Origin of the sequence: Bradyrhizobium sp. 147 (assembly GCF_023073935.1) — a bacterium.
In the GTDB taxonomy this organism is placed as follows: domain Bacteria; phylum Pseudomonadota; class Alphaproteobacteria; order Rhizobiales; family Xanthobacteraceae; genus Bradyrhizobium.
On record NZ_JADPKL010000140.1, the window covers coordinates 1 to 54,412 of the forward strand.

The 54,412-nt window shown below is 63.1% G+C and carries 55 protein-coding genes and 5 pseudogenes (1 of these 60 cut by a window edge); 36 read left to right on the forward strand and 24 right to left on the reverse strand.

What is annotated here, in order from left to right; all coding sequences use genetic code 11:
• Nucleotides 1-233: 233 nt before the first annotated feature.
• Nucleotides 234-1,765, forward strand: a pseudogene (locus tag IVA87_RS32190) (FAD-dependent monooxygenase).
• A gap of 72 nt (nt 1,766-1,837) precedes the next feature.
• Here IVA87_RS32190 and IVA87_RS32195 read toward each other — a convergent pair.
• Nucleotides 1,838-2,392 carry a DUF417 family protein gene (locus IVA87_RS32195; RefSeq protein ID WP_247337038.1) on the reverse strand — a complete coding sequence of 185 codons (555 nt, stop codon included), beginning with the start codon at nt 2,390-2,392 and terminating at the stop codon, nt 1,838-1,840.
• Between the two features lie 349 nt (nt 2,393-2,741).
• On the opposite strand from IVA87_RS32195, the gene IVA87_RS32200 reads away from it, so the two are divergent.
• Together IVA87_RS32200 and IVA87_RS32205 are read left to right on the forward strand one after the other, a co-directional pair.
• Nucleotides 2,742-2,942, forward strand: coding sequence for a hypothetical protein (locus IVA87_RS32200; protein ID WP_247280584.1), 201 nt, complete (start codon nt 2,742-2,744; stop codon nt 2,940-2,942).
• Nucleotides 2,939-3,145 carry a hypothetical protein gene (locus tag IVA87_RS32205; protein ID WP_247280583.1) on the forward strand — a complete coding sequence of 69 codons (207 nt, stop codon included), beginning with the start codon at nt 2,939-2,941 and terminating at the stop codon, nt 3,143-3,145. The genes IVA87_RS32200 and IVA87_RS32205 overlap by 4 nt, the downstream gene beginning before the upstream one ends.
• On the opposite strand, the gene IVA87_RS32210 is transcribed toward IVA87_RS32205, so the two are convergent.
• Nucleotides 3,139-3,408: a hypothetical protein gene (locus IVA87_RS32210; protein WP_247337041.1), complete on the reverse strand. Its 270-nt coding sequence runs from the start codon at nt 3,406-3,408 to the stop codon at nt 3,139-3,141. The two genes, IVA87_RS32205 and IVA87_RS32210, sit on opposite strands and share 7 nt — an antisense overlap.
• A 781-nt stretch (nt 3,409-4,189) precedes the next feature.
• On the opposite strand from IVA87_RS32210, the gene IVA87_RS32215 reads away from it, so the two are divergent.
• Nucleotides 4,190-4,516, forward strand: coding sequence for a nuclear transport factor 2 family protein (locus tag IVA87_RS32215; protein WP_247337043.1), 327 nt, complete (start codon nt 4,190-4,192; stop codon nt 4,514-4,516).
• 175 nt (nt 4,517-4,691) lie between these two features.
• Here IVA87_RS32215 and IVA87_RS32220 read toward each other — a convergent pair whose 3' ends face one another.
• Complete coding sequence (locus IVA87_RS32220) at nt 4,692-5,105, reverse strand: hypothetical protein (RefSeq protein ID WP_247280579.1); 414 nt, start codon at nt 5,103-5,105, stop codon at nt 4,692-4,694.
• A gap of 270 nt (nt 5,106-5,375) precedes the next feature.
• Nucleotides 5,376-5,504 (reverse strand): hypothetical protein, encoded by a 129-nt coding sequence (locus IVA87_RS35205; protein ID WP_256464613.1) that lies wholly within the window; start codon nt 5,502-5,504, stop codon nt 5,376-5,378.
• A gap of 553 nt (nt 5,505-6,057) precedes the next feature.
• On the opposite strand from IVA87_RS35205, the gene IVA87_RS32225 reads away from it, so the two are divergent.
• The 4 genes from IVA87_RS32225 (at nt 6,058) to IVA87_RS32240 (ending at nt 8,922) form a co-directional block, all read left to right on the forward strand.
• Nucleotides 6,058-6,372 carry a hypothetical protein gene (locus IVA87_RS32225; RefSeq protein WP_247337048.1) on the forward strand — a complete coding sequence of 105 codons (315 nt, stop codon included), beginning with the start codon at nt 6,058-6,060 and terminating at the stop codon, nt 6,370-6,372.
• A 12-nt stretch (nt 6,373-6,384) separates the two neighbouring features.
• Nucleotides 6,385-7,011, forward strand: coding sequence for a hypothetical protein (locus tag IVA87_RS32230; RefSeq protein ID WP_247337051.1), 627 nt, complete (start codon nt 6,385-6,387; stop codon nt 7,009-7,011).
• 235 nt (nt 7,012-7,246) lie between these two features.
• Nucleotides 7,247-7,432 carry a hypothetical protein gene (locus IVA87_RS32235; protein WP_247301804.1) on the forward strand — a complete coding sequence of 62 codons (186 nt, stop codon included), beginning with the start codon at nt 7,247-7,249 and terminating at the stop codon, nt 7,430-7,432.
• 203 nt (nt 7,433-7,635) lie between these two features.
• Nucleotides 7,636-8,922: a divalent metal cation transporter gene (locus IVA87_RS32240; RefSeq protein ID WP_247337055.1), complete on the forward strand. Its 1,287-nt coding sequence runs from the start codon at nt 7,636-7,638 to the stop codon at nt 8,920-8,922.
• Between the two features lie 59 nt (nt 8,923-8,981).
• Here IVA87_RS32240 and IVA87_RS32245 read toward each other — a convergent pair whose 3' ends face one another.
• Both IVA87_RS32245 and rocF read right to left on the reverse strand, forming a co-directional pair.
• The gene (locus tag IVA87_RS32245; protein WP_247301807.1) at nt 8,982-9,266 is read right to left on the reverse strand and encodes a hypothetical protein; all 285 of its coding nucleotides are present in this window, start codon (nt 9,264-9,266) and stop codon (nt 8,982-8,984) included.
• 115 nt (nt 9,267-9,381) lie between these two features.
• Nucleotides 9,382-10,359, reverse strand: a complete 978-nt coding sequence (gene rocF, locus IVA87_RS32250) for an arginase (protein WP_247337058.1) — start codon at nt 10,357-10,359, stop codon at nt 9,382-9,384.
• 258 nt (nt 10,360-10,617) lie between these two features.
• Between rocF and IVA87_RS32255 the strand changes: the two genes are divergently transcribed.
• A complete protein-coding gene (locus tag IVA87_RS32255; RefSeq protein WP_247337063.1) occupies nt 10,618-10,878 on the forward strand; it encodes a hypothetical protein in 261 nt (86 codons plus the stop codon).
• 78 nt (nt 10,879-10,956) lie between these two features.
• Here the strand turns inward: IVA87_RS32255 and IVA87_RS32260 are convergent.
• Nucleotides 10,957-12,403: pseudogene (locus IVA87_RS32260) on the reverse strand (bifunctional diguanylate cyclase/phosphodiesterase); the annotation flags it as partial.
• Nucleotides 12,404-12,559: 156 nt separating this feature from the next.
• On the opposite strand from IVA87_RS32260, the gene IVA87_RS32265 reads away from it, so the two are divergent.
• Nucleotides 12,560-13,390, forward strand: coding sequence for an alpha/beta hydrolase (locus IVA87_RS32265; RefSeq protein ID WP_247337066.1), 831 nt, complete (start codon nt 12,560-12,562; stop codon nt 13,388-13,390).
• A 462-nt stretch (nt 13,391-13,852) separates the two neighbouring features.
• Here the strand turns inward: IVA87_RS32265 and IVA87_RS32270 are convergent, their stop codons facing one another.
• The 4 genes from IVA87_RS32270 to IVA87_RS32285 all read right to left on the reverse strand — a co-directional run bounded on the left by IVA87_RS32270 (nt 13,853) and on the right by IVA87_RS32285 (nt 16,176).
• The gene (locus IVA87_RS32270; protein WP_247301816.1) at nt 13,853-14,194 is read right to left on the reverse strand and encodes a phasin; all 342 of its coding nucleotides are present in this window, start codon (nt 14,192-14,194) and stop codon (nt 13,853-13,855) included.
• A 140-nt stretch (nt 14,195-14,334) separates the two neighbouring features.
• On the reverse strand, nt 14,335-14,520 hold the full coding sequence (locus IVA87_RS32275) for a hypothetical protein (protein ID WP_247337322.1): 186 nt from the start codon (nt 14,518-14,520) through the stop codon (nt 14,335-14,337).
• Nucleotides 14,521-15,020: 500 nt separating this feature from the next.
• Entirely contained in the window at nt 15,021-15,596 is a 576-nt protein-coding gene (locus IVA87_RS32280; RefSeq protein WP_247337069.1) for a hypothetical protein, read from the reverse strand.
• A 46-nt stretch (nt 15,597-15,642) separates the two neighbouring features.
• Nucleotides 15,643-16,176 (reverse strand): GcrA family cell cycle regulator, encoded by a 534-nt coding sequence (locus IVA87_RS32285; RefSeq protein ID WP_247337072.1) that lies wholly within the window; start codon nt 16,174-16,176, stop codon nt 15,643-15,645.
• 167 nt (nt 16,177-16,343) lie between these two features.
• Between IVA87_RS32285 and IVA87_RS32290 the strand changes: the two genes are divergently transcribed.
• Together IVA87_RS32290 and IVA87_RS32295 are read left to right on the forward strand one after the other, a co-directional pair.
• Nucleotides 16,344-16,952, forward strand: a complete 609-nt coding sequence (locus IVA87_RS32290; protein ID WP_247280567.1) for a S24 family peptidase — start codon at nt 16,344-16,346, stop codon at nt 16,950-16,952.
• Between the two features lie 97 nt (nt 16,953-17,049).
• A pseudogene (locus IVA87_RS32295) lies at nt 17,050-17,324 on the forward strand (hypothetical protein).
• Between the two features lie 39 nt (nt 17,325-17,363).
• On the opposite strand, the gene IVA87_RS32300 reads toward IVA87_RS32295, so the two are convergent.
• On the reverse strand, nt 17,364-18,338 hold the full coding sequence (locus IVA87_RS32300) for a quinone oxidoreductase (protein WP_247337074.1): 975 nt from the start codon (nt 18,336-18,338) through the stop codon (nt 17,364-17,366).
• A gap of 225 nt (nt 18,339-18,563) precedes the next feature.
• On the opposite strand from IVA87_RS32300, the gene IVA87_RS32305 reads away from it, so the two are divergent.
• From IVA87_RS32305 to IVA87_RS32315, 3 genes are all read left to right on the forward strand, one after another.
• Nucleotides 18,564-18,764, forward strand: a complete 201-nt coding sequence (locus tag IVA87_RS32305; RefSeq protein WP_247301825.1) for a hypothetical protein — start codon at nt 18,564-18,566, stop codon at nt 18,762-18,764.
• Between the two features lie 146 nt (nt 18,765-18,910).
• Nucleotides 18,911-19,858, forward strand: a complete 948-nt coding sequence (locus IVA87_RS32310; RefSeq protein WP_247337077.1) for a MoxR family ATPase — start codon at nt 18,911-18,913, stop codon at nt 19,856-19,858.
• A 5-nt stretch (nt 19,859-19,863) separates the two neighbouring features.
• Nucleotides 19,864-21,240 carry a VWA domain-containing protein gene (locus IVA87_RS32315; RefSeq protein ID WP_247337080.1) on the forward strand — a complete coding sequence of 459 codons (1,377 nt, stop codon included), beginning with the start codon at nt 19,864-19,866 and terminating at the stop codon, nt 21,238-21,240.
• A gap of 25 nt (nt 21,241-21,265) precedes the next feature.
• Here IVA87_RS32315 and IVA87_RS32320 read toward each other — a convergent pair whose 3' ends face one another.
• A complete protein-coding gene (locus IVA87_RS32320) occupies nt 21,266-21,448 on the reverse strand; it encodes a hypothetical protein (protein ID WP_247337083.1) in 183 nt (60 codons plus the stop codon).
• A gap of 346 nt (nt 21,449-21,794) precedes the next feature.
• Here IVA87_RS32320 and IVA87_RS32325 point away from each other — a divergent pair, with 346 nt between their 5' ends.
• On the forward strand, nt 21,795-22,016 hold the full coding sequence (locus tag IVA87_RS32325) for a hypothetical protein (RefSeq protein ID WP_247280561.1): 222 nt from the start codon (nt 21,795-21,797) through the stop codon (nt 22,014-22,016).
• 124 nt (nt 22,017-22,140) lie between these two features.
• Here the strand turns inward: IVA87_RS32325 and IVA87_RS32330 are convergent.
• Together IVA87_RS32330 and IVA87_RS32335 are read right to left on the reverse strand one after the other, a co-directional pair.
• Nucleotides 22,141-23,512: pseudogene (locus IVA87_RS32330) on the reverse strand (hypothetical protein).
• Nucleotides 23,513-23,585: 73 nt separating this feature from the next.
• Nucleotides 23,586-24,870: pseudogene (locus tag IVA87_RS32335) on the reverse strand (allantoate amidohydrolase).
• 402 nt (nt 24,871-25,272) lie between these two features.
• Between IVA87_RS32335 and IVA87_RS32340 the strand changes: the two are divergent.
• The 6 genes from IVA87_RS32340 to IVA87_RS32365 are packed head-to-tail and all read left to right on the forward strand — an operon-like array spanning nt 25,273 to nt 31,145.
• Nucleotides 25,273-26,385 carry a BMP family ABC transporter substrate-binding protein gene (locus IVA87_RS32340; protein WP_247337085.1) on the forward strand — a complete coding sequence of 371 codons (1,113 nt, stop codon included), beginning with the start codon at nt 25,273-25,275 and terminating at the stop codon, nt 26,383-26,385.
• Nucleotides 26,382-27,494, forward strand: coding sequence for an ABC transporter permease (locus tag IVA87_RS32345; protein ID WP_247337088.1), 1,113 nt, complete (start codon nt 26,382-26,384; stop codon nt 27,492-27,494). The genes IVA87_RS32340 and IVA87_RS32345 overlap by 4 nt, the downstream gene beginning before the upstream one ends.
• Nucleotide 27,495: 1 nt before the next feature.
• Nucleotides 27,496-28,422: an ABC transporter permease gene (locus IVA87_RS32350; RefSeq protein WP_247337090.1), complete on the forward strand. Its 927-nt coding sequence runs from the start codon at nt 27,496-27,498 to the stop codon at nt 28,420-28,422.
• Nucleotides 28,423-28,433: 11 nt separating this feature from the next.
• Nucleotides 28,434-29,117 (forward strand): isochorismatase family cysteine hydrolase, encoded by a 684-nt coding sequence (locus IVA87_RS32355; RefSeq protein WP_247301862.1) that lies wholly within the window; start codon nt 28,434-28,436, stop codon nt 29,115-29,117.
• On the forward strand, nt 29,114-30,646 hold the full coding sequence (locus IVA87_RS32360; RefSeq protein WP_247337093.1) for an ATP-binding cassette domain-containing protein: 1,533 nt from the start codon (nt 29,114-29,116) through the stop codon (nt 30,644-30,646). The genes IVA87_RS32355 and IVA87_RS32360 overlap by 4 nt, the downstream gene beginning before the upstream one ends.
• Before the next feature lie 13 nt (nt 30,647-30,659).
• On the forward strand, nt 30,660-31,145 hold the full coding sequence (locus IVA87_RS32365; RefSeq protein ID WP_247301878.1) for a nucleoside deaminase: 486 nt from the start codon (nt 30,660-30,662) through the stop codon (nt 31,143-31,145).
• A 76-nt stretch (nt 31,146-31,221) separates the two neighbouring features.
• On the opposite strand, the gene IVA87_RS32370 is transcribed toward IVA87_RS32365, so the two are convergent.
• Entirely contained in the window at nt 31,222-32,325 is a 1,104-nt protein-coding gene (locus tag IVA87_RS32370; protein WP_247337095.1) for a hypothetical protein, read from the reverse strand.
• Nucleotides 32,326-32,828: 503 nt separating this feature from the next.
• On the opposite strand from IVA87_RS32370, the gene IVA87_RS32375 reads away from it, so the two are divergent.
• The 4 genes from IVA87_RS32375 (at nt 32,829) to IVA87_RS32390 (ending at nt 37,552) form a co-directional block, all read left to right on the forward strand.
• Complete coding sequence (locus tag IVA87_RS32375; RefSeq protein ID WP_247337098.1) at nt 32,829-34,418, forward strand: ABC transporter ATP-binding protein; 1,590 nt, start codon at nt 32,829-32,831, stop codon at nt 34,416-34,418.
• The gene (locus tag IVA87_RS32380; protein WP_247337101.1) at nt 34,402-35,493 is read left to right on the forward strand and encodes an ABC transporter permease; all 1,092 of its coding nucleotides are present in this window, start codon (nt 34,402-34,404) and stop codon (nt 35,491-35,493) included. Before IVA87_RS32375 ends, IVA87_RS32380 begins: the two co-directional genes overlap by 17 nt.
• Complete coding sequence (locus IVA87_RS32385; protein ID WP_247337104.1) at nt 35,480-36,397, forward strand: ABC transporter permease; 918 nt, start codon at nt 35,480-35,482, stop codon at nt 36,395-36,397. The genes IVA87_RS32380 and IVA87_RS32385 overlap by 14 nt, the downstream gene beginning before the upstream one ends.
• A gap of 78 nt (nt 36,398-36,475) precedes the next feature.
• Complete coding sequence (locus IVA87_RS32390) at nt 36,476-37,552, forward strand: BMP family ABC transporter substrate-binding protein (RefSeq protein ID WP_247301892.1); 1,077 nt, start codon at nt 36,476-36,478, stop codon at nt 37,550-37,552.
• Nucleotides 37,553-37,646: 94 nt separating this feature from the next.
• Here IVA87_RS32390 and IVA87_RS32395 read toward each other — a convergent pair whose 3' ends face one another.
• Nucleotides 37,647-38,996, reverse strand: a complete 1,350-nt coding sequence (locus IVA87_RS32395; protein WP_247337106.1) for an 8-oxoguanine deaminase — start codon at nt 38,994-38,996, stop codon at nt 37,647-37,649.
• Between the two features lie 152 nt (nt 38,997-39,148).
• On the opposite strand from IVA87_RS32395, the gene IVA87_RS32400 reads away from it, so the two are divergent.
• Both IVA87_RS32400 and IVA87_RS32405 read left to right on the forward strand, forming a co-directional pair.
• The gene (locus IVA87_RS32400; RefSeq protein ID WP_247301912.1) at nt 39,149-39,976 is read left to right on the forward strand and encodes an FAD binding domain-containing protein; all 828 of its coding nucleotides are present in this window, start codon (nt 39,149-39,151) and stop codon (nt 39,974-39,976) included.
• Nucleotides 39,973-42,699 (forward strand): molybdopterin cofactor-binding domain-containing protein, encoded by a 2,727-nt coding sequence (locus IVA87_RS32405; RefSeq protein ID WP_247337109.1) that lies wholly within the window; start codon nt 39,973-39,975, stop codon nt 42,697-42,699. Before IVA87_RS32400 ends, IVA87_RS32405 begins: the two co-directional genes overlap by 4 nt.
• A gap of 180 nt (nt 42,700-42,879) precedes the next feature.
• Here IVA87_RS32405 and uraD read toward each other — a convergent pair whose 3' ends face one another.
• The 4 genes from uraD to IVA87_RS32425 form a co-directional block, all read right to left on the reverse strand.
• Nucleotides 42,880-43,767 (reverse strand): 2-oxo-4-hydroxy-4-carboxy-5-ureidoimidazoline decarboxylase, encoded by an 888-nt coding sequence (gene uraD / locus IVA87_RS32410; RefSeq protein ID WP_247301917.1) that lies wholly within the window; start codon nt 43,765-43,767, stop codon nt 42,880-42,882.
• A gap of 7 nt (nt 43,768-43,774) precedes the next feature.
• Complete coding sequence (gene puuE, locus IVA87_RS32415) at nt 43,775-44,710, reverse strand: allantoinase PuuE (protein WP_247301920.1); 936 nt, start codon at nt 44,708-44,710, stop codon at nt 43,775-43,777.
• On the reverse strand, nt 44,711-45,124 hold the full coding sequence (locus tag IVA87_RS32420; protein ID WP_247301922.1) for a DUF3830 family protein: 414 nt from the start codon (nt 45,122-45,124) through the stop codon (nt 44,711-44,713).
• 88 nt (nt 45,125-45,212) lie between these two features.
• Nucleotides 45,213-45,482 carry a hypothetical protein gene (locus tag IVA87_RS32425; protein WP_247301924.1) on the reverse strand — a complete coding sequence of 90 codons (270 nt, stop codon included), beginning with the start codon at nt 45,480-45,482 and terminating at the stop codon, nt 45,213-45,215.
• A gap of 320 nt (nt 45,483-45,802) precedes the next feature.
• Between IVA87_RS32425 and IVA87_RS32430 the strand changes: the two genes are divergently transcribed.
• Nucleotides 45,803-46,123, forward strand: a complete 321-nt coding sequence (locus tag IVA87_RS32430) for a hypothetical protein (protein WP_247337112.1) — start codon at nt 45,803-45,805, stop codon at nt 46,121-46,123.
• A gap of 105 nt (nt 46,124-46,228) precedes the next feature.
• Here the strand turns inward: IVA87_RS32430 and IVA87_RS32435 are convergent, their stop codons facing one another.
• Entirely contained in the window at nt 46,229-46,480 is a 252-nt protein-coding gene (locus IVA87_RS32435) for a hypothetical protein (protein WP_247337116.1), read from the reverse strand.
• Between the two features lie 185 nt (nt 46,481-46,665).
• Between IVA87_RS32435 and IVA87_RS32440 the strand changes: the two genes are divergently transcribed.
• Nucleotides 46,666-47,118: a hypothetical protein gene (locus IVA87_RS32440; RefSeq protein ID WP_247337119.1), complete on the forward strand. Its 453-nt coding sequence runs from the start codon at nt 46,666-46,668 to the stop codon at nt 47,116-47,118.
• Between the two features lie 2 nt (nt 47,119-47,120).
• On the opposite strand, the gene IVA87_RS32445 is transcribed toward IVA87_RS32440, so the two are convergent.
• Complete coding sequence (locus tag IVA87_RS32445; protein WP_247301929.1) at nt 47,121-47,720, reverse strand: hypothetical protein; 600 nt, start codon at nt 47,718-47,720, stop codon at nt 47,121-47,123.
• On the opposite strand from IVA87_RS32445, the gene IVA87_RS32450 reads away from it, so the two are divergent.
• The 3 genes from IVA87_RS32450 (at nt 47,719) to IVA87_RS32460 (ending at nt 49,292) form a co-directional block, all read left to right on the forward strand.
• Nucleotides 47,719-48,012, forward strand: a complete 294-nt coding sequence (locus IVA87_RS32450) for a hypothetical protein (RefSeq protein WP_247301933.1) — start codon at nt 47,719-47,721, stop codon at nt 48,010-48,012. The two genes, IVA87_RS32445 and IVA87_RS32450, sit on opposite strands and share 2 nt — an antisense overlap.
• Nucleotides 48,005-48,151 carry a hypothetical protein gene (locus IVA87_RS32455; protein WP_247301936.1) on the forward strand — a complete coding sequence of 49 codons (147 nt, stop codon included), beginning with the start codon at nt 48,005-48,007 and terminating at the stop codon, nt 48,149-48,151. Before IVA87_RS32450 ends, IVA87_RS32455 begins: the two co-directional genes overlap by 8 nt.
• A 175-nt stretch (nt 48,152-48,326) precedes the next feature.
• Nucleotides 48,327-49,292, forward strand: a complete 966-nt coding sequence (locus tag IVA87_RS32460; protein WP_247337122.1) for a cytochrome C-binding protein — start codon at nt 48,327-48,329, stop codon at nt 49,290-49,292.
• 509 nt (nt 49,293-49,801) lie between these two features.
• Here the strand turns inward: IVA87_RS32460 and IVA87_RS32465 are convergent.
• Nucleotides 49,802-51,394, reverse strand: coding sequence for an OpgC domain-containing protein (locus IVA87_RS32465; protein WP_247301941.1), 1,593 nt, complete (start codon nt 51,392-51,394; stop codon nt 49,802-49,804).
• Nucleotides 51,395-52,191: 797 nt separating this feature from the next.
• Here IVA87_RS32465 and IVA87_RS32470 point away from each other — a divergent pair.
• The 3 genes from IVA87_RS32470 to IVA87_RS32480 all read left to right on the forward strand — a co-directional run.
• Entirely contained in the window at nt 52,192-52,737 is a 546-nt protein-coding gene (locus tag IVA87_RS32470; RefSeq protein ID WP_247337125.1) for a hypothetical protein, read from the forward strand.
• 729 nt (nt 52,738-53,466) lie between these two features.
• A complete protein-coding gene (locus IVA87_RS32475; protein WP_247337129.1) occupies nt 53,467-54,369 on the forward strand; it encodes a hypothetical protein in 903 nt (300 codons plus the stop codon).
• A 2-nt stretch (nt 54,370-54,371) separates the two neighbouring features.
• A protein-coding gene (locus IVA87_RS32480; protein ID WP_247337132.1) for a hypothetical protein crosses the window boundary here: on the forward strand, nt 54,372-54,412 show its 5' end (the start). 211 nt of this gene lie beyond the right edge of the window; 41 of the gene's 252 nt are visible here — the first part of the coding sequence; the start codon lies at nt 54,372-54,374; the stop codon falls past the right edge of the window.

A 54,412-nucleotide genomic window follows, 5' to 3' on the forward strand; every position in this document is an offset into this window, starting at 1 on the left:
TGCCCTAGGGGCCTTCTGGACAAATATACAGCCTCCGCTCGCAATCGGCCGGCACGCACCCGCCTCACTCCGCTAACGAGTAATTCTTGCCCAGCCTCGACGTGTCAAACACCGTCGCACGCAAGAGGAAGCCCTTCCTCCCAGCTAGATATGTGGTGGGCAAGGGGCTTGCTTCAAGTCCCTGCTCCTGCCGTAGAACCCGTGGCCCGGCCAACACATCGAGGGGTCACGACATGCCTGTATTGCTTCCGACGTCCCGTTCGCGCCACGAGGCTCGTCGCGCCGGCGCGGGCAGCGCAGCGACGACCGATCATGCCGTGGTGATCGCCGGCGGTGGCCCGACCGGCCTGATGCTGGCTGCGGAGCTCGCTCTCGCCAATGTCGACGTCGCAGTGGTCGAGCGGCGTGCGAACCAGGAGCTGGCCGAGACGCGCGCCGGCGGATTGCACGCCCGCACCATCGAGATCCTCGATCAGCGCGGCGTCGCCGACCGCTTTCTGCGCGAGGGCCAGATCACCCAGCTCGCCGGCTTCGCCTGGACGCGGCTCGACATCAGCGACCTCCCGACCCGGCACGCTTACGGCCTCGCGCTGCGGCAGAGCCACATCGAACGCATCCTGGCCGGCTGGGTCGAAGAGCTCGCAGTGCCGGTCTATCGCCACGCTGAGGTGACGGGATTTGCGCAGGATGAGACCGGCATCGACGTCGCACTGTCGGGCGGAAAGAAGCTGCGCGCAAATTATCTCGTCGGCTGCGATGGCGGCCGCAGCATCGTGCGCAAGACTGCAGGCATCGACTTCGCCGGCTTCGATCCGACGCTCAGCAATCTCATGGCCGAAGTCGAAATGCGCGAGGCGCCAGCCCTTGGCCTGCGTCACGACGCGCTCGGCTTTCACGGCCTCAGCGAGACCGAGAGCGGCCGCGTGCTGGTCGTCGTGACGGAAGCAACGCTCGAGCGCACCGGCGAGCCCACCTTGCGCGACCTCAGCGACGCCCTCGTCGCGGTTTACGGCACCGATTTCGGCCTCCACAGCCCCGCCTGGATCTCCCGTTTCACCGATGCGGCACGGCAGGCGGTATCCTATCGCAGCGGACGCGTGCTGCTCGCCGGCGATGCCGCGCATATCCATCACTCCGTCGGCGGGCAAGGCCTCAACCTAGGTGTGCAGGACGCCGTCAATCTCGGCTGGAAGCTGGCGCAGGTGGTCAGGGGCATCTCGCCCGACAGGCTGCTCGACACCTACCATTCCGAACGTCACCCCGTTGCCGCGCGCGTCTTGCGCAACACCATGGCGCAGATCGCGCTGCTCCGCCGCGGCGATGACGGCCTCAAGGCCGCGCGCGACGTCGTCTCCGAGGTGCTCGCCATGGACCAGCCGCGCCAGCGCGTTGGCGCAATGATGAGCGGGCTCGACATCCGCTACGATCTAGGCGATGGCCACGCCTGCTCGGACACCGCATGCCGGATCCCGGTCTGTCGGTCGAAGGCCAGAAGCTCAAACTGTTCACGCTGCTGCACAGCGCGCGCGGCGTGCTGCTCAATTTTGGCAAGCCCGACGGCATCGACGTTACGGCCTGGGCGGATCGCGTCAGTTACATTGTCGCCGATCACGATGGCCCATGGGAGCTTCCGGCTATCGGATGGGTCGCCCCGCCGAGCGCAGTGCTGGTGCGACCCGACGGCCATGTGGCCTGGGTGGGAGACGAGCGTCAACGCGGACTGGCGGATGCGCTGACAACCTGGTTCGGACCGGCTGCTGCGTAGCGCACGAACGTCACAGCCGCGACACCCCGCGGGCTGATCCGAACTCTTTCGATGATGCTATTCTGCCAGTGTTTACCAGTCCAGAACTCGATCTCGCGCCCGACGAAAGCGGACAATCTCACCGTGATTGTGCCAATCTTCCCATCCGACTGGAAGGGCCATCGCCTCCGGCAGTGACGCCAGCAGCAACACGACGCAGACGCACAGCAGCACGATGTCCTTGAACAGAAACTCGCCGGTGAGATTCCAGGCCATCGGATCGGTCGAGAGGCTCCATGTCACCACGCCGGGCGTGGTGAAGAAGAACGAGAAGGTGACGGCGAAGGTGACGACGCCCATGAAGGCGCCGAGCGCCGACATCAGCGGATTGAATGCGCCGGCGATCAGCTGCGCGCCGATCGCGAATTCGGTGACACCCAGCACATAGGCTTCGCCGCGCAGGCCAAACAGCGAAAGCCAGGAGATGAACGGGCTGTTGCTGATGAACTGCGCGATGCCTTGCGCCGATTGCGGCGTGAATTTCTGCATGCCGAACGAGACGAAGATGATCACCATGACCCAGCGCAGGATCGCGAGAAGGCGATAGGATCCGTTGCCGGCTTCGGCGACGTTGAATTCTGCTTTCATTGGACGTGGTCTTCCCCTGGCTGCTCGGGCGCTTGTTGCGGGCTGCCGGTGATACGCAGGCAGCGGCCGATCCGTTACGCCGTCCCGGTCACGAACGGTTCACGAGCTCGTGGGCGCCGGGTCGGCCGAGGCCGGCTCTGTTCAAAATTGAACACAGCGTCGCTGCACTCAGTTGAGTAAGTGGCTCAACTTGCTCTCGAAAATAGTTGTTCGCTGCATATCAAAAGATACTGACTCTGCGTGGCCGCAGGCGTACGGTTCATACATCACCGCAAGGCCCGTGGCATGAGATCGGTGATGAGAACGCCGGATTGCGCTCCCGTCCTATCTCGAACAAGGGAGATGCGCCATGCAGACGCGTCGTCGCTTCAAGCAGACTAAGACACTCACCGAACGGCTCGCAGACGATGCCGCACGCCTGCGCGAGGAAGCGCGCACGCTGACCCCGGGGCGCCGTCGCGAGATGCTGCTGCGCCGGGCGCGGCAGGACGAGACCGCCATGCAGATCGATGCCTGGCTGCATTCGCCCGGCCTGAGGGCGCCCACATGACAAATCAATATCGCGCCTATCTGGTCGGCGAGAACGGCGTGTTCCGCTCCGCCGAGGCGTTCGAGGCGGCCTCCGACGCCTCCGCCCTCACCTTCGCGCGGCAGTTCACGCGCCACGGCAAGGTCGAGGTCTGGCAGCTCGGCCGCAAGATCGCCGTGCTGGAGCCCGAGCAATCGCCGGCGCACCAGCTCACGCGTCAATGATCGCGCCCGCGCGGCCGCGTCTCGTAACTCTCGATGGCGAAGGAGAACGTCACCTGCATCACGGGACCGTTGCCATCGCGAACCTCGACCGCCATCGTCTGCCTGCTGCCGCTTAGCGACGCGGAGAGGATGGCGTCGCGTGCCATGTCGCCCAGCGATTTGGCCGCCTCCGCCTGAACGGCGCGCGGACTGGACAGTTCCAGCCCCTCCTCGTCGAGCGCGGTGCCGTTCTCGTCGCGCAGGTCGAAATAATATCGGGGCATTTCGGCATCCTTTGCCCTAATAGGCGCGAAGCCGGCAAAGGTTTCTATGCGGGGCGAAAAAGTTGCCTTGGCATCAACGGATTGTTCCGGTCGCGAGGCCCGTCACCCTCCGACGTCCGCACGCTCTTCCGTCAGCGTACGGCGCGATATAGACGTCCACTGTCTCCGCGAACGAGCGCTGCACCACGATCGCGGCCCCGTTCTGGTCGCGTGCGTCGCGCTAGAGCTCGCACAGGCCGGGTCCGCGCGCGCCGGCCGGCGTGATGGCCAGATACTGATCGATCGCATTTTCGGCCAGTGGGATCGCCTGGGGATCTCCCCTCCAATCAAGAGACGCAGGAAGCTCGGCCAAACCGGGCATGGGACGCGCCTCATCCGCGGGAGGATTTCGGCCTCGGCGTCCTGATGGGCTGGGTGTGGGTGCCGAACAGCGCCAGCACCAACGCGACTTCTTCCTTCGAACCGACCTGGATCATGATTGTCTCCTTTTCGCAGGGTTGGTCAGAGGCGACGGCTGTGGAGTTCTGGACAATCGGGTTTGAGCATTGTTTCAGGCGCGTTTCGTCGGGGGCGCCGCCTGGCCACGCGACTTGTGTGCACAATTGAACACCGCAATGCGCGAAGCCGCCGGGCGCCGTCTGCACCCGGCATAGACTAATGCGGCAAGCTCCTGTTCATCCTTCCGACAGATAGGTGAACGGCCACCCGCCACGACTTTCACATCGCATTCATTGTCCCTGTCCTAAACCGCCGGCCGACGAAACGGCACGTAGGTAGGACGATGTCCTTTGACCCGATGGCCGCTGCGGTCGACTGGCTTGATGCCTACCGCGCCGGCGATATTGAGACCATCCTGGGAATGTATGCCGATGACGCGGTGATTCACTGCGGCTGCGGCGGCATGAAGACGTGCTCCGGCAAGGTTGGCCGACGCGCCTATTGGCGCGATCGTCTGCGGGACTATCCCGCCACAAGCCTGAACGACCTCAAGCCGTCGGGAGATACGACAGTCATTTCATATATCGCGAGCGGCGGCGTCGTCAGCGCAAGCCTGAGCTTCAACGCGCAGGGGCAGATCGCCTCGCACGTTTGCGGTCCTTCGAACTAAGGCCGTACTCATGAAAGCACCGTCGGCTCCTTGGTAAGTGATCGCCGTCGCCATGCGATCCTCCGCCTCCGTCAGCCCTCGCGCCATTCCGATGATCTCGCCGATGCGCTCTGCAAGCGCTAAATAGAGGGGCCGCGCCGATGTAGCGCGGCCCCACGTCAACGCTGCGGAGTTTCTAAATCCCGTTTGGCGTACAGGCCATTAGCAACTTGGCCGTCTCAAGAAGATTTGTTCCGTTCACGCGAGAAGCTTTTGGAAGCACGAAGACCACATCTTCGTCAGTTTCCATCGTGTATCCACTATCGTGCTCGTCTTCCGTGATTATTACGGCCCGCATTAAACCGTATCCCGGTGCCGCTGCATTGATAGCCGCTGTGGCTTGCGCGACGGCATCTGCCGTGGCCATTCCTTTGTTCGGTCCGGCAGTGGTACGGTCCAGTATCTTGTCGAGGCTTGGATCGCCTTGCCATGCATTGACGATCACTTGCGCAATGCCGGGAACAGCACTTGCCGGCATCGCAAATTCCGGGACCGTCATCTCTCCGCCACCCTTCTTCTTTTTGATACCACCTGGTGCCGTTGGTGCCATTGTTAGGCCCTCCCTGATGAAAGCTGCCACGGCGACCTGACCGCCTGGCCAGGTGCCTGGCATCATCTCACACCTGAGCCCGCAGAACCGCAAGGCCCAGTGAGGCGCGCCCCATTCGCCAACTCCGCTTTGGGCAAAGCCTTATGTCCGGTGTGCCCATCGGCGGCGTTCAACGATGTCGGCCGTTTGTGCCGCTGTCGAGGGATGAGCGGACATCATCTGGAGCGCTCAAGCTCAACGCATGATTTGTGAGTAGATGTCTAGCTGCGCTCACTTGCCGCGCTTCGATGTGACGAGGCGCAGCGCAATGCCGTGCTGCCAGGCGCGTATCCTGACGGCCGCTTCACTGCGATGGAGCTCTTTCGCAAACTCGTCCGGTTGCCGGCCCGCTTCAGCCATGGCCTTCAATGGCTCATGCTCTTTCCACTGTCCATTCTTCGACAACGGATAGCGGGATTGCATAGGTGGCCTTGGAGAGTCGAAGCGTTCGAGAAGGGCAACAAGGCCTCCCTACCCAAGTTCCTACATCACTCCGTTCGAGCGCACGCAGGTGGTCCAGCAGCTCGGCCTCCAGCTCACGGATATGCTCGGCCGTGGGCCCGCTCGGAAAATCACGCGAGAGCTTCCGGCAGCGCTCCAGCAGTTCCTGAAGAATCCGCTTGTCTCTGTCTCGGTCCATGCTGGCCTTGATTCAACAGAGCACAGACGGCTTCAAGGGAATGTCCAAAAGTGCACGCCGCCATGGGACGCAATTGAACAGCGGTCGCGTGTTGAAGTGGCGGTTGGATCGAAGGTCGGCCAACGGGACAAAGCGGCAGAAGTTCCTACTTCAGCGCCTTCCCAAGCTCCGTCGCAGCAAGATCGTGCTGCGCCACTCCGTGCCTTCGATCGCAGGCAACCAATTCGAATCTCACTCGTTGTCGCCGGCACAATCCCTTGCAGGAGACAAAACATGTCACGTCTGACTTTGCTGGCCGCAACCTTGTTGCTGCTCGCATCTGCGCCCGCGGGCGCCCAACCCGCGCAAAGCGGACCGGGCAACAATGCCGTCAACAGCTCCGACCAGAACAACTCGAACGCGCCGGTCGCCGGCCGCAACAGCTTCACCGAGGGACAGGCGAGGTCGCGGATCGAGAACGCGGGATATTCCAACGTCTCCGGCCTGCAGAAGGACAACGAAGGCGTCTGGCGAGGCAAGGCCGACAAGGCCGGCACCAAGACCGATGTCAGCGTTGACTTCCAAGGCAACGTCAATCCCGCGAAGTAAGGAGGAAACAGCATGACGATCACCATTTCTCGTCTCTACGACAATTATTCCGATGCCGAGCAGGCCGTCACCCGGCTCCAGAGCGCCGGCGTGCCGCACTCCGACATCAGCATCGTCGCCAACAATTCCGACAATTGGTACGGCTCATCGCGCGGCAAGATCGATCGTGACCGCGACGGCGTCGACGATCGCGCCGAAGGCGCCGGCACGGGTGCCGGCATCGGCGCCGGCCTCGGCGGCGCAGCAGGCCTTCTCGCCGGTCTCGGCCTGCTCGCCATTCCCGGTCTCGGACCGGTCGTGGCTGCGGGATGGCTCGCCTCCACGGCTGCCGGCGCAGCCGCGGGCGCGGCCACGGGCGGCATCGTCGGCGCACTGACCCAAGCAGGCGTCTCCAAGGAAGACGCCTCGCGCTACGCTGAAGGCGTCCGCCGCGGCGGCACGCTCGTCTCGGCGAGGGTCCCTGACCAGGATCGCGCACGGCTCGATGCGCTTCTCCATGACAGATCCGTCAACCTTCAGGAGCGCAGCTCTGCCTGGCAGAAAGCCGGCTGGACCGACTTCGATGCCGCAAGCCCGCCTCTCGCTCCGGACGACATCCGCCGCGAGCGCGAGCTTTACGGCATGGGCGCGCGGCGATAGGTCCCGGCCGACCCGACAAGACAAAGGCCCCGCGCTGGTGGGGCCTTTTTTCATGGTCGAGCGGGTCTGCCTTGCCGAAGCCGCGTCGGGAAAAACAGGGAACCACCTGTCAAACTTTATCTAAAAGGCGCCGAATCGGTTTCGGCGAAATGAAAGCTTTTCGCGCCATGCTGGGCATGTCGATTTGCTCTCGTTGCGAAAGAACGCAAACGGGACCGCTTTGGAGAGACCACCGATGTACTTCGTCGCCGCTGCATTGCTGGGGCTGTCGGGACTGTTCTACTCCGCCAGCCGTCATGAGCTCGGCCAGTTCGGAGCAGACGTGTGCCGCTATGGCGGCGCGTTCTGCGACAATCCGGTGGTCCTCTTCACGGGCGCAGCGCTCGCCGCCGCCTGGGGCATGTTCGTTAGCGTCAAGTAGCATCGCGCTGGCCGAAAGACGATCTTGCGAAGCCGGCGAGGATCTAGATCGACGGCTCTTGCGATGGTCCGTTTCTAACACTGTTTTGCCGGACGATCAATCAAAATTCGCCTCATCCGAAGTGCGGCCGCGAGCTCCAGTGGGGAACTTCTGTTCCCCCATTAGCATTTGCTATGAAGTTCTCATAGCAAGGGCCTTCCTTCATGCGCGACAGCGCTCACGCTTCCAAGACGTCCGCGCCGTCGCTTTTGAAAAGGCTGGGGCCAGGTCTGATCACCGGCGCGGCCGACGACGATCCGTCGGGCATCGCTACCTACTCGCAAGCCGGCGCGCAATTCGGTTTCGCGCTGCTCTGGACGGTGTTTCTGACCACCCCGTTCATGATCGCGATTCAACTCGTCAGCGCCCGGATCGGCCGGGTCACCGGCAAGGGGCTCGCCGCCAACGTCATGCGGCTCGCGCCTCGCTGGGCGGTACTCGCGCTCGTGTCCATGCTCGTCGTCGCGAACACGTTCAACATCGCGGCCGACATTGCCGCGATGGCGGAGGCGCTTGGGCTCGTGATCGGCGGGCTCCAGCACGAACATGCGCTGATCTTCGCCGCCGGCTCGACCCTGCTCCAGATCTTCCTGCCCTATCGCCGCTATTCGCCGGTGCTGAAATTCCTCACTCTTGCGCTGTTCGCCTATGTCGCCACCGCCTTCACCGTGCAGATTCCGTGGAGCACGGCGCTGCTCGCCGCAGTGTGGCCCAAGGCGAATGTCAGCGCCGACTATTTCCTGATGGTCGTCGCCGTGCTCGGCACCACCATCAGCCCTTACCTGTTCTTCTGGCAGGCCTCGCAGGAGGTCGAGGAGATGAACCAGGGCAAGCGCGACAAGCCGCTGCGCGATGTTCCGAGCGGCGGCAATCCGGAGCTCGCGCGCATCAGGGCCGACACTATCTCCGGCATGTTGCTGTCCAACGGCATCGCCTTCTTCATCATCCTGACCACCGCATCGGTGCTGAATGCCAACGGCGTGACCAAGATCAATTCGGCGACGGAGGCCGCCGAAGCGCTGCGGCCGCTCGCCGGCGACTTCACCTTCGCGCTGTTCGCGCTCGGCATCATCGGCACGGGTCTCTTGGCCATCCCGGTGCTGGCGGGCTCGGCGGCTTACGGCGTCGCCGAGATCTTCGGCTGGCACGCCACGCTGGAGGCGAAACCTGAGAAAGCAGTCGGCTTCTATACGATCATTGCGGCCGCAACCATCATCGGCTTCGGCCTCGGCTTCACGGGAATCGACTCGATACACATGCTGGTGTGGAGCGCGGTGCTCAACGGTATCGTCGCCGTCCCCATCATGACGATGATGATGCTGATCGTCTCGAGTCGCGCCATCATGGGCCACTTCAGGGCCCGCTCATGGCTGATCGCGCTGGGCTGGCTCGGCACTGCACTGATGGGGCTCGCCGTCCTCGCTCTGCTCGGCTCGTCCGTGATCGGCTGATACGAAGCGAGCCGGAAGGGCACTCCCGGCCGCGCACCATGCCGCGATCCGTCGATAGGCTACGGTATGACGGGATTAACGGTTGGCGACGTCTTCGGCCCCGGCCGGGCCGGCTCTATCGGCGATTTCGGTTCGGTCGGAAGCACGGCGGCCCCTGCGGCGCGCGCAGCTTCCCCCGTCGTCGCGTACATAGCGACGTGGGCCGGCTGGGTCTTAGCGCGGTTCCAAGGTCCGTGGTCGACGATCAGCATCGCTGCAATCGTCACGCCGGCCACGATCAGCGCGATCACGCCGGGATGACGAAGTGCCGTAGAGATGGAACTCGCGAACCGATCAGCCGTCATCAGAAGCGTCCGCAATTATCCTATTGCAGGTTAATTCAATTGCGTGCCCCCGGTTCCGCTCCGGCTTCGGTAAGGTCCCGGCGAAGGCGGGAACACCCCGTTATGCTTTACCGATTCACTCGCCCGGCGCGATGGCATTGCTCGGGGTCGGCCGGTCCGTGATCTGCTGACCGAACAGACTGCCGATCAGCTCGACCGCTGTGCGTGCCGTCCGGCCACGTTCGTCCAAGAAGGGATTGAGTTCGACGATGTCGACCGATCCCACCACGCCGGAATCGTGCAGCAGCTCCATGATAAGATGGGCCTCGCGATAGGTGGCGCCACCGGGCACGGTGGTGCCGACGCCTGGCGCCACGCAAGGGTCGAGAAAATCGACATCGAAGCTGACATGCAACACGCCATTGCTTGCCTTGACCCGCTCGATGACGCGCCGGATCAAGACAGCGACGCCGAATTCGTCGATCTGCCGCATGTCGACAACCCTGATCCGGCGCGCGCGCATCAAGTCCTTCTCGAGCTTGTCGATCGAACGCGCGCCGAACAGATCTAGCCTCTCAGGGGTGATCGAAGCGCGGGGGTCGTCACCCAGCAGTCCGTCGAGGCCGGGCTCCCCGCACAGGAACGCGGCCGACATCCCGTGCATATTGGCCGTGATCGTCGTTTCCGGCGTGTTGTAGTCGGCATGGGCATCGAGCCAGAGCACGAACAGGTCGCGGCCGCGCTCCTTCCAATGACGCGCCATCGCATTGACCGAGCCCATCGAGAGCGTGTGATCGCCGCCGAGGAAGATCGGCACTGCGCCGCTTTTCGCGATCTCATAGCCTCTGCGACTCAGCACGCGCGTCCAGCGCTGGATTTCCCGGTAATGATTGGCTTTCTCGGGCGGCCTGTCGGCGAGGTCACGGACCTCGGCCACGGAAAGATCGCCGTAGTCGACGACCTCAAAATCGAGGCTATCGAGCAGTGTCGCAAGGCCTGCGGTGCGCAGCGCAGCAGGGCCCATCAAGGTGCCGCGCTGCGAAGCTCCCATGTCGATGGGAGCGCCGAGCAAGGCGATGCGCCGGGTTAGATCCGTCGCGGTCCGATCGGTCACGGCAATCTCCTGATATCAGCAGGGCTACCGCCAGCCTAACAGAGATTCGCATGCGTCGTTTCCCGGGGGGCCGCCGTGGGCCTATTGTCCCGGAACAAAATCCCGCGCGCTGAATTGCCCATTCCAGGGCCGGCACCCGCCGTAAAGCCACGGCGCCTGTCGCGGATAGCCAAAGGTCGTCAGACCCGCTGTTCAAAACGAGCGCTCGCGCGGATAGCCAAAGGTGCCGGCCTCCATCATCGGGCCTGGAGGTCGCGCTTGAGCACGCAGATACCGCAGTCCAATCCCCAGCCCGGCATGGCCGAACGCGCCATCGATGCAGCGACGGATGTATCCCGCACGATCGGTGAAGTCGCGGGGGGCCTGCATGCAGCGGTCGATCGTCTTACCTCTGCGATCGAGGAAGCGCGAAAGCCGGGCCGGCCGCTCTCGACGATTGCGGCGATCACGCGCGAAGCGCCGCTCGCCAGCCTGTTCGTTGCTTTCCTGTTCGGCGTCGCGGTTGCGCGTCGACGCTAGAACATGATCCGAAAAGCTATCCAGCGGTACTCCGAAGAGGCCATGCTCAAACAATAACCCTAAATCGAAGCGGGCCCGTCAGGCCGCAGTGACGGCGGCGGCGCACTCAAGCGCCAGGAACTGCCGATCGAACGCTTCCACCGGCATCGGACGACAAAGAAGTACCCCTGCCCTTCCTCGCATCCCATGCTCACTAGAAAGTCCGCCGTGGCGCGGTTCTCGATACCTTCAGCCACCACTGTGAGACCGACCTGCTTGCTAAGCCCGATAGTCGAGCTGACGATCGCAGCATCGTCAGAATCGGCAAGCAGATCGACCACGAATGAACGATCGATCTTGAGCCCGTCGAGCGGAAACTTCTTCCGCTCAGGCTTGCATAACCGGTACCCAAATCGTCGAACAGAACGCGGACGCCCAGCTCCTGGATCCGTTTGAACATGTCGAGCACGCGGCTTTCGTCATGGAGCAGGATGTCTTCGGTGACCTCCAGCTCGAGCAGCGACGGCCTGAGCCCCTCGCTTCGAGCAACGCCGCAACCCAATGCGCGAGATCGCCGGAGTGGAGCTGCGAGGGCGATAGGGTGATCACGACGCGCACGGCCTTGCCCGACAGTTCCCAGTCGCGTGCCTGAGGGCAGGCGGTCTCCATCACGCAGTTCGCGATCCGCTCGGACAGGGCCGAAGTGTTTACCACGGGCATGAACTCCGCAGGCGAGACGTAGCCGCGCACGGGATGCCGCCAACGGATGAGCGCTTCAGCTGCGATCAGGCTGCCGTCGACCAGACGAACCTGGGGCTGGGACAGTTGGAACTCGCCGCGATCCGCGGCAAGCGCCAATTCGCTCTCAGGCTTCAGCCGGTTCTCCAGCTCCTGTCTGATCGCACTCTCGAAGATCACGTGACTGCCGCGCCGCGTCAGCTTTGCCTTGGTCAGCGCGAGATGGCCGTTGCTCAGGAGATCGTCAGCATTACGTCCGCCGTCGGGATAGATGGCAACGCCGATGCTGATCTTGGCCCATACTCGTCGCCACTGAGGCGCGCGACGATCGCCCCGGCGCCGACCTCGGTCGTCAGGCGCTCGGCGACCGCCCGCAGCACGAGGTCGCCCGCTGCATGCCCGCAAATGTCATTGATTTGCTGGAAGCCGTCGAGCCCGAGCACGAGCAGTGCGAGGTCGGAAGACCGCCGCTCCGCCGCCGTGATCAGACCGATGAGGCTCGCATGCAGCATGCTGCGGTTCGCAAGACCCGTCAGCGTATCATGTTCGGCGAGATGCCTGACGCGCTCGGCCTCGCGCTTGCGCAGCGAGATGTCGCGCAGGATCGCTCCATACTGAAAGCCGTCCGCTCCCTGCCAGCCCGAGAAGCTCGCCTCGACGGGAATGTCTCGCCGTTCTTGCGTCGTCCCTCGAACTCGACGACGACGGCGCCGCCGGGAACCAGCAGCGCCTGGCGGGCGGCATCGTGCATGGGCGGCCTCACGTCGCCATCCCCAGGGACGGCGCACAGCGTTCCGAACCGTGCGACCGATTATTTCGGCAGCGTCGAGGCATCGCCGCGCACGGCGCTTTTGCGGCCTTTGCTCACAGACTTGCCTAAATTTAATCCCGTAACCTGCTCATGATCGCTCGATCCGGCGGTTGCCATTGACCATGTTCAGCCAAAGGTGATTGAGACGGAGCCATGAAGAGGGTGTTTGCAAGCCTGGCGTTTCTCTGCGTCCTCGGGCTCGGCCAGTATTTCGTCGTCAGCCGGTTCGCGATCCGCCATGAGGCTTTGGCCCTGTTCGACGCTTCTCGCCAGCGGCCGATCTCGGTTGAGGTCGCGGTAAGACGCGACTACGAGACCAAGGCCAATCTCGGCCTCTGGAAGCTTCCGCTCGCCGTCATCAGCAACGGCAACACCGTCAAAGCAACCGAGTATTCCTTCCTGGCCAACGTGCTCGCCGCACGCGGCTATCTGGTTGTCAGCATCCAGCAGGATCTACCGAGCGATCCGCCGCTGATGACCCATGCCGGCCAGCAATATGTCGGCCGGCGTGAAGTCTATGTCCGCTGCGAGGCCAACATTCTGTTCGTGCTGGGCGAGTTGAAGAGGCGGCAGGTGAACGTCGACTACGACCACATCACTCTCGTCGGCCATTCCAACGGCGGCGATGTCTCGATGTATGTCGCCCATCAGCACCCGGAGCTGGTATCGAAGGTGATCACGCTCGACAATCTGCGGGTGCCTTTGGTGCTCAGCGACAACATGAAGATCCTGTCGTTCCGCTCGAAGGATCCGCATTTCGTGGCCGATCCCGGCGTGCTGCCGACACCGGAAGAGGCAAAAGCGCGCGGTATCGACATCGTCCATACCGGCGCACAGCACACCGAGATGAGCGATCGCGGTCCCGATTCGGTTAAGGCGAAGATCCAGGAGACGCTCGATCGCTTCCTGCGTGACAGCGCCAGCAGCGCGCTCGCGCCGGCCGATACGAAGAGCCCGATGATCATGAACCCCGGCGACTATTAGCCAGAACCGCCTTTGCAACAGGTCAAGGCAGCTCCGAGCCGCCATGATAGGAAGGGTCCCGCGATCTCGGAGGGGCACCGCGGCACGGGCGCCCGCATTCGTAGATCTATCGTTCGAGGCGCAGGCTGCTGCGGTCGATTATCGCGCGCATCGATCTCTCGCAATTCCAGAATACTCGATTTCTTCCTGCTCGACGGCGCGAAGATGCCGAGCTTCCCTTGAGCCGCAAGGAAGCCGGCGACATCATGGCCTATACCGGATCGCTGCGCCGGTAGAAACGCCGGGCCAACGTGACAGGTGGAACTGCAAATCCCTGCCGGAAGACCGACAGGATCAGCAGAAAAGGATGATGGACGGCGAATGAACCCATTAAGTGCCCATCATGGACCTGCCCGGCATCAGAATGCGCACTCGCCGGCGCGCAAAATCAATTTGTGGGCATGCAGCGCCGCACCAACAGAATCAGGACTTGTCCTTGCCCGGTTGCATGAAGCTGCCAGTCATCTGGCGCATGTGATCCCCTGCGTTGGTGAACTGACTGCGCAGGAAGTCGGACTGAATTCGCATCGCTTCCTGAAGGTCTGTGGCGTGAACGAGCTTGCGTGCATGCTCGAACGCCGACTTCATGTTCTGTTCGGTGAAAGCGAGCGCCTGCTTCGACACTTCCGTCCCCGCACCCGGAACGGTCGTCATCGATTTGGTGGCGGCTTCGAAAAACATGCCGAATGCCTTTTCCGCCTGGTCAATCGTCTTCTCGGCCAGGTCGCGCAGTTCGGCCGGAACTTCAAGCTTCGGGTCGATCATGGTCGCACTCCTCCCTTTTCCCGACTGAATACCACACTTACCGGATCGCCTTCCAGCGGGCCGGCCCCTGACGAGGGCTGCCTGGTGGGCCGAATCTGGCAGGAAACGAAGGCGACGGCGTAGGGCCGGTGCGGCCTTACTCAGGACAGGGGATGTTCGGAAAGAGCTTCTTCGGTGACGAGGTCTTCGACGAGCTTGATGACCTCGAAACGCTGCCGAGGCTCGAGCTTCAGAAACGCACGGAGCAGGCGCAGGCTTTCGACGGTGCCGCCCGCGGGCGCGCCCAGCGTGAGGTGCAGTTCAGCCGCGAAATTAAGGTTCTTCATCTCGCACCTATGACAAGCATCGGCCTTCATATTCTTGCGTCGAAGTCGCACGCGAGGGACCGAACGCCACAACCCGATTCTATGGGGATCAGCTCTCGGCCGCAGGCCCGGCGGTCTAGCGTGGCCCAACCGAGCAGGTTGCAATTATGCCAAGAAACAACTCATCCGGCAAGCCCAAGAGCCGCTATAGCAATGCGCCCGGATCGCGCCACGGCAATTCCGGATAACACGAATATCGACCGCCGTCACCTACCTGCGTCAAGAAGCGGCATCGATCACGCACACAGCCGAGATCGCTGTCAATTGGCCCTGCATTTCGACTTGTTTCCGATATGAACAGAGATGGGCTGACACGAACTGGCGCTTCGGCAGCATATACACGCAATTGTTGAGTCGCGTCTCAGCGGTTGTATCGTTGGCGATAGGAAAGCCAGTGGCCCGTACCGCATCCGTGAGCAGCCGATCGCTTGCCCGCGGGCGAAGCCGCGGGCGTGCGATCGTCATTTGCGCTGCCCTGCCCGTGGCGTCCTAATTGTCGTGGCGAAGCCGTAGATCAGCGCCAGCCGGTCCAGGCATTCACGGAAACGCCGCGCAAAATAGTCGTTCCAGCGCTGCGTACGAACGGCGCGGCGCTGCCCGATCTGATCCATGGTCAAGCCCAGCACAAGCACGTCGTGCACCAGCGCTGCGCCGTCGGTACCGAGCTCGCGCTCGACCCGATTCAGCCGCAGCACCGCCTGGCGCTGGTTTTCGGTAATCGGCTCGCGTGTGCGAGCGCCATCGACATATTCACGGGTCGGGTCCATGGCCTGGGGCCCCCGCTCCGCCCTCTCCCAATCGCTCTGGAAGGCGCGCCCGCCGCGGTATTGTGCCTCGTCGATCTGATGATGCGCGTGCAGCCGGCCGAGCGGATCGCTTCGGACCGACCGGATGGCCACGATCTTCTCGCCGGGATCGACCGCCAGCGGATTGTCGACCTCGACTTCCGCCACCTCGGCATTGAACGGTACGTCGCGGGACCGCCGGTCGTAGATTCCAGCCAATTTGTAAGATTGGTTGCGTCGGGCACGTGTCACTCGGATACTCCTTTGCGAAATCGACGATGAACGGCTGGCCGCGGGTTCAGGCAGCGCAGATCAGCCTGAGCACGACGGGACGGGTGGCACGGGCGCACTCAGCTCCAGAACGGCGCGTCAGACGCGCATGCGGCGTGCAATAGCTGGAACCCGGCTGGCGCGGATGGCCACAGAAAGTGATTTCCTCCCCGTCCTTGTCGCCTCCACAGGGGTAGCGGCAGTCGTGGTCCGCAAGGTCGACCAGTGGGACCAACCGCGGCTGGATGCCGACGCACCGCAATTTGGCGCGCGCAGCAGGCTTCATGGCGGATTTCGGCGGCACATGCAGGTTCGGCAACGCCGACCGGCGCGGCGACGGCGGGCAAGCCTCGCCGGGCAGCGACGGCACGACCGATGGACTCGTCATCCAAGCCGGTGTGACGAGACCGAGCCGCTTGGCGCGGCCGACCACCGCGCTACGTGTGTAAGCCGTTCCAAACCTTGCATTAATCTCTCGGCCGATGGCCGCATAAGACATCCCCTTCAGAAAATAGTCGTGAAGCGCGTCGGAGTGCTCCGACGGCCAATGGCCCGGTTCCATGCTGCTGTCCTGTGATGCGCCCCTCCGACCGCATGATCGCGAGGCGGAAGATACATTCCGGTATTCCGAATCGAAAAAGTCAAGCGACAATTCTGATATTCATAATTGCATCAATTCCGAATTTCGGATTATAAGAGGCAGGACCATGCGCAATCGAGGGAATCACCATGTTGGACGTTGCAATGATCGAGCGGGGCCTGGAAAAGACCGGCAAGAGTAAGGGCGGCCTGGCGGCGGCCATGGGCGTGCGACCCGGCGCGGTCTCGGAGATCCTCGGCGGCGAACGCCTAGTGAAGGCTTCGGAGATCATTCCGATCATGGAATATCTCGAACTCAACCTCGCGCCGATCATGGGTCGCGTCGGCGCCGGCGCCGTGATCGAGCCCGATTATGAACAAGTTCCGCCGGAGGGACTCGGTGACATCACGCTGCCCTTCCCCATCATGGAAGAGACGGTCGCCTTCGAGATCGTGGGCGATTCGATGCTACCCAAGTACGAGAGCGGCGACGTGATCGTGGTCTACAAGGACCAGCGTCATCCGCTGTCGAGCTTCTATGGCGAGGAGGCCGTGGTCCGGCTCAAGACCGGCGAGCGCTATTTGAAGACCATCGAGCGTGGCAAAAGCCCCTCCGTGGTCAACCTCACCAGCTTCAACGCCAAGCCTATCGTCGGCGTGAAGCTCGAATGGGTCGGAGAGATCTGCCTGTCCATGCCCAAGGGACAGCTCGAGCGGCTGCGCGCCAAGTCGGCCCGCCCCCGCAAGAAGGGCAGGTAGCGCCGATTTCCGTTTTTGGAAGTCGCTCTTGACTTATTTCTGATTTTCGGAAATACTCTGCCGCACTCTCGACTTCCGGGTGCGGCAGGTTCGTTCTATGCAATATCTCGTCGTGATGATCGACTATGGGCGGCGCGGCCGCGAGGCGGTCGTCGACCCCGAAATCACGAGGCGTGAGATCGTCTCCCGCATCGTTTCGGGTGAATACCGGAATGTCTCGTTCATCCACGAATCGCCGACATTTCCGTCGAGGACGTGACCGAGGCCATCCTGTCCGAGGCCACCCTGCCCCAGATCCCGCCCGAAGATATCGACCTCCAGGCATGCCGCCTCGATCACGCCCGCGATCTGCGCAAGCACGAGCGGACGTGACGAAGCCGGCAGCCTGCATCGCGCCGTCTCGAATGAACGTCACACCGTAAGCACGGTCGACCCCGTGGTCTTGCGCGCGGCGAGATCGGCATGCGCCCTGGCGGCGTCCTTAAGGGGATAGGTTTGGTGCACCTCAATCTTGACTGCACCGGACTTGACGACCTCAAACAGTTCGCCTGCCATCGCGACCAAACTTTCACGCTTGGCGGCATAAGTGAATAGCGTCGGCCGCGTGACGTAGAGCGAGCCCTTCTGGGCCAGCAGGCCGAGATTGAGCGGATCGACGGCGCCGGAGGACTGACCGAACAGCGCGGCAACGCCGAGCGGCGCGAGGCAGTCCAGCGATTTCAGGAACGTGTCTTTGCCGACCGAATCATAAACCACAGGCACCTTCTTGCCGCCGGTGATTTCGTCGACGCGCTTCACGAAATCCTCGCGCGTGTAGATGATGACATGGTCGCAGCCATGCGCCTTGGCGAGCTTCGCCTTCTCGTCGTTGCTGACGGTGCCAATCACGGTGGCGCCGAGGTGCTTGGCCCACTGGCTCAGGATCAGACCGACGCCGCCGGCCGCGGCGTGGAGCAAGATGGTGTCGCCGGACTTCACCCGATAGGTCTGCCGGATCAGATACTGCGTCGTCAGTCCCTTGAGCATCATCGCCGCCGCAGTCTTGTCATCGACACCGTCAGGCAGCTTCAACAAGCGGTCGGCGGGGATCAGCCGGGCCTCGGAATAGGCGCCGAGCGGCGAGGCGCCATAGGCGACCCGGTCGCCCGGCTTCAGATCGGTGACGCCTGGGCCGACTTCCTCGATGACGCCGGCCGCCTCGCTGCCGAGCCCGCTCGGCAGCTGCGCCGGATACAGGCCCGAGCGGTTGTAGATGTCGACGAAATTGAGACCAACGGCGGTTTGGCGGATGCGGGCCTCGCCCGGTCCGGGCTTGCCGACGTTGACCTCCTCCCAGACCAGGACTTCCGGGCCACCGGTCTTGTGAAAGCGAATGGCATGCGTCATGGGCGTTACTCCCTTATCGTTGCAGTGAAGTTCAGAGAACCTGATCGCACTGGGAAGTAGGCATTTGGTCCGGCCGTTACAGTACCGACGCGTAACAAGAATGTCACAGCGGCCGAGAAATGTCCGCCGTTCCGTCTCTGTTCGGAAGAGTTGATGACGGGCGCGGGGGCGAGTGGCAGTAGCCTTCACGCGGGGTTTGGTGGTCGCCTGCGAAGGAGAGCCGAGATGCCAGCTTATGTTCAGCATCATCAGGATGTCGAAATCGCGCCAGTGACTTGCCCCACCTGCATGGGGTTCCTGCCGATGTATGTCCGTGAGGTCGAACCGCATTGGAGTCTTGCCAAGATCGACCTTGTCTATGAATGCGCCGATTGCGGCGCCGAGGTCAGACAGACCATCCGCAAGCCGAAGCTGCTGCGGCACTGATCGCGCGCCGGCGCACCGTTCAACTATTTGCGTCAAGCGGAAAAAACGCCGCTCCCGCGGGTCTGGTGGCTCCCAAACGAGGCTTGTTCTTTGCCCGGAACGCAGGCAGAACAAGCCGCAAGCAGGACCTTTGGGAGCGCCCTTTCGTGGCTGATCAGAAGGCCTCGACCTCGATCGAGGCAGTGGAGAGCGGCCTCGCCGCGCAAGGTTATATCGCGAGCCGGCAGATCGCGACCGCCGTCTATCTGTCGCAACAGATCGAGAAGCCGATCCTGGTCGAGGGCCCGGCGGGCGTCGGCAAGACCGAGCTTGCCAAGGCGATTGCCGCTTGGCGCGGCATGAAGATGATCCGCCTGCAATGCTATGAAGGCCTGGACGAGGCCAAGGCACTCTACGAATGGAAATACGCCAAGCAGCTTCTCTACACCCAGATCCTGAAGGACAAGCTCGGCGAAGTCCTGGGTGGCGCGCAGACACTGCATGCAGCGCTCGACCAGCTCCACGATTTCGGTGACGTGTTCTTCTCGAAGGAATTCGTCGAGCCGCGGCCCCTGCTCCAGGCGCTGGAGCAGCCGGGCGGCTGCGTGCTCCTGATTGACGAAATCGACAAGTCGGATGCGGAGTTCGAATCGCTGCTGCTGGAGATCCTGTCCGACTTCCAGGTCACCATCCCCGAGCTCGGCACCGTCTCGGCGATCACGCCGCCGACCGTGATCCTCACCTCCAACAGCGAGCGCGACCTCGGGGATGCCTTGAAGCGACGCTGCCTGCATCTGCACATCGGCTTTCCCGAGCACAGGCTGGAAGAACGCATCGTCGAGAGCCGCGTGCCCGGCATCTCGCAGACGCTGCGCCGGCAGATGGTCGGTTTCATCCACGAGATCCGCTCACTCGATCTGAAGAAGCTGCCCTCGGTCAGCGAGACCATCGATTGGGCGCGCGTGCTGGTGCTGCTTCAGGCCACCGAACTCGATACCGAGATCGTCAGGGACACGCTCAACGTGCTCCTGAAATACGAAGCCGATATTGAAGCCGCGTCGCCGCAAGTTACGACCTTCATTGCCAAAGCGGCGCGGTCCAACGTCTTCGGTTGAGACCGATGCGCGAGAACCTCCATCGTTTTTTTCGGGCGGCCCGCGGCGCCGGCGTTCATGTCTCGCCCGCCGAAAGCATTGATGCGATGCGTGCGGTCAAGCAGGTCGGTTTCTCCGACCGCGCGATCTTGCGCGACGCCCTGCTGCTGACGCTCGCCAAGTCGCAGGACGAGAAGCTCGCACTCGGCGATTGTTTTGATCTCTTCTTCAGTCAGCCGGAACAGCGGCAGGATCAGCCTGAGGCCAGCAGCGATGACGCTTCGCAGGACCTGGATCAGTCGCCCTCATCGGACGCGGGCAGCGAAGCCGGTGAAGGTCAGCCTCCCCAGGAACTGGGCGCTCTTGCGCAGATGCTGCTGTCGCAGGATCGCAATGCGATCGCGGCGGCGATCGCCAGTGCCTCCGGTGTCGCCGCGCTGTCCGATATCCGCTATTCCACCCAGCGCGGCATCTTCTCCAGCCGCATCCTCGACGCCATGGGCCTCCTGCGCCTGCGGGACGATCTGGACCAACTGACCGCGACCAACCCGTCACTGGCCGAGCGTCTGCGCGCTGCGCTCGATGCCTTGCGCGAAGCGGTGCGCGACACGGTCTCCCAGGGGCTTGCGCTCTACGCCCGCGAGGAGGCCGAAAGCCTCCGCAACGAGATCCTGCGCAACGCGCCGCTCGCGCGCATCGAGCGGCGCCAGGTCGCCGAGATGCGTGCCCTCATCCGCCAGATCGCGCGCCGGCTGCGCGAGCGCTACTCGAAGCCGCGCAAGCGCCAGCGCCGCGGCCATCTCGACGTTCGCCGTACGCTCCGCCGCAACGCGGCCTGGGGCGGGGTGCCGTTCCTCACCGCCTGGAAACGCAAACATCGCGACCGGCCCAAGATCGTGGCCCTTTGCGACGTCTCCGGCTCGGTCGCCCAGGTCTCCGACTTCTTCCTGCTGTTGATCCACTCGCTGCATGAGGTGGTCGACGACGTCCGCTCCTTTGCCTTTTCCTCGCATCTGATCGAGGTCAGCGAGATCCTGGAGAACAACTCGCCGGAAGAGGCGATGGCCGAGATCATGTCCAAGGTCGGTTTCGGCTCGTCCGACTACGGCTCCTCGCTGGTCGATTTCGAGAAGGAGTTCATGAGCGCGCTGACGCCGCAGACCACGGTCATCGTGCTCGGCGACGCCCGCAGCAATAACCTCGACCCGCGCGCCGACATCCTGCGCCGTATCTCCGAGCGCTCAAAGCGGCTGGTCTGGCTCAATCCCGAAGGACGGCTCGCCTGGGGCTTTGGCGATTCCGAGATGCCGCGCTATGCGACCTTTTGCAGTGTCGCGCGCCAATGCGCCACCGCGCAGCAGCTCGAGCGCGCGGTGTCCGATATCGTGGCCACTTATCAGTGAAGGCCTAACACGCCCCTCTCTAAGGTTAGGCGGCGGTCAACTCGGCCCGGGCGATATTGCACTCCCGAAAGTGATACCCAATTTCGTCGAGCGCGCGCTGTTCCCATTCCTGGGCTTGCGCGAGCCAGAAAACCCGCCGCTCAAAATCGAGCGCGGCACGCTCGCGGCACAGAGATTCCTGACTGCGAATTTCCACCAGCCTGTTCATGCAGTCCACTCCTGCCTGTGAAGCCATTCCCCGCGAACCTAACAGGGCCCCGAGCGCTCCGTCTCATCATTTCTGTGCATATTGCGACGCAGAATGGGACAGTAGCTGTTCCCGTGCAGCGCAGCAGTTCGCGCCGCAACACAAGCCTAAATCATCAATATGTGATCGAGGTCTGGGACAATATTTGCGCTCAAACGATCTTAACTCCTATGACGCAATGAAGTGCGGCAATTCGGTGAAGAGACGTTCTAAACAACTCACCGAATTCCCGACTCATTGTCGTCGCATGGTGTTCATGCAGCGCCGCTAACAGAGGCGCGCAAACGTTACTATCGCTTGAGGCAGCATGAGCAACGATGTCGACTTCGATCTTTCGCCGGATCAATGGGAAGCGCTACGCACGCTTCGCAATCCGGCATCGAACGGTCGCCTCTCGAAAGCCTATCTGGTCGAAAGCCTCATCAAGCTCGGCCTTGTTGTCGTCAATGGCGGCGTGCCTGAGATGACGCCCACCGGACGCAAGGTGCTGGTCCGCGGATCGTGCCGGCTGCTGGATCTCGCAGCGTAGTGCGAACGGCGGTTGGCCGCCCTCACCCGAACATCAATTCTCGCCGAAATCGGATCAGATGACCTTGGCAGCAAGAGTGCTCGAGGGTGGCCCCGTCGACTGCTTAACCGAAGTTGCGGATCAGTCATTCCCATTGGAGGAGCGGCGTTCCATACGCCCTCCTCCAGACCGACAGGAAACGCGGGAACCAGGAGTGCGCCACAGCACCCTTGTAGGCCCAGGTGCGATATTTGAGGCCCCGCTCGGACAGCAATTCCTGATAGCCGCCATGGACCTCGGTTGCGGTCCGAATGTCCTTCAATATTCCCTGGGCGCAGGCCCGGTAGGTGTCGCTCCCCGAGAATTCGTCGTAATCCAGCATGCGATCCGCAAACTCGACGTTGAATGTCGGCCAGGATGAGCGTCCCTGGTAGGCGGGAGCCGCGATCTTGTGAATCATCTTGGTCTGCGGATTATCTGCCGACACCAGGAAGTGGAACGTGTTAGGGATGCGGAAGCGCGGCTCCGCAATGATTAAATCCGCCGTGGTCGCGAACAGCGCCCGCTCGCACTCCTCGTTCAGGTCCCAGAAGCCGCGATGCACGCTGACGAAATCCAGCGCAACCGAGGACGCCGGCGGAGCCGCCGGGCCGTCCAGCGAATGTCTGATATAGCCGTCCTTGCCGAACAGCCGGAGCAGGTCCTTCTTGTACTGCCCGAGGTGACGTCCCAGCAGCCGCTTTAGCTCATTCTCGTCCACGACTCCGAGCTGAATGCCCCACACGAACGTCGTGTACACACAGGCATTTGTGACGAACCGCCGTCGCTCGGCGCGGGTGTCGGTGGCTGCAGAGCGCGGGACGCGGGCATCGCATAACAAATATCTGGTGCCGCCATTGTCGAATGACTCCAGCTCGCTTGCGAGCTGCAGGATCGCCCGCTTCAGGTCGGCTCCGTATTCGGCCAACAGCAGACGGCCGGCATGCGCGCATTGCGACATCGCCAGATAGGACGATGCCCTGTCCTCCGCGGAAATCATCTGCTGGAGACCGGCAAGGATGCCGAGCAGCGTATCCGAAGGACGCGAGAAATAATTCACGCCGAGATACCGCCCGCGTCCCGCCGGCACGATGGTCGTGGTGACGACGCCAGCGCGAACCGCCTCCAGCAACAGAGTGCACGCTCTTTTCGAGCAGACGCGCCCGTCGCACCGCGTCCTGCGCATCCATGATGGTTTGGGGATCGAGAATGTCGGGATAGAACCAGGCGAAGTCGCGCGGATAGTACGCGCAGGCGTGCGGCGCCCCCGTGACCAGGAAAGCCTCGGTCGCCGAGAAGGCGCTGTCCATCGAGTGCCGGTAAAGGTCCGCGATGGCCGAGAGTGAATGAGGTGACTGCCTCAGGAATCGATCGCCGAGAAAATTCACCGCCTGAAGCGCGTTGGCAACGAAGGTCGCCGTCAGGCCCTGATAAAACCGGTTCTCACGACGTGATCGAAAAGAGGTGCCCCTGTTCATAGGTGTCTTCGAATTGTGTCTCGTGATCCCGGCAATAACGCCGCCACTTTCTAGAGCTGTCTGATTCGTGTCTCTATCGGGTGACTTGCGGGCTCGACTTACCTTCCCAGGGCCTGAAATTCTCGATCACCCGCAGCAGCACGCGGGCGCCAGCTTCGGCATCCGTCAGCTCGACATGCTCGTCCGGGTGATGACTGATGCCGCCGCGGCAGCGCACGAAGATCATGCCGACATCGGCAATGTCGATCATCGCCATGCCGTCGTGGCCTGCTCCGCTCGGCAGCTCGAATACGGAAAAGCCTTCCGCTCCGATCGCCTGAGCGATCTGCTCCTTGAGCCAGGGCGCACAGGGTGCCGTGCCGTTCTCGTGCGTGACGTCGAGCTGAAGCACCAATTGCCGTCGCTTCGCGACCGCCTCGATCTGGCGGACGATTTCGGCGACTGCACGCTTGCGATGCATGTCGATTGGCGCGCGCATGTCGATGGTGAAAGACACCTCGCCCGGGATGACGTTGGTCGCGCCGGGCCTTGCCTGGATGTATCCGACGGTCCCGACCAGCCCGCCGTCGTCGGTCCGGCAAAACTGCTCGATCGCGCCAATGCATTCGGCCGCGCCGGCGAGCGCATCACGCCGAAGCGCCATCGGCACCGTGCCGGCGTGCCCGGCCATGCCGGTCAGCCGCGCGGCAAGACGCGTCGCGCCCGCAATCGCGGTGACGACGCCGACAGGGCAGGTTCTGTGCTTCCAGCACCGGACCCTGCTCGATATGTAATTCAAGGTAGGCAATTAGCTCGCGCCGCGTCCGTGCAGCCGCGCCGATATGATCGGGGTCAAGGCCGAACGTGATGAGCGCATCGCGCATCGATACGCCGTCACGGTCGCGCGTGTTCAGGACGCTCTTGTCGAATGTGCCGGCCACCGCACGGCTGCCCAGCAGGGTCGAGGCGAAACGTACCCCCTCTTCATCGGCAAAGCCGACGACCTCGATCGCGAACGGGAAGCGCCTGCCGCGGCGGTTGAGATCTGCGACACAGGCGATCGCGGTGATCACGCCGAGAGGCCCGTCCCATTTGCCGGCATCGCGCACAGTGTCGTAGTGCGAGCCGAGCATCAGGCAGGGCGCACCCGGCCGCTCGCCTTCGTAGCGGCCACAGACGTTGCCGATCGCATCGAGATGCGCGCTCATGCCGGCCTCGCGCATCCAGCCCAGGATGAGGTCCGCGGCTTCGCGCAACTCCTTGCTCAGATAGATGCGGGTGAGCTTGCCGGCCTCTTCCGAGATCGCACCGAGCTCGTTGATGCGACGCACGATTTCTTCGCCGAGTGATGTCGTCTGAACGGCGTTCCCAGCAACCATCTCGGCGGGCTTTCCATCTTTCGGGGACCGCAGCAGCGGCGGTCCTGATGACAATCGATACAAGTTGGATGCGAGCGAAAATCGCGCACTGCGCTGTCCCAATCCGGGCGTGATTAGCATGAACGCGAGTAGCCCGCCGGCAGTCTCCCGGCATGCACACGCACGGACAGGTTAAAGCTGCTTAACTACATTGCATACAATTGGGAGTTACTGCCCATAAATTAATCTGTCGATATCCTGATCAGAATTCAGGCAGCATAGAGACTCCCATACTTTCAAGACGTTATCCGCAATTGAACGCTCGGCAGCCTGTGGCACGAAGCTTGCGACACTTGTCCCGAGCTCCGCCAGATCGGCGGCAGCCGCGAGATCGAAGCGGGCATCCGCCCAGGGGAGCAAGCAATGGATTTTGGCAGGATTTCACGACGGCATTTGTTGCAAGGCGGTACGGCCCTGACCCTCGGCGCCGCGGCTGGCCTCCGCCCGGCCTTCGCAGCCGAGACGACCATCGGCTTCATCTATGTCGGCTCGCGTGACGACTACGGCTACAACCAGGCGCACGCGCAGGGGGCAGCGGGGCTGAAGAAGATTCCCGGCCTCAAGGTCATCGAGGAAGAGAAGGTGCCGGAGACCGACGCGGTCGAGAAGACGATCGAGTCCATGATCAATCTCGACGGCGCCAGCCTGCTCTTCCCGACCTCGTTCGGCTACTACAATCCGCACATGATCAAGATGGCCAACAAGTACCCGAAGCTCCGTTTCGAGCATTGCGGCGGCCTGTGGAGCGACAAGGATCCGAAGAACGCCGGCAGCTATTTCGGCTATATCGACGAAGCTCAATACATCTGCGGGATCGTCGCCGGCTACACCTCGAAGAGCGGCAAGCTCGGCTTCGTTGCGGCCAAGCCCATCCCGCAGGTGCTGCGCAACATCAACGCTTTCACGCTCGGGGCCAGGCTCGCCAATCCCAAGGCGACCACGCAGGTCATCTTCACCGGTGACTGGTCGATGCCGGTCAAGGAAGCCGAAGCCACCAACAGCCTGATCGACCAGGGCGTTGACGTGCTCACCTGCCATGTCGACGGTCCCAAGACCATGGTCGAGAATGCGGCACGACGCGGCGCCTTCGTCTGCGGCTATCACACCAACCAGTCGCCGCTCGCGCCGAAGGCGTATCTCACCGGCGCGGAGTGGAATTGGGAAGCGCTCTATCCGAAGTTCGTGAAGATGATTGCCGCCGGCGAGAGCATCCCGAACTTCTACCGCGGCGGCCTCAAGGAAGAGATCGTCAAGACATCGCCCTATGGCGAAGCGGTTTCCGCAGAGGCCCGCAAGCACGCCGACGACGTAAAAGCCAAATTCCTGTCGGCTGAAGGCTACGCCATCTTCAAGGGAGGGCTGGTCGACAACAGGGGCAGGACCGTGATCGCGGCCGGCACCGATCGCGGTCAGAAGGATCCCGAGCTCGAGAAGATGGACTATCTCGTCGAGGGTGTGATCGGAGCCACTTCGTGACAACGGAAGCTGCGGATCCCCTTGACGCGGCCGGGACGATCGCCCCGGCCGCCGATCCCGGCTTTCTCCAGCGCCACGGCGCAACAATTGAATACATCCTCATCCCGGGCGCGGCGCTCGTCGGCGCGCTCGCGGTCTTCGGCATCTTCGTCGCGATGTTCGGCAAGAATCCGCTCGACCTCTATTTCTACATGTACTACGGCGCGTTCGGCACCTGGTTCTCCTGGCAGAACACGCTCACGCGCGCTGCTCCCTTGATCCTAATAGCACTCTGCACGGCGCTGCCCGCGCAGCTCGGCATGGTCATCATCGGCGGCGAAGGCGCGCTCCTGATCGGCGCATTGTCGGCAACCAGCGCCGCATTGGCGCTCCAGGGCCTGCCGCCGCTTGTCGTCCAGACTTCCATGGTCATCGCCGGCGTGATCGGCGGAGGCTCGTGGATCATGCTGTCGGGCGGCTTGCGACAGTATCGCGGCGTCAACGAGACCATATCGAGCCTCTTGCTCGTCTACATCGCGCTCGCAATCCTCAACCATCTCGTCGAAGGCGCGATGCGCGATCCCGCGAGCCTCAACAAGCCCTCGACGCGCGAGATCGGCGCCGCCAACATGATCGGCACCATTCCCGGCACCGATGTGCATTGGGGCCTGGTGTTCGGCCTGATCGCCGCGATCGCCGCCTACGTCCTGGTCTATCACACCGTGTTCGGCTTCGCCGCGCGGATTGCCGGCGGCAACATCCGCGCCGCGAAGATCGTCGGCCTCGGCGTCGACAAGCTGATACTGACCGTTTGCTTCCTTGCCGGCGGCGCCGCTGGCCTTGCCGGCATGGTCGAGGTCGCCGCCGTGCAGGGACGCACCAATGCCAACCTTGCGGCCGGCTACGGCTTCACCGGCATTCTCGTCGCCTTCCTTGCGCGGCAAAATCCGCTCGCCATCATCCCCGTCGCCATCCTGCTCGGCGGTATCAGCGCCAGCGGCGGCCTGCTGCAACGGCGCCTGGGACTGCCGGATGCGTCCGTGCTGGTGCTCCAGGGCATCATCTTCGTCTTCGTGCTGGCCAGCGATGCGCTCTACGGCCGCACCGGGTTCCTGAAGGGAAAATCCTGAGATGGCAGACGGATCGATCGGACTGTGGACCGTCCCGCTCGCCGTGCTCGGCGGCGCCATTCGCGTCTCCACGCCGTTCCTGTTCGTGAGCTTAGGGGAATGCATCACCGAGCGCTCCGGCCGCATCAATCTCGGCCTCGAAGGCACGTTGGTGATGGGCGCGATGAGCGCCTATGGCATCTACTATCTCACGGGCTCACCGTGGCTTGGCGTGCTCGCCGCCGGCATCACCGGCGCGCTTTTGGGCGCGCTGCACGCCGGCATCTGCTCGCTGCCGCGCGTCAACGACGTTGCAGTCGGCATTGCGCTGATGCTGTTCGGCACCGGGCTTGCCTTCTACCTTGGAAAGCCGCTCATCGAGCCCACCGCGCCGCGGCTGCCCGCCATCGATTTCGGCTGGTGGAGCGACGTCCCGCAGGTCCGCGCTGCGCTGCGTGTCAACGTCCTTTTCCTGATCGGCCTCGCGGTTGCGCCGATCCTGTACTGGGCCTTCCGCACCACGCGCTGGGGCCTGCTCATCCGTACCGCTGGCGAGAGCTCGGACGCCGCGCGCGCGATGGGCCACTCCGTGCTGCTGATCCGCCTGCGCGCCACCATGGTCGGCGGCTTCCTCGCCGGCATCGGCGGCTCGTTCCTCTCGCTGTTCTATCCCGGCAGCTGGAACGAGGGACTCTCCTCGGGCCAGGGCATCACGGCGGTCGCGCTCGTGATCTTCGCACGCTGGGATCCTCTGCTGTGCCTATGGGCCTCGCTCGCCTTCGGCGGCGCCGCGGCGCTGGGGCCGGCGCTGCAATCTGTCGGCGTCACCTCCGGCTATCACCTCTTCAATGCCGCGCCCTACATCCTGACGCTGGCGATCATGATCGTCACCTGCTCGCCCAAACGCACACTGACCGGCGCCCCGGCCGAATTGTCGATCACCCGCTAGAGAGCAGGATTATGCCCGAGCGCCACATCAAATCCGAACCCTATGCCTGGCCCTACAACGGCGATCTTCGTCCCGAGAATACGGCCCTCATCATCATCGACATGCAGACCGATTTCTGCGGCGTCGGCGGTTATGTCGACAAGATGGGCTACGACCTCTCGCTGACGCGGGCACCGATCGAGCCGATCAGGAAGCTGCTCGCTGTGATGCGCAGCCAAGGCTTCCATATCATCCACACCCGTGAAGGCCACCGCCCCGATCTCTCCGATCTTCCCGCTAACAAGCGCTGGCGCTCGCGCCAGATCGGCGCCGGCATCGGCGATCCCGGGCCCTGCGGCCGCATCCTGGTGCGTGGCGAGCCCGGCTGGGACATTATCCCGGAGTTGGCACCGCTGCCGGGCGAGCCGATCATCGACAAGCCGGGCAAGGGCTCGTTCTGCGCCACCGACTTGGAGCTGATCCTGCGCGTGCGCGGCATCGATAATATCGTGCTGACCGGGATCACGACCGACGTCTGCGTTCACACTACGATGCGCGAGGCCAACGATCGCGGCTTCGAATGCGTGCTGCTGCACGATTGTTGCGGTGCGACCGACAAGAGCAACCATGACCACGCGCTGAAGATGATCAAGATGCAGGGCGGCGTGTTCGGCGCGGTCTCAACCTCCGACGCCGTCATCGGAGCGATTTCGTGATCATCGGCGAAACCCCACCGCCGTCAGGCGCCTTCGGCGTCGACGCCGTCGCCATGACGATGCGCTTCGGCGATTTCCTGGCGCTGGACAATGTCGAGCTGAAAGTGCGGCCGGGCTCCTTCCACGCGCTGCTCGGCGAAAACGGCGCCGGCAAGTCGACCCTCGTCAAATGCATCATGGGCTATTACCACGCGACCGAAGGCGGCATCCTCGTCGGCGGGCGCGAGCAGGCGATCGGCAATCCGAAGGAGGCTCACGCGCTCGGGCTCGGCATGGTCTATCAGCATTTTACGCTGGTGCCCGCGATGACCGTCGCGGAAAACCTCGTGCTGGCCCGCGACGACGTGCCGGCCGTGGTGAACTGGCCGAAGGAGATGAAGGAGCTCGAAGCGTTCTTGAGCCGCATGCCCTTCAAGGTGCCGCTCGGCGCGAAAGTCGCGGACATCTCTGCCGGCGAACGGCAGAAGTGCGAGATCCTCAAGCAGCTCTGCCTCAAGCGTCGCTTCTTGATCCTGGACGAGCCGACCTCGGTGCTAACGCCGGCAGAAGCCGACGAGGTGCTCGGCATGCTCCGCGATATGGTCGTCAGGGGCGAGCTGACCATCCTGATGATCACGCACAAGTTCCGCGAGGTCATGGCCTTCGCCGATGACGTCACGATCCTGCGCCGCGGAAAGCTCGCTGGAGCCGGCAAGGTCGCCGAGCTCACGCCGGACGCGATGGCACGCACCATGATCGGCGCCGAGCAATTGACGGTGCAGCCGCCGCGCACCGGCGCGGCTGGCCAAGCCAGGCTCGAGCTGCAAAAGCTTCGCGCACTCGACGATGCCGGCGCAGTCGCCGTGCATGACGTCTCGCTCACCGTCCGCGCCGGCGAGATCGTCGGCATTGCAGGTGTTTCTGGCAACGGCCAACGCCAACTGGTCGAGGTGCTGGCGGGCCAGCGCGAGGCCGAAAGCGGCGAGATCCGTGTTGCCGGCGATCCCTACCGCGCCAGCCGTGAGGAAATGCGGCGGCACAAGATGTCGCTTCTGCCCGAGGAGCCGCTGAAGAACGCCTGCGTCGGCGGCATGAGCGTCGCCGACAACATCGCCTTCCGTGAATTCGACCGTGCACCCTTCGCCCGTGGCGGCTGGTGGCTCAATCGCGGCGCCTTTCGCGACGACGCCAGGACGAAGATCGCGCAGTACAAGATCAAGACCCGCACGCCGGACACGCCGATCTCGGCCCTGTCGGGCGGCAACGTGCAACGCGCCGTGCTCGCCCGTGAGCTAGGCGGCGATGTCGAGGTTCTGATCGCGGCCAATCCCTGTTTCGGCCTCGACTTCGCCGCGGTGGCGCAGATCCACGCCGAGATCATGGCCGCGCGCAACCGCGGCGCCGCCGTGCTGCTCGCCAGCGAGGACCTTGATGAGCTGCTCGAACTGTCCGACCGGCTGGTGGTGATGTTCCACGGCGAATTCGTGTATGAAGCACCGACCAGCGAGGCCGATCTCACCGTGATCGGCCGGCACATGGCGGGACACTGACCAGGGACTAGCGATGAGCGGCGCATCCGAGTGGGACGAGCACTTTCTGCGTCTAGCCTTCGCGGTCGCCCGCCGTTCCCTCACCCACGGCAATCATCCCTTCGGCTGCATCGTCGTCGATGCCGACGGCAACGTGCTGATCGAGACCGAGAACGGCTATCTGCCGGATCATGACGGCACCGCGCATGCCGAGCGCCTGGCGGCGACGCAGGCCTGCCGCACGCTCAGTCGCGAGGTGTTGGCGATGGCGACGCTCTATTCCTCCGCAGAACCCTGCGCGATGTGTTCTGGCGCGATCTACTGGGCCGGCATCGGCCGCGTGGTCTACGGTCTCAGCGAGCACCGCCTGCGCGGCCTTACCGGCAACCATCCGGAGAATCCGACGCTCGACCTGCCCTGCCGCGAGGTCTTTGCCAGCGGACAGCGCCCGACCGAGGTGGTCGGGCCTTTGCTGGAGGACGAGGCCGAGGCGCTGCACGAGGGCGTGTGGACGAAGTAGCAGCATATCCAAAAGGGATGACGCCGCGGAGGTTCGACGCGGCGCCATCGTCTTTCACCTGGAGAGCGTCAGATGACTAGAACTTTACGGTGATACCGGAGTAGAGCGAGGACTCGGTGCAGGAGCCGGTGCTCACCGTCCGGCCACCGACGGCCGTGGTACAGCCGACGGCAAGATTGTGATCGAGGCCGAATTTGTTCTGCCAATAGCGATAGGCCACCCAGACATCCACGAAGTGGGAGTACTTGTCACCCCAGGCTGCCTTCGAGGCATCGAAGGTCAGACGGATCGGTTCTGAGTTTAGCTCAACCGCGGTGTTGTAGACGCCATTCGCCGGGCTGTAGGGCAGCGGTTCGGTGTCGGTGCCCTTCTTGCCGTACCAGCCGGCACGGCCGCTGATCGAGAAGTACTGCACGTTCGGCGGCAGGAAGCCGAGGTCCATGTAGTAATTGACTTCGACAGCCCAGGTCGGCTTGAACGACGTGTTGCCGTCCGCCAGACACGTGATTCCGGGAACGCCCGGGCCGAACAGGCCACACTGGCTGAAGGAATTGTGGTTGGCGAACTCCCAATAGACCAGCGGCGCGACGTTGATGTAGCCCTTGTAGGGCAGGTCGAACGCAAACTGCAGACCGCCGACGACGTCGCGCTTGGCGGCGCCGAAATACCTGTTCTCGGTATTGGCGTCCATGCCGACTTCGAACGAGATGTTGTGCAGCGGCCCCGCGCTGAAAGCCTTGGTGTCGAAGAGCTCGTTCCAGCCGAAAGTCGAACGGAACAGGCCATAGATTTCGGTCGCCCCGGCGCAGGATGCCGGCGTGCCGAAGATCGTGCCCGCATTGGTGCACGGCCCCGCCGGGTCATTGTGATCCGACTTGTACATCGAGATGGTGAAGAAGTTCGTGCCGTACGCCCAGGCGTCGAAATGGGTGAACGAGTAGACCTGCTTTGTGGTCTTGCTGTTGATCGACCCATCCGGCCGGAACGACCACGCGCCCGGCTGCGAAGCGTTGAAGATGTACGAGAAGGTGACGCGGTTATCGATGACCAGGAAGAACGGAAGGTCCGGCGCCTTCTTGGCCGCCTTCACCGGCAGATCCGCCGCCTGAGCTAGGCCACCGCTGGCCAGCGTAGCAAGTGACAGCGCCGCTGCTGCCATTGCCGTGTAACGAAACGACATCCTGAATACCCCCAAGTTTGGACGTTTAAAAATGAACGTCCCTGGGTGCGACACTTGCGCCGATCTCCCGGAGTGCGAAGCCTCAACTTTTCACATGGCGTGCCGTTTGTTTCGGCAGCACGCGACGAATCAGGGAGGAGATTTCAAAGTGCCCGCACGCGGTAAGCACGAGCGGCGAGGATCGCTATTGCCGAACATTCCCGATTGTTTTTATTCGGATTTTCTGATCGCGCCCCGAGTTGAAGCAGCCGTCGCGACCGCTGTGCTCTGAGCGATGGATGGACGGCCCTACGATTGCTCAACATGGCGTCAAGCTTGCCCAGAGGGTTCCGATTTGGCGTGAACCGTCACAAAATTGCAACAGGCACCGCAGCGATCGTCACTCGATACCCATGGACCGGCACACGGCACTGCCACGCCTGCCGCGGCGTTGAGCAAGGCATGACGCTTTTTCGCATCTTACGCGGCGGGTCAAACTAGCTCAGTATTGAGCCACTTCATCCATGCCGATGCATCAGCGAATGTTCGATCCGACGCTTCAAGGCCTGCATTCCAGCGAGCCCCCGCTGCTTCAAACGGTTGGGCTCACCAAACGCTATGGGGACTTCATCGCCAACGATTCCATCGACATCGAGATCCGGCCGAGGGAAATCCACGCGTTGCTCGGCGAGAACGGCGCCGGCAAGTCGACGCTGGTCAAGGCAATCTACGGATTGATCCAGCCCAGCGCGGGCGAGATCCGCTGGCACGGCGAACCAATCGTGCTGTCCGGTCCCTCCGACGCGCGCAGCCGCGGCATCGGCATGGTGTTCCAGCATTTCTCGCTGTTCGACAATCTCACCGTCGCCGAGAACGTCGCGCTCGGCCTCGATGGCAAGGAACCCTTCAAGGACATGTCGGCGCGGCTGGAGCAGGTGTCGAAGACCTACGGACTGCCGCTCGATCCCCGGCGCGAGGTCTGGCAATTGTCGGTCGGCGAGCGCCAACGTATCGAGATCGTCCGCGCGCTGATGCAGGATCCGAAATTTCTGATCCTGGACGAGCCCACCGCGGTGCTGACGCCGCAGGAGGCCGACCAGCTCTTCATCGTGCTGGAGCGGCTCAAGGCCGAAGGCCGCGCCATCCTCTATATCAGCCACAAGTTAGACGAAGTGAAGCGGCTGTGCGACACCGCAACGATCCTGCGCGGCGGCAGGAACATCGAGACCTGCAATCCCCAGCGCGAGACCGCCGCCTCGCTCGCGCGCATGATGGTCGGCGGCGAGATCAAGCAAGTGAGGGCCGCATCCGGTCGCAAGACCACTGTGCCGCGGCTCGTCGTCAACGATCTCTCGCTGGCCCCTGCCGGGGCGCATGGCGTGCGGCTCGAGCACATTTCGTTCGAGCTGAAGGGCGGCGAGATCCTGGGCATCGCCGGCGTCGCCGGCAACGGCCAGGATGAGCTGTTCGCCGCGCTGTCCGGCGAGCGCCTGTCGAAGGACCCCGGCACCGTCGTGATCGAGGGTATCGCCGCCGGCCACCTCTCGATCACGCAGCGGCGCAAGCTGGGCGCCGCCTTCGTTCCCGAGGAGCGGCTCGGTCACGGCACTGCACCGCGCATGAAGCTGTCCGAGAATGCGCTGCTCACCGGGCATGCCGCCAGCGGCATGGTTCGTCACGGCTTCATCGATACCGCGGCGACGCTCAAGACCGTCGACCGCGCGACCGAAACGTTCGACGTGCGCAAGGCCAGGCGCGATCCGGAAGCAGCATCGCTTTCCGGCGGCAATCTGCAGAAATTCATCGTCGGACGCGAGATCCTGCGTAACCCCGCGGTGCTGGTGGTGAGCCAGCCGACCTGGGGCGTCGACGCCGGCGCCGCCGCAATCATCCGCCAGGCGCTGCTTGATCTCGCAACCGCAGGCGCCGCGCTGCTCGTAACCAGCCAGGACCTCGACGAGCTCGCGGAGATCGCCGACCGCATCGCCGTGATGTTTCACGGCCGGCTGTCGGCTCCACTCGCCGCCAGCGAGGCGAGCCGCGAAAAGCTCGGTCTTCTGATGGGCGGCAGCAGCCTGGAGCCGAAGGAAGCCACGCATGCAGTTGGTGCTTGAGAAGCGCGCCGAGCGCTCCAACACGATCGCGCTGATCTCGCCGCTGATCGCGATCGGCCTGACGATCATGACGATGGTCATCCTGTTCGCGATCCTCGGCAAGAATCCGCTGCTCGCGTTGCATGCCTATTTTATCGCGCCCCTGACCGATGGCTACTCGCTCCAGGAGATCGCCGTGAAGGCGACACCGCTGGTGATGATCGCGATCGGGCTCTCGCTCTGCTATCTCGCCAATGCCTGGAATATCGGCGCCGAGGGACAATTCCTGATCGGCGCCGTCGCCGGAAGCTGGATCGCGGTGAAGACGCAAGGTACTGACGTCGGCGCTTGGGTTTTGCCGGCCATGCTCGTGCTCGCCGCCGCCGCGGGCGCACTCTATGCGCTGATTCCGGCGATCTGCAAGGTGAAGTTCGGCGCCAGCGAAATCCTGACCAGCCTGATGCTGGTCTATGTCGCCGACCTCTTCCTCGACTATCTCGTGCGCGGGCCCTGGCGCGATCCGCACGGCTTCAACTTCCCGACCACGGCCGAGTTCGATCCGATAGCGACGGTGCCGCTGCTGATCGAAGGCGGCAGGCTGCATCTCGGCGCGATGATTGCCCTGCTCGTCGTCGCAGCCGTGGCGGTCCTGCTGGGGCGCACCATCAAGGGCTTTGAGATCCGCGTGGTTGGCGCAGCGCCGCGTGCCGCGCGGTTCGGCGGCTTCAATGCCAACCAGCTCGTCATCCTCACCTTCGCCATCTCCGGCGCGCTGGCGGGCCTCGCCGGCATCATCGAGGTCGCGGGCCCCGTCGGGCATCTTCAGCCCGGCATTTCGCCTGGTTACGGCTTTACTGCGATCATCGTGGCCTTCCTCGGCCGGCTAAACCCGCTTGGAATATTAATTGCAGGCCTGTTCCTCGCATTGACCTTTATCGGCGGCGAGCAGGCACAGATCGCGATGAAGATTCCGTTGGATGTCACCAAGGTTTTCCAGGGCATTTTGCTGTTCTACGTGCTCGCCTGCGATTCCCTCATTCTCTACCGTTTCAAGCTGGTCTTCCCGAACCGACAGGTGACCCGTGGAGCTGGTTGAGGCCATCATTCTCGCGGTGCTCGCGGCGTCGACGCCGCTGCTGATTGCTGCGACCGGTGAGCTCGTGACCGAGCGCTCCGGCGTGCTCAATCTCGGTGTTGAGGGCATGATGATCGTCGGTGCGGCCTGCGGCTTTGCCGGCGCGTGGCTCACCGAATCCACCTTCATTGGTGCGCTGTTCGGCATCGTCGCGGGCACGTTGATGTCACTGATCTTCGCGCTGATGACGCTCGGGCTCGCCGTCAACCAAGTTGCGACGGGTCTCGCGCTGACCATCCTCGGCATCGGGCTCTCCGGCCTGATCGGCGCCGGCTTCGTCGGAGAGCGCATCACGCCGGCAGTGCACCTCACCATTCCCGGCGTCACCGAGATCCCGCTGATCGGGCGCGTGCTGTTCGGCGAGGACGGTTTCGTCTACTTCTCGGTCGCACTGATCGTCGGCGTCTGGTGGTTCCTGCACCGCACGCGTGCGGGATTGATCCTGCGCGCCTGTGGCGACAATCATGCCTCCGCGCATGCGCTCGGCTATCCCGTGCTGCGCATCCGCACCTTTGCCGTCATGTTCGGTGGCGCCTGCGCAGGGCTTGCGGGCGCTTATCTGCCGCTGGCCTATACCCCGTTCTTCATTCCCGGCATGACGGCAGGCCGCGGCTGGATCGCACTGGCGCTGGTCGTGTTCTCGTCCTGGCGGCCGGGCCGGCTCGTCGTTGGTGCTTATCTCTTCGGCGCCGTGACGATCCTGCAATTGCACGCACAAGGCTGGGGCGTCGGCATTCCCTCGCAGTTCATGTCCGCGCTGCCCTATCTCGCAACCGTTATCGTCCTGGTCCTGCTCTCCCGCGCGCGCACCGGCGGCTCGACCGCGCCGGCCGCGCTCGGCACCGTGTTCGTGCCTGACCGCTGAGTTTTCATTTCCGCAGCGTGCGCGATGGGGCGCGCGCGTTGCGGATCATGGCTTTCCCCTGATGTTTGGAGACTGATGATGAGGAAATCACTTCTTGCGCTGGCTGCCGGGCTTTTGCTTGGCGGGAGCTTCGGTGCAGCGTCCGCCGCCGACAAGCTGAAGGTCGGCTTCATCTATCTGGGTCCGATCGGAGACCTCGGCTGGACCTATCAGCATGATCTCGCCCGCCAGGCGCTGGTGAAGGAATTGGGCGATAAGATCGAGACCACCTATCTCGAGAACGTGCCCGAAGGCCCGGACGCCGAGCGCTCCATCGAGCAGCTCGTCCGCGCCGGCAACAAGCTGATCTTCACGACATCATTCGGCTACATGGACCCGACGCTCAAGGTCGCCAAGAAGTACCCGAACGTGCATTTCGAGCACGCCACCGGCTACAAGCGCAACCCGAACATGTCGACCTATTCGGCGAAATGGTATCAGGGCCGCTACATTCAAGGCCTGATCGCGGCCAAGATGTCGAAGTCCGGCGTGCTGGGCTATATCGGCTCGTTCCCGATTCCGGAAGTCGTCTCCGGCATCAACGCGACGATGCTGGCGGCGCAGACCATCAACCCGAACATCAAGGTCAAGATCATCTGGGCCAACACCTGGTTCGATCCGGGCAAAGAGGCCGACGCCGCCAAGGCGTTGATCGATCAGGGCGCCGACGTCATCATGCAGCACACGGATTCTCCGGCCGCGATGCAGATCGCGAGCGAGCGCGGCAAGCTCGCCTTCGGCCAGGATTCCGAGATGATCAAGTTCGGACCCAAGACCCAGCTGACCTCGATCCTCGACACCTGGGGCCCCTACTACATCGAGCGCGTCAAGGCCGAGCTCGCCGGCACCTGGAAATCCGAGGACACCTGGGGCGGCCTCGACAGCCACATGTTCGCGATGGCGCCCTATACCAACATGCCTGATGACGTGAAGAAAATGGCCGAGGATGCCCAGGCCGCGATCACAGCCGGCAAGCTGCACCCGTTCAAATGCCCGATCATTGGGCAGGACGGCAAGCCGGTCGAGTGCAAGGGCGGCGATCACCTCGATGACGGCCAGATTCTCGGCATGAATTTCTACGTGAAGGGCATCGACGACAAGCTTCCGGGCAAGTAGCACGCTTCTTGCTTTGACCAGATCACCTGCTCCTCCCGGAGGAGGTTCGGAGGGGGTGGCCAGAAGCACCCGGCACTTGTGGTCGCCCCCTCTTTTATCTCAGATGCATGCTGCGCGCCGCCGAGCTGTGGCGGCGGATGAGGTCCGCCACATCGAGGCCCGGGATGGCGCCATCAACCACGGCCCATCGTCCCGCAACCATCACCCGATCGGCCCGATGCGCCCCGCACAGCACCAATGCCGCCAGCGGATCGCCATGGCCGGAGAAGCGCAGCTCGTCGAGCTTGAACAGCGCGAGATCGGCGGCCTTGTCGACCGCGATCTCGCCGAGTTCCGGACGGCCCACGCACGCCGCCGAGCCCCTGGTGGCCCAGCGCAGCGCGTCCTTGTGGCTGACCTTTGTCACGCCGTAACGGGCCCGTTGCAGCAGGAATGCGGCGCGCACCTCCTGCATCAGGTTCGACCCGTCGTTGGAGGCTGAGCCGTCGACGCCGATGCCGACGCCGACGCCGGCCTCCTCCATCTCGCAGACGGGACAGCAGCCGGACGCCAGCAGCTGGTTGCTGCACGCGCAATGGCTGATCGTCGTCCTGGCCTTACCGAGCCGCTTGATCTCGTCGGCTTTGAAGAAAATTCCGTGAGCGAGCCAGGTTCGCGCATGCAGCCAGCCGCATTGTTCGAGATAGTCGAGCGGGCGGCAGCCATACATCTGCTCGCAGAACTTGTTCTCGTCCTCGGTCTCGGCGAGATGGGTGTGCAGGCGCACATCGAGCTTGTCGGCGAGCTCGGCAGTGGCGCGCATCAAGGATGTCGTCACGGAGAATGGCGAGCACGGCGCGAGCGCGATCTGCACCATCGCATCCGCACCGCGCTGATGATGCTTGGCGACCACGCGCGCGCTGTCGGCGAGAATGGTGTCCTCGTCCTGCACGACGCTGTCGGGCGGCAGGCCGCCGTCGCGCTGCGACAGGTTCATCGAGCCGCGCGTGAGCAACACGCGCACACCGAGCCGCTCCGCCACCGCCACCTCGATATCGACAGCGTCTTCGAGACCTGCCGGGAATACGTAATGGTGATCGGTCGTCGTCGTGCAGCCCGACAACAGCAGTTCCGACATCGCGACGATGACGCCGAGCTCCAGCGCCTCCGGCGTCAGCTTCGCCCACACGGGATAAAGCGCCTGGAGCCAGGGAAACAGCTCGCGATCCATCGCCGCCGGCAGCGCCCGCGTCAGCGTCTGGTAGAAATGGTGATGTGTATTGATGAGGCCGGGCAGTACGACGTGTTCACCGGCATCGAACACCGCGACATCCGCGGTCGCAGGCGTCCCGCCAGCCGGCACCAGTTCGACAATCCGGCCATCCTTCACCACGACCCCGCGCTCGGCCCCGTCGGCGAGGACGGCCAGGGGGTCCCTGATCCAGATCGCACTTGCGTCGGTCATGATTGCCGCTTCTCCTCACATCCCTGATGGCGGGCCTGCAAGGCCGAGGCCAGGCCCATTGCGTTCCGGCTGCGACTTGTTGTTGCGACTTGGCTCCGGTCTTGCAAGACTTTCTCTTGCCCGATTCACCCGGCGGAAGCGGTGGCGCAGCCATGGATTTGAATACCATCACAGCAGTCGCCCATCCGCAAACACGCGCACAGCTGCCTGCCTGGACGGCAGGCGACGCTTGGCTCGCGGGCGGCACCTGGCTGTTCTCGGAGCCGCAAATACACCTGAGGCGGCTGATCGATCTCACCGACCTGAAATGGCCGGCGCTGACGATCACCGAGAGCCATCTCAGCATCGCCGCCACCTGCACCATCGCAGAGCTCGATAGTCTCGCCTGCCCGTCCGACTGGCTCGCGGCGCCGCTGATCGGCCAGTGCTGTCGGGCCTTCCTTGCTTCGTTCAAGATCTGGAAGACGGCAACGGTCGGCGGCAATCTCTGCATGTCGCTGCCCGCGGGACCGATGATCTCGCTCACATCAGCGCTCGAGGGCATCTGCACCATCTGGAAGGCCGACGGCGGTGAACAGAGGATCTCCGTCCCCGACTTCGTCACCGGCAACCAGCGCAACCGCTTGACGTCAGGCGACCTGGTCCGGCAGATCGATATCCCGATTGCCGCGTTGAGGCGCCGTACCGCGTTTCGCCAGATCTCGCTGGCGCCTGTCGGCCGCTCAGCGGCGCTTCTGATCGGCAGCCTCGATCCGGACGGCACGCTGACTTTGACGGTGACCGCATCGACGGTGCGGCCGATCCAGCTCACCTTTCGCAACAGCCCGGACCCGAATGCGCTTCGCGATGTGATCGCGCAGCAGATCACGGACGACCTGTACCATACCGACATCCATGGTAAGCCGCTCTGGCGCAAGCACATGACGCTGCGGCTCGCGGAGGAGATCCGCGGCGAGCTCCTGGGGGGATCGCCATCATGAGCTTCGAAGTCAACGGCAAGGCGTTTGCGCAGGAGCCGCGCGCCGGCCAGTGCTTGCGCACGTTCCTGCGCGAGCTCGGCCATTTCGGCGTGAAAAAGGGCTGCGATGCCGGTGATTGCGGAGCCTGCACGGTGCTGCTGGATGGCGAGCCGGTACATAGCTGCCTGATCCCGGCGTTCCGCGTCCAGGGGCGCACCGTCACCACGATCGAAGGTCTTGGCGGGGACCACGGCGTTCATCCGATGCAGCAGGCGTTCCTCGATGCGCAAGGCTTTCAATGCGGCTTCTGCACCGCCGGCATGATCCTGACCTGCGCCTCGCTGAACCAGGCGCAGCGCACCGATCTCGGCATAGCGTTGAAGGGCAATATCTGCCGCTGCACCGGTTATCGTTCGATCGAGGATGCGATCCTCGGCAAGACCAATGTCGAGGCGAGCGTCGAGGCCGGCGCCGCATTCGGCCGCAGCCTGCCGGCCCCTGCAGGTCCCGACATCGTGCGCGGCAAGGCGCGCTACACCTTCGACACCGCCATCGACGGACTGCTGCACATCAAGCTGCTGCGTTCGCCTCATGCCCACGCCAGGATCGTTGCGATCGACAAGTCGGGCGCCCTTGGCGTCCCCGGGGTCCAGGCCGTGCTGACGCATGAGGATGCGCCGCCTGTCCTGATTTCGACCGCGCGGCATGAGAAGGAGTGGATGGATCCCGAGGACACCCGCATCCTCGACGACGTCGTCCGCTTCGTCGGCCAGAAGGTTGCCGCCGTCGTTGCCGAGAGCGAAGCGGCCGCCGAGGAGGCGTGCCGTCGGCTGAAGGTCGATTACGAGATCCTGCCCGCGCTGATTGATCCGGAGCAGGCGATGGCGCCGGGCGCGCCCGTCGTTCATCCTGCCCGCACCATCGCGAACCGCGTCGCTGACGCCCAGCGCAATCTCGTCGCGGAGACGCATGGCGAATTCGGCGACGTCGCCGCTGCGCTCGCGACCTCCGCCGTCACCTTCGAGGGCACCTTTCACAGTCATCGTGTGCAGCACGCCGCATTGGAGACCCATGGCGGCCTGGCCTGGCTCGACGACGCGGGCGTGCTCAACGTCCGCACCTCGACGCAGGTCCCGTTCCTGACCCGGCGTGCGTTGGCCGATATCTTCAGGCTTCCCATGGACAAGGTCCGCGTGTTCTGCGAGCGCGTCGGCGGCGGCTTTGGCGGCAAGCAGGAGATGTTCGTCGAGGACGTCCTGGCGCTCGCTACGCTCAAGACCGGGCGGCCGGTGAAACTCGAGCTGACCCGCGAGGAGCAGTTCATCGCGACCTCGACGCGCCACCCGATGCGGGTCCACATCAAGGCCGGCGCGGATGCCGCAGGCAAGCTCACCGCGCTCCAGCTCGACGTGCTCTCCAACACGGGCGCCTATGGCAATCACGCCGGCCCCGTGATGTTCCACGCGCTGGCGGAATCCATCAGCGTCTATAATTGTCCGAACAAGCGCGTCGACGGCGCCGCCGTCTACACCAACACGGTGCCGGCGGGTGCGTTTCGTGGCTACGGCCTGCCGCAGGCATTGATCGCGGTGGAGGCCGCGATCGACGAGCTGGCGAAGCAGCTCGGCATCAGTCCCTACGAAATGCGCCGGCGCAACATCGTCAGGCCCGGCGATCCCATGCTGTCGCCGCCGCCGTCCGAATATCACGACGTCGTCTATGGCTCCTACGGGCTCGACCAGTGCCTCGACCTCGTCGAGCGCGCGATGCAGGCCGATGGCCCGCAACCGGACCTGTCGCCGGAATGGCTGATCGGCGACGGCATCGCGCTGACCATGATCGACACGGTGCCCCCGGCGGGCCATATCGCCGACGCTATGATCGCGCTCAACGACGACGGCAGTTTCGACCTGACCGTCGGCACTGCCGAGTTCGGCAACGGCACCAGCACCGTGCACCGGCAGATCGCGGCAACGACGCTTGCGACCACCGTCGACAGGATCCGCCTGCGCCAATCCGACACCGCCCATGGCGGGCACGACACCGGCGCCTATGGCAGCGCGGGCATGTTTGTTGCCGGCAAGGCGACGCATGCGGCGGCCATCCAGCTTGCGACCGAGCTGAAGGCGACGGCCGCAGACGCCTGGCTGTGCGATGCTGGGAGCTGCGCGCTTGAAGCTGACGCCGTCGTTAGCGGCGTCCGGCGCATGCCTTTTACGGAGCTGGCGAAGCTCGCGCGCGAACGGAGACAGCCGTTGGCAGGCATCGGCAATTCGGACGGCACCCCCCGCTCGGTCGGCTTCAACGTGCAGGGTTTTCGCGTTGCCGTGAACAAGGGCACCGGCGAGCTCAAGATTCTCAGGAGCGTGCATGCGGCCGACGCCGGCGTCGTCGCCAATCCCATGCAATGCCGCGGGCAGGTCGAAGGCGGTGTCGCGCAGGCGCTCGGCGCCGCGCTCTACGAGGAGATGGTGATCGACGCAGACGGCCGCGTCAGCAACCCGAAGTTCCGCGACTACCACCTGCCCTCCTATGCCGACGTGCCCCGCACCGAGGTGTTCTTCGCCGAGACGTCCGACACGATCGGACCGCTGGGCGCGAAATCGATGAGCGAGAGTCCGTACAATCCGGTCGCGGCCGCGCTCGGCAACGCGATTGCCGATGCCACCGGCATCCGCTTCACCGCGCCGCCCTTCAAGCCGGACCGGCTGTTTCCAGCGCTGCTCGAGAAGTTTGGCGGCTAGAGCGGGATGGTTCGCTTCACCTCTCCCGTAGGGAGAGGTCGGAACGCATCGAAGATGCGATCCGGGTGAGGGGTTTGGGTCTCACTGAGTCCCACCGCCCCTCACCCGGATTGCTGCGCAATCCGACCTCTCCCCGTCGGGGAGAGGTGAACCAACGACAGCCCATCGAACTTACATGCTTTAGCTGCCGCGATAGGTCGAATAGCTCCACGGCGTGACCAGGAGCGGCACGTGATAGTGCCCCTCCGGCTCGCTGACCGCAAAGCGCAGCGGAATTTCGTCGAGGAACGGCGGGTCGGACAACGGCACGTTACGCTCGGCGTAATATCTGGCAACGCTGAACCTGAGCTCGTAGCGGCCGATCGGCACGGGGCGACCGCTGATCAGCGGCTGATCCGTGCGGCCGTCCGAGTTGGTCACAGTGCGCGCAATGACACGGCTCTCGCCGAGGCTCGCAAGCTCGACCAGCTCGACCGGGATGCCGGGCGCGGGCTTGCCCGTGTGATTGTCGAGCACATGCGTCGACATCCGGCCGTGCACCTTCAGCTTGTCGCGGGCGACGATGAGCTGATCCAGCCGCAGCGCGGAGATGCGGCCGATCTCCTCGATCGCACGCCTTGTCTCGGTCTTGACGATGTTGAGCAGCCGCGTCTCGAAGTCACGCAAGATCGAATCCCTGCTGTGACGGCGCACGCAGACGATATAGGGGAAGCCGAACTTGTCCCGATAGGCATTGTTGACGCGCTCGAACGCCGCGAATTCGGCGTCCGACAGGCGGTCGAGGCCGGCGCTGTTTTGCTCGTCGGTCGATTCCGCCGTGAGACCGGCGGCGCGCTGCGTCTTGTTGGCAAGATCGGGATGCGCACGGATCAATGCCAATTGCACGTCCGGTTCAGCGCTCTGGATCGCCGCCATCAGCGCGGCGTGCAACTGGTTGATGCCCGCGAACGGCCGCTTGCCGGCGAGCTGCTCGGCGATCCATGGCGAATATTCGACGACGTTGGCGAGTGCCGCGACGAAATCGGCTTTGCTTGCGGCGTTGAGGTCGGCCAGCGAGATCTGCGACATCACCCTCTCACTCGATCTCGAATGCGTCGGCCGCAAGGTGCGCGTGCTTGTCGTGCCAGTGCTGCGCGATCTGCAATCGCGTCGGCACCCAGACGCGCTCGTGCCTGCCGATGTAATCCAGGAAGCGCATCAGCCCCGCAGCGCGGCCAGGCCGGCCGGCAAGGCGGCAGTGCAGACCGACCGACATCATCTTCGGCGCGGTCTGCCCTTCGGCATAGAGCACGTCGAAGGCATCCTTCAGATAGGTGAAGAACTGCTCGCCGTCGGCAAACCCTTGCGGGTTGATGAAGCGCATGTCGTTGGCATCTAACGTGTAGGGAATGATTAGCTGCTTGCCGCCTGCGCGCTTGACCCAATAGGGCAGATCGTCGGCATAGGAGTCGCAGAGATAGAGGAAGCCGCCCTCCTCCATCAGGAGACGGTTGGTGTTGATGGAGGAGCGCCCGGTGTACCAGCCGAGTGGCCGCGATCCGGTCGCCTCGATGTGGACGCGGATGGCTTCGGCGATCTCGGCGCGCTCCTGCGCCTCGGTCATGTCCTTGTGCTCGATCCACTTCAGGCTGTGGCTGGCGATGTCCCAGCCCGCCTCCTTCATGGCAGCTACGATTTCCGGATTGCGTTTCAGCGCGGTCGCGACTCCGAACACGGTGGCCGGCCAGTTGCGTTCGCCGAACATCCGCCACAGCCGCCAGAAGCCTGCGCGCGAGCCATATTCGAACATCGATTCGATGTTGGCGTGGCGCTGGCCCGGCCAGGGCTGCGCCCCGAGCACGTCGGACAGAAAGGCTTCCGAGGCGCGGTCGCCGTGCAGAATATTGTTCTCGCCGCCTTCCTCGAAATTGACGACGAACTGCACCGCGACCCGCGCGTTGCCGGGCCACTCGGGATGCGGCGGATTGCGGCCGTAACCGCGAAGATCGCGCGGGTAGCTTGCGTCGGTCACTCAGACTTCCTCGAAGCGGATCGGTAGAGCGCCCTTCCACAGCACGCTCTTGCCGAGCGTCGCCAGATTCTCCAGGCCCGAAGTCATCGTGATGAAATGGTTGCCGGCGAGCTGGCCCATCTTGCTCGCGAAATGCACGCCACCATAGGCGAGCAGGATCTCGGTCTCGCTGATGCCGCCGGGATAGAGGATGATCTGGCCGGGCGCAGGATAGCTCGTGTGGTTCTCGTAGCCGACGCCGAAATCGAAATCGCCGAGCGGCATCCACACCCCTTCGCCACTCCAGCGCACATGGATGATGTGACTTTCGAACGGCAGCGCCTTGCGGAAGGCGGCGACAGTCTTGGGTGCCAGCTGCTCCTCGAAGCGGGCATCGAAGGTGAAATCGCCGGCGCGGATAACGAGTTTGCTCATCTCATCTCTCTGGGTCGGGGGCGTAGCCCACCGTGGACTCCTCGGCAAAGAGCATTCCGTCGGGCTTCGCGCAAGGGGCGTAGCCGCATCACCGGCGGTCGTAGGACCAGCCGAAAATGCCGCTCCGCCGGATCTCCGGCTCCGCGGCAGGCAGCGGCGCCTCCTTCAGTTCCGTGTGCGGCGACGGGGGCGGCGCCGGCAGGGTCTCGCATGTCATGGAGTAGACCAACTTGCCATCCGCCGTACGCCCGATCAGGGCACAGGGGTCCGGATGCGCCGCCGTGGTCTGCGGCTTCATCTTGACTTGCGCAGCCGCCGGCGAGGCGATCAGCAGCAGAACCAGCAGATATCTCGACATCGTTGTCGCCTGAAAACTCAACGCGACCATTGAACCGGATTGCGGCGGGCAAGTCCACCGGCGCCGCGGGCGCGATTGCGGAATATTTAGCCGAATGCGCACACCGCCTTCGCATTCTCGCGGCGCGTTTCGCCCGAGCTTTGCTTCGTCGCTCCACCCTCTCAAGCGAAGAGGGCGCAGGGAAAAATAAATATGCGCGTGGGTGCGCAGAGACCCCAGTGGAATGCCTACGCCATTGATCTAGCGACGATTTCTAACACATAGTGCCATGAGCTTCTTTATGCCTCCCCACACACCATTGGGACAAAACCGGGACACTCATGGCACGCAAGGTCCGCCACAGCGCGCTGGAATCGCGTAGCGCTCGATTGAAACTGCAGGTTCGCCGCAAACCCTACAGCGGCCCGTCACTCGCGCGCGGAGTCTCGCTGCTCTACCGACGTAACAAGGGCAGCGGCGCTTGGGTGGTCAAAACTTCGAACGGCCACGGCGCCTACTGGACCAAGGCGTCGGGGTTGCCGATGACTATGGCGATGCAAACGGCAAGGACGTGCTTCAAGCGCAGGGCGTCGCGAAACAACTCGCGCGTGGCGGTGATGGCGCTGGCGACAATGCACCCATCACGGTTGACGTCGCGCTGAAGGACTACAAGCGCGATCTCGAAGCGCGCGGAGCCAATCCTTACAACGCTGAAAGCCCGCGCGTGCATCTCACGGCCGTGCTGCTGGCCAAACCTGTGTTGCTACTCACCGCGACCGAGTTGCGGAAATGGGCGCGATGGCCTGCTTGGCAAGATCAAGCCCGCCACGATCAACCGGGTCTGCAGGTGCTTGTGCGCAGCGCTGGAACAGGCAAGGCAGCACGACGAACGCATTCAGAATCGGCAGGCGTGGGAAGTCGGGCTGGTCGGCTTGCCGGATGCGCAGGAAGCACGCAACGTCATTCTCTCCGACGACAAGGTGCGTGACTTCGTCAGCACGGCCTACGCACATGACCATCAGCTCGAGCTCTTGGTGGATACGCTGGCGGTCACCGGCGCGCGCCCGTCACAAGCCGTCCGGCTACGGGTCGAGGATTTTCACGACGATCCGCTGCGGCCAAAACTGATGATGCCGAAATCAGCCAAGGGCGGCGGACGCAATCGCGCCAAGAAGAAACATGAACGCTATTCGGTGCCGACACCGTGCAGCTCGCGACGAACCTGCGCCAAGTTGCAAAGGGCCGCGCCGATGATGCGCCGCTCTTGCTGCAGAGCGATGGCACGCCATGGGGCGCCAATCCGGGCCAGACCTATCATCGCCAGATCGACAAGATTGTCGCCGCGATCGGTCTCGACCCGAGCGTCGTGACGATCTATGCGTTGCGTCACAGCTCGATTGTTCGGATGCTGTTGCAGAACATTCCGATCCGGCTGGTCGCGAGTTTGCATAACACAAGCGTTCAAATGATCGAGCGCACGTACAGCAAGTACATCACCGAGCACTCCGACGACATTTCCCGCAAGGCGCTGCTGCGGTGTGTTCCGCCGATCGGCGACAACGTGATTGCGATCGCAGGTCGATCTACAGAAACTGTAGGTCGAGCGAATGAGCTTGCTACCGCGGAGTCGAGGCGACAACCGTCAGTGGCTAGTTAGACCTACACCAATAGGTGGTTGATTGACGCCTTCGGCATTTCTATTTCAAAGGATTCAGCCGCCAACGGCCGCTGCGCTGGGCTCACAAAAGTGGAACAGCCGGCTGAATGCTCTGGAATCAAGTCTACAGGACCATGGCCAAGAAGAATTCCAAGAAAGCCGCTCTCTGGCTGAAGGCCGGACAGCAAGCGCCGCTGTTCTATCCTGACCAGTTCTTCCGCGAGATGGTAGAGGCCCGCGAGGAACTGTTGCAAAAATTGGCCGGCGAGTGCGATGCGGAGCCGCTCACTAGAGGTAGGACTTGGCAGCTCGACCGGCTGAGAGGCGTGCTGCGCGTCGTGTTCCCACCAGACGGTCGTATTCCAGCCAATCTCACCCACGGTGCAGTCCAACGCCATGTTGTGCCCGTGTATAAGGAAATGGGTTGGAAAGAACCCTGCATCGATACCATCGCGCGTGTACGCGGTCGCCGCAAGACGTAGCTGCTGATCACGCAAACACGCAAACACGCATTTGCGCGGCGCGTGTCTGCGTGATGGCTTAGAAGCCCACCTGGCTTCGTTACTCCATATCGTTTTGCGGATATGGAGATAGACACGCATGGCACGTCCTGAAGTAACCGGCCGGAAATCGCCCCACTCCTCAGCAGAAAACCCTGACGCCTACAGCGTTGACGAATTTTGCGCGCGCCACCGCACCTCCGTGCAGCTCTTCTACAAGAATCGCAAGCAGATGCCCCGCACGTTCAATGTCGGCGCGCGCGTCTTGATCAGTAAGGAAGCCGCTGCTGCGTGGCGTCGCGAGCGTGAGCAGGCGGCAAGGCTGCTGCGCGCGTGGCCTAGCCGCAGGGAAGTTTGCCGGGCGCTGGCTCGTCAGTGTACCGCGAATGCTTGATGATCTTGAAGAAGGCACTCTTGATCGGCGGCGCCGTGGGCCGGGCGAGCGGGCGCGCGCCGAGGAGCGGGCGAAGAAATACGAGGACTGGGCACGGCCGCAAGAGCCGCTGGTGGAGGTGCCGGCGTTGGAGACGTGAGCTGTTTCGTCGCTATGCGCCCGAAAGCAGACGGTGCTCATCTTGAGCTTTTGTCGTTCGTGACCCAACTCGGACCTCAGGACGGCAGCCTGAGTAACCAGCAAGCCGATTGCTCGAGCTCGGATTCAGCGCTAATTTGCTTGTCCTCGTCTGGGCAGATAAGCCGGAGGCGAACATGGCGCGATTGGGACCTGCCGCTCAAGCGGCAGGTGCACTCACCATAATTCTGGTGTGTACGACGGGCGCGCACGCGCAGATCACCGACAAGCCTCCATTCTGGGCCTACACTTACAACCCGCCCGACTTCAAGCCGCCGCCCGATGACGGTCAACCTCGCCACGTTCCCGAAAGCACGGCGAGCTATACAGTCCCACAAACGCGTGATCGCTTCCTGGCACCGGACTGGCACCCAGATGACCATCCGCCGATGCCGGCGGTCGTGGCGAGCGGCCGCAAACCTGACGTCTACGCCTGCGGCTTTTGCCATCGTGCTTCTGGCACGGGTGGTCCGGAGAACGCTGACATCGCCGGCCTGCCGGTAGCCTATTTTATTCAGCAGATGCACGACTACAGGAGCGGCAAACGTTCGACAGCACTGCCCGACCGCATTCCGCAAGCATGGATGATCTCCGCCGCGAAGGCGGCGAACGACGACGAGATCAAGGCGGCGGCTGAGTATTTTGCCGCCATCAAGCCAAACAAGTTGGTCGAGGTGGTGGAGACTGAGACCGTGCCGAAACCAACGGTCGCAGGCTGGTTCTTTGTCACTAAAAACGATGAACGCGAGCCGATCGGCCTGCGCATCATTGAGACGCCGACGGATGTCGGCCGCTTCGTCAACCGCGACTCGCGCGTCCGCTTTACCGCCTACGTGCCGCCCGGCAGCGTCGCTACCGGCCACGGGCTGGCCGCGGAGCAGGAGATCGCCTGCGCCGCCTGCCATGGCGAGAAGCTGACCGGCACCGACGTCGTGCCGGGCATCGCCGGGCGCTCGCCGACCTACATCTTCCGCCAGCTCTACGAATATCGGCACGGCTTCCGCGCTGGGCCGGAGAGCAAACCGATGATCGACGTGGTCAAAGCGCTCGACGAGGCAGACTTTTTGTCACTTGCTGCCTATCTCGCCACGCTGGAGCGGTGAAGCGGCCGACGGTCACCCGCTTGCTTATGTTTGGGGCGGGTGCGCAACGACGGGATCAGCGCCCGAGCCGGAATACTGACGTTTGCTTTGCCCTCGAAAGCGGGCGTCATTTGCGTCTGTCGTTGGCCCATCGCGTCAGTTGGCGGATGTAGCGGCACGTCCGATGTAGCGACATGTCCGGAGTGTGGGGTAGACCGGAAGGGGCTGGCAGAGCGCCAAATCGGCGCTGGTGACCCGTAGCGGACTCGGCCAGTGGTTGCGAATGGTCAAGACATCCCTGCCGAGTTCAGCAGCGCCGCTGGGGCCGTCATACATGCCAAAGGGAACCTACGACAGCGCCATGGATTCTTGAGTCTGCCTAGCTGAAATCCCGTGCCGGAGAGGGATGCGGACATTTCAGGTGTGACAGATCCTCCGGGCAAGATGGCCGATTCGCGGAGTGGTTCGATCACCACGATTCGGCAGGTAGCGGTTCCACCGCATCAATTCCACTTCCATCTGGCGCGACATCAGCCGTTCGATGGCCTGACCGGAGACGCGTTACGCCGTGCATCCTCTGCAATGAAATCGGATGTCATGAGCGGTTGTCGCTGCCTGGGTTTGGTCCTGATCGAGCTGAGCATCGTTGCAGCCGCAATCATCACCAGGATGCCGACGAAACTGAGTGCGATCTGCATTGCAAGCTCATCTGAGATTTTGACCAGCGCTATGTGGCTGGCAAGCGCCAGCAGAACGCCGAGGCAATAGATTGCCAGGGGGTTCTCGCCGCAGCGGATCGCCCCGCGCATCGCCGGCGTCGACAGCCCTCGCCAATTGCGAGGCACGAGCCATACCACCAAAATCGCAAGGGCAATAAAATGCAGCAATCGCAAAGGATCGAGGTCCGATTTGCCCGCCAGGTAAGGCAACTTCGCCAGGATCTGTGGGACAAGCACCTCCGGTGGTCTGATGCTCCAACCCAATGCGATAGTCAGGCTGAAAGCCAGATAGAGAACGGCAAGTCCAAGCGCCAAGCGTGAACTCAACCGCGGCCAGAACTTCTTGCCCTCCGTGACACACCACGCACCAAGCACAACCAGCAACTGCCAAGCGAGCGGATTGAAGAACCAAGCGTTGTTCGGCCACGCCGGAACGGTCCAGCCGAAAAGATGCACCGACGCATAAAGCAAGAGCGAGGCGCCGAGCGCCACGTTCGGCACTCGGAGCATCAGCCACAGCAGTGGCGCGAACAAAAGATGGAAAATCACGAAGAGAGGCAAGACGTCGGTGTTGACAGGACGGTATTGCAGGATTGCCGCTTGCGCTAGCGTCGCTCCCGGATGTTCCAAGAGAATGCGCGTATTGGTCTCGTCGGCAAGCCGGCCGCCGCCTGCGAGGTAAACCACCACGGCGCAAGCAAGAATGAGCAGCAAAAAAGCGGCGTAAATGTCCCAGCTACGTTGCAGCGTACGGCCGAGCACGCCGGTCCATCCGCCGCGCTCGTGCGCCTTGCCGTAGGCGATCGCGCAGGTCACACCCGAGGCGAACATGAACACTTCCGCGCTATCGCTGAAGCCGTAATTCCGCAGCGTCAGCCAGCTTCCGATGTTGTTGGGAATATGGTTCAGAAAGATGCACCAGAGCGCGATGCCGCGGCAAACATCGATCCGTAGGTCGCGGCCGGGCACTTTCAGCTCCGGAAGCGCGCTCGTCCTTGGCTTCGCAGGTGTCGCGAGCAACTCAGGTTCGAGGTGCAAAAGCCGACCGATCAACACCTCGGCACTGGGTTCAATCTCCGCCGGGGTTCGGCGAAAGTCACTGTTCGGCACGGCCCTACCGCGACGCTTGTCGAGGTCGACAGGCGCTTCACGCATAGGCTCCCGGGCATTCGAAAGATCGAGCGAACTGATCGTCACCATCTCGACTGAAGGGCTGCGGGGTGGCGGCGCGGGCACCTTCATCATGGTGGCGACGGGCCGAAAGGACGGAAATGACAAGCCTTCCGTCGACTCTTCTTCGGTAATAACCTCATATGATCCGGCCGGTAATAGTCGTTCAGCGCTTGCGATCCGGAATGGGTGCTTGAACACTACCGTTTCGCTCCGCGATCGGGTCATCACCATGATCATTCTCGCAGATTGGCCGCGAGGTGCCGCCGTAACCACTAGCACAGGGGCGATGTTGCCGGGTGCGAGCGACGCCATTCAGCTCTTCGGGCGAATGCGTTTTGATTGAAAACTCAATTGGCCTCCACAGTGAGTGGAGAGCGCTGAAGCTATTTTTCTTTTTCTACGCTTCGTCCGGCTGGAGTACAGCTCCGCGCCAGCGTCACAATCGAACACTCGCAACGGTGCGCTCTTTGTGCCCGAATAGCTATCTCTTTCTTTTTACTCTGGACCAAACCCAGTCGTGAACTGGCAGCCCCCATTACTGATTCCAATCGGCTCTGGCTCTCCAAGGCGTATGCTGTTGGGCTCGTGAGCATCATGTCGACGTGAGGCAGTTTACACGCAGATCTCAACGGCTGGGCCGCACTGCACGACGAAAAAGGGTCTCCATTCAGAGCCTTCGGCCCTGAAGATCACCCTGATCGCGAGAGGTTGGCTTAAACTGACGTCTTGAAGTGCGAATACGACCTCGGTGGGGTATCGCGATGAATTGCCCCGATGTGGAAGTTATTCATTAGGCGCTCGAACGGAAACGGCGTAGGCTTGTTGGCTTGGCCGAGCGGATTGCTTGTCCGAGAGAGCTGCCCAAAAACGGCGACACACCGAAGTCGCCGCTTCTACCAAATGGCAGCCCAGTGCCGTCGGTAGGCACACGTCATCCTGAACATTGATATTCAAATCGCATCACGATGCGCTCGGGTGGTGCCTGCGTGCGTTGGGCGAGCAATTGGAAAGCAAGAAAGGAGAATATCATGAAAATGAGCATTGCAGTCGTTCTTAGCGCTTTGTCGTTTGGGGAGAGAAAGTTGACGAAGTACGCCCGCGTCGCCACTACCGCATGGTTCGGCCGCTCCGTGCTGATCAAATTGGCGCACATTCTCGAAAGAATCGGACTTGCCATGGTTGGGGCCGCGGGCGGTCTGTACGTGGCCGTAGGAATGATGCGCATGGACAATGATTTTTTTCGAAACGAATGGATCGTCTTGTTGATGATGCTTTACGGGGGCTTTGGCTTCTACGTGGGCATCGATCTGCCTAGCCGTCTTGCGCAGACAGTAGAATCCACCAGATCGGGAGAATGGAGCTTTGGCACCGACGCGGCGGCGATAGCTAGCGGGGCCGGAACTTTCTTTGCCGCGAATGCGGTGTTTCTCTCCGTTGGCATCATTGTCTTTGACTACATCATGCGGGATGGATTCAGCGTTATGGTGGCATGCTGTTGGGCGATAGGCACTTCGTTTCAAATTGCTGCCGGCGCCATAGGCCGCAGCAAAGTCATCGTCGAGGATGGTCAGTGAGGAGCAAGATGTGGGGTAAAGATAAATCAATGTCGCTTTGGACGCCCGAGAAGCTAGGCGAGAAAGCCAAGGCAGACGCTGAGAACGACAACTACAATCCGCCACATTCATGGTGGCCCGGCCGATACAGCGTTGGTACCGAAGCCCGCGACAAGTACGACAAAACTTTTAATCTTCATCACAGCGACAAGGACGAGTGCTAGGCTGTCCCAATTCGCGTTCTGGCGAGATGGTCGAATTTGCTCAGATTCGGTACCGCCATAGGCGTTACAAAAACCCTGTCCCCGCAAGGCCCTGGGCATCTATCGGTGATGACACCGCGATCAGTCGATCTCGTCTGCCTGCTTGTCTGAATAGCCCGAGCCCCTATGGTGCTTTTGCCACTCGAAAGCGGACAAGATCTATACAGACAATGCCATTGGTGCCGTGCTAGCGTTTCGGCATCACCGCAAGGCCAGTAGCATATATCGGTGATTGAGAGCGGATATACGCTGTATGGCCCACAGAATTCCCGCGAGGCGCATGCTTGAGGTGAGGCTGGACGCTCTTCTCCCGCAGAAGTGGGAGTGGCAGGTTTGGGAAGACGACGCCTTGCTGATGAGCGGCCATGAGACTTCGCGGGAAACGGCTCAGATAGAAGGGAATAGCGCCCTGTTTTACCTACTTCGTACGCCGAAGTGACAATTCGAAGCGCCCTAACTCTTTCGACGAAAATCCCTGATGGAAAAATTGGAACACGAACTCGTGGGCTTGCGTGCTCGCGCCGCGGCTCTTCACAGCCGTCATAAAGCTGCTGAGGCGGCCTCCGTTGACGCTGAAGCGAAGCTCCAGCAGCATTTGCTGGAAGCAGACCTCGATGCCGACGAAAAGGCCCGCAACAAGCTGGAGGCTACGGTCGCAGCATGCGCATTGACGCGCGACAACTTCGCCAAGGCGATCGCTGCACAGCAGGCGAAGATCGTCGAGATCGAAGACAACATCACAGCCGAGCGCGCGGCCGTCGAACGCAAGGCCGCGAGCGACAAGCTGGCGCGCGACCTCGATGCGGTCGAGCGAGCACTGCCGGACCATCTGTCGGCTGCTCAGCGCTTGGTCGATGCCCTGGAGAAACTTCACTTTCATTTCGAGAGCGGCGCAATGGCCCGCTTCGTCAGCAACACGACCACGCAGGTCGAAGTCGCTGCCGGCTTCGCTCTCGCCGAACTGCGCGGGATGGTGGGCCCGATCCGCGAGGGCGCCGCGCCGATCCCCGCGGCCAAGCCCGCTGACACGCCGATCGCGGCGGCTGAGCCGGCGCCGCCGACGCAGACGGTGTTCATGCTGAAGTCCGCGAAGTTCCGTGAGCACGACGGCCGATCGCACTTCGCCGGCCAATGGGAAGACGCCACCATGCCGGTGGCGACGGCACAGCGCGCGTTGGGCATGGGCATCGCGGTCCCGGTCACCGATCCACGTCGCGCTCAGCTCCGTGGTACTCGGGGTGGCGACTTCAGTCCGCAGGCGGCCGATGTCGTCGATCTTGACGCCATGCCGCAGGTTGAAACTGACCCGGTGATGCGCGCAGCCAATTTCACCGTGATCGACCGGAGCGCTGAAGCGCGCACCGGCCAGATCAGCGTGAGGCGGGTCTAGCCATGCGCAAGAAGTTCCTGCCTCCGGATTTTGAGTCGCACCG

Excerpts from the sequence above, each read along its gene's own strand:
- IVA87_RS32195 (WP_247337038.1), bottom strand. The coding sequence starts at position 2,392 with ATGAAAGCAGAATTCAACGTCGCCGAAGCCGGCAACGGATCCTATCGC.
- IVA87_RS32200 (WP_247280584.1), top strand. The coding sequence starts at position 2,742 with ATGCAGACGCGTCGTCGCTTCAAGCAGACTAAGACACTCACCGAACGG.
- IVA87_RS32205 (WP_247280583.1), top strand. The coding sequence starts at position 2,939 with ATGACAAATCAATATCGCGCCTATCTGGTCGGCGAGAACGGCGTGTTC.
- IVA87_RS32210 (WP_247337041.1), bottom strand. The coding sequence starts at position 3,408 with ATGCCCCGATATTATTTCGACCTGCGCGACGAGAACGGCACCGCGCTC.
- IVA87_RS32215 (WP_247337043.1), top strand. The coding sequence starts at position 4,190 with ATGTCCTTTGACCCGATGGCCGCTGCGGTCGACTGGCTTGATGCCTAC.
- IVA87_RS32220 (WP_247280579.1), bottom strand. The coding sequence starts at position 5,105 with ATGGCACCAACGGCACCAGGTGGTATCAAAAAGAAGAAGGGTGGCGGA.
- IVA87_RS35205 (WP_256464613.1), bottom strand. The coding sequence starts at position 5,504 with ATGGCTGAAGCGGGCCGGCAACCGGACGAGTTTGCGAAAGAGCTCCAT.
- IVA87_RS32225 (WP_247337048.1), top strand. The coding sequence starts at position 6,058 with ATGTCACGTCTGACTTTGCTGGCCGCAACCTTGTTGCTGCTCGCATCT.
- IVA87_RS32230 (WP_247337051.1), top strand. The coding sequence starts at position 6,385 with ATGACGATCACCATTTCTCGTCTCTACGACAATTATTCCGATGCCGAG.
- IVA87_RS32235 (WP_247301804.1), top strand. The coding sequence starts at position 7,247 with ATGTACTTCGTCGCCGCTGCATTGCTGGGGCTGTCGGGACTGTTCTAC.
- IVA87_RS32240 (WP_247337055.1), top strand. The coding sequence starts at position 7,636 with ATGCGCGACAGCGCTCACGCTTCCAAGACGTCCGCGCCGTCGCTTTTG.
- IVA87_RS32245 (WP_247301807.1), bottom strand. The coding sequence starts at position 9,266 with ATGACGGCTGATCGGTTCGCGAGTTCCATCTCTACGGCACTTCGTCAT.
- IVA87_RS32265 (WP_247337066.1), top strand. The coding sequence starts at position 12,560 with ATGAAGAGGGTGTTTGCAAGCCTGGCGTTTCTCTGCGTCCTCGGGCTC.
- IVA87_RS32270 (WP_247301816.1), bottom strand. The coding sequence starts at position 14,194 with ATGATCGACCCGAAGCTTGAAGTTCCGGCCGAACTGCGCGACCTGGCC.
- IVA87_RS32275 (WP_247337322.1), bottom strand. The coding sequence starts at position 14,520 with ATGAAGAACCTTAATTTCGCGGCTGAACTGCACCTCACGCTGGGCGCG.
- IVA87_RS32285 (WP_247337072.1), bottom strand. The coding sequence starts at position 16,176 with ATGGAACCGGGCCATTGGCCGTCGGAGCACTCCGACGCGCTTCACGAC.
- IVA87_RS32290 (WP_247280567.1), top strand. The coding sequence starts at position 16,344 with ATGTTGGACGTTGCAATGATCGAGCGGGGCCTGGAAAAGACCGGCAAG.
- IVA87_RS32300 (WP_247337074.1), bottom strand. The coding sequence starts at position 18,338 with ATGACGCATGCCATTCGCTTTCACAAGACCGGTGGCCCGGAAGTCCTG.
- IVA87_RS32305 (WP_247301825.1), top strand. The coding sequence starts at position 18,564 with ATGCCAGCTTATGTTCAGCATCATCAGGATGTCGAAATCGCGCCAGTG.
- IVA87_RS32315 (WP_247337080.1), top strand. The coding sequence starts at position 19,864 with ATGCGCGAGAACCTCCATCGTTTTTTTCGGGCGGCCCGCGGCGCCGGC.
- IVA87_RS32320 (WP_247337083.1), bottom strand. The coding sequence starts at position 21,448 with ATGAACAGGCTGGTGGAAATTCGCAGTCAGGAATCTCTGTGCCGCGAG.
- IVA87_RS32325 (WP_247280561.1), top strand. The coding sequence starts at position 21,795 with ATGAGCAACGATGTCGACTTCGATCTTTCGCCGGATCAATGGGAAGCG.
- IVA87_RS32340 (WP_247337085.1), top strand. The coding sequence starts at position 25,273 with ATGGATTTTGGCAGGATTTCACGACGGCATTTGTTGCAAGGCGGTACG.
- IVA87_RS32350 (WP_247337090.1), top strand. The coding sequence starts at position 27,496 with ATGGCAGACGGATCGATCGGACTGTGGACCGTCCCGCTCGCCGTGCTC.
- IVA87_RS32355 (WP_247301862.1), top strand. The coding sequence starts at position 28,434 with ATGCCCGAGCGCCACATCAAATCCGAACCCTATGCCTGGCCCTACAAC.
- IVA87_RS32365 (WP_247301878.1), top strand. The coding sequence starts at position 30,660 with ATGAGCGGCGCATCCGAGTGGGACGAGCACTTTCTGCGTCTAGCCTTC.
- IVA87_RS32370 (WP_247337095.1), bottom strand. The coding sequence starts at position 32,325 with ATGTCGTTTCGTTACACGGCAATGGCAGCAGCGGCGCTGTCACTTGCT.
- IVA87_RS32375 (WP_247337098.1), top strand. The coding sequence starts at position 32,829 with ATGCCGATGCATCAGCGAATGTTCGATCCGACGCTTCAAGGCCTGCAT.
- IVA87_RS32380 (WP_247337101.1), top strand. The coding sequence starts at position 34,402 with ATGCAGTTGGTGCTTGAGAAGCGCGCCGAGCGCTCCAACACGATCGCG.
- IVA87_RS32390 (WP_247301892.1), top strand. The coding sequence starts at position 36,476 with ATGAGGAAATCACTTCTTGCGCTGGCTGCCGGGCTTTTGCTTGGCGGG.
- IVA87_RS32395 (WP_247337106.1), bottom strand. The coding sequence starts at position 38,996 with ATGACCGACGCAAGTGCGATCTGGATCAGGGACCCCCTGGCCGTCCTC.
- IVA87_RS32400 (WP_247301912.1), top strand. The coding sequence starts at position 39,149 with ATGGATTTGAATACCATCACAGCAGTCGCCCATCCGCAAACACGCGCA.
- IVA87_RS32405 (WP_247337109.1), top strand. The coding sequence starts at position 39,973 with ATGAGCTTCGAAGTCAACGGCAAGGCGTTTGCGCAGGAGCCGCGCGCC.
- uraD (WP_247301917.1), bottom strand. The coding sequence starts at position 43,767 with ATGTCGCAGATCTCGCTGGCCGACCTCAACGCCGCAAGCAAAGCCGAT.
- IVA87_RS32420 (WP_247301922.1), bottom strand. The coding sequence starts at position 45,124 with ATGAGCAAACTCGTTATCCGCGCCGGCGATTTCACCTTCGATGCCCGC.
- IVA87_RS32425 (WP_247301924.1), bottom strand. The coding sequence starts at position 45,482 with ATGTCGAGATATCTGCTGGTTCTGCTGCTGATCGCCTCGCCGGCGGCT.
- IVA87_RS32430 (WP_247337112.1), top strand. The coding sequence starts at position 45,803 with ATGGCACGCAAGGTCCGCCACAGCGCGCTGGAATCGCGTAGCGCTCGA.
- IVA87_RS32435 (WP_247337116.1), bottom strand. The coding sequence starts at position 46,480 with ATGGTCATGTGCGTAGGCCGTGCTGACGAAGTCACGCACCTTGTCGTC.
- IVA87_RS32450 (WP_247301933.1), top strand. The coding sequence starts at position 47,719 with ATGGCACGTCCTGAAGTAACCGGCCGGAAATCGCCCCACTCCTCAGCA.
- IVA87_RS32445 (WP_247301929.1), bottom strand. The coding sequence starts at position 47,720 with ATGCGTGTCTATCTCCATATCCGCAAAACGATATGGAGTAACGAAGCC.
- IVA87_RS32455 (WP_247301936.1), top strand. The coding sequence starts at position 48,005 with ATGCTTGATGATCTTGAAGAAGGCACTCTTGATCGGCGGCGCCGTGGG.
- IVA87_RS32460 (WP_247337122.1), top strand. The coding sequence starts at position 48,327 with ATGGCGCGATTGGGACCTGCCGCTCAAGCGGCAGGTGCACTCACCATA.
- IVA87_RS32465 (WP_247301941.1), bottom strand. The coding sequence starts at position 51,394 with ATGGTGATGACCCGATCGCGGAGCGAAACGGTAGTGTTCAAGCACCCA.
- IVA87_RS32470 (WP_247337125.1), top strand. The coding sequence starts at position 52,192 with ATGAAAATGAGCATTGCAGTCGTTCTTAGCGCTTTGTCGTTTGGGGAG.